Here is a 56274-nt window from a genome sequence, read left to right as displayed (position 1 = left end):
ACGTTGCCGTGGTGCTGGTGGATGCGGCTGTGGCCGGTCCACAGGTCGGTGCCGAGTTGGCCCGCTCCGTCGACGGTGTTGGCCCGGTCGTCCCAGCGGGCGTACCAGACCGCGTCGGGCAGCGGGGAGCTGCCGGCCCGGGCGGCGACGGCCAGGTCGGCGATCCCGGCGTCGGTGGAGGAGTAGAAGCCGGAGCGGAAGCCCGCCCGGTGCAGGGCCTGGGTCCAGCCGAGGGTGAAGTCCGTCACCGCCTGGCTGCACGCCGAGTCGCCGCGCGGGTACGCCTCGATGTCCAGGTAGACCGGGGTGCCGGTGCGCAGCCCGAGGTCCTTCACCGCCCGCACCGCCTCGGCCGCCTCCTCCCGCCCCTGCTGCACCGCCTGCTCCGGGTCGATCCGCAGCACCTTGCGGCCCGGCGCCATGCACGGCGCCTGCCGTCCGACGTGGGTCGGGACCAGCTGCCAGCCCATCGCCCGGACCGCGCGCACCCAGGCCGCGGTGAGCTGCGGCTGCGCGCAGGCCCGCTGCCGTCCGCTGGTGTAGATCCCGATCGCGCCGTACGGGGAGGTGCCCCACCAGGCCCGCATGGTCTCCACCGGCGGCGCGGTGCAGGCGTCGAACCCGGCGCCGTCGAACACCTCGGCGGGCAGCGGTTGCCGGCGCGCACGCAGCGGGTCGCTCAGCACGGTGCGGCGCAGTCGGACGGGCGCCGTCTCGGCCGCGAGCAGCGGCGCGGCCTGGTGGGCGACGGCGGGCATGCCCAGGGCGGCGGGGGCGGCCGCGAGCTGCCGCGGTGGCGGCGGGGCGGGCTGCGCCGGGGTGTCGGGGCCCGCCGCGGTCGCGCCCGGTGCGGCGGCGGCCGGGGCGGCGGCGGCCGGGACGGCGACGTGGGCGGACGCGGGGTCGGCGGTCAGCATGCCGACGGCGTCCCGGTCGGTGGCGAGCAGCAGGACGAGCGACGCGGCCGTCAGGGCCGCCGGGCCGAGGTAGCGCACCCTCCAGAACTACTGACCGACCATCGGCCCGGCCCGCAGGACACGCCGACCCGGCGCCCCGGTCACCCGGGCGGCCCTGCGGCAGTTCGTGCGGCAGTTCCTGGGGCGGCTCCTGCGGCGACGCGGCCGGGCGGCCGGGTGATCGGGCGGCCGGGTGATCGGGCGGCTGGGTGATCGGGCGGCTGGGTGATCGGGCGGCTGGGCGGCTGGGTGATCGACCGGGGGGTAACCGGCTTTGACCTATTCCACTCCTTACGCCACACTCAATCTCATGCCAGGCACGTCCCTCACCGTTGAAAGCACCAGCGAACTCCCGGCCATCACCTCGATTTCCAAGGCCGCGGCCGACTCGGGGCTCGACTCCGGCATGTCCCGAACGCAGGCGGGGACACCCGTCCGGGACCGTGCGGGCGAGCTGCGACGGCGGTTGGGGTCCGTCCCGGCGCCGGTGCTGTGCCTGGTGTCGATGCTCGCGGTGCAGCTCGGGGTGGCGGCGTCCAAGCCGCTGTTCGGGGTGCTGGGCGTGGCGGGCGCGACCTTCCTGCGGATCTCCTTCGCCGCCGTCCTGCTGCTGGCCGTCACCCGGCCCCGACTGCGCGGCCGCAGCCCGCGCGACCTGGCCCTGGCGGGCCTGCTCGGGGTCGCCTCCGCCGGAATGACCCTGCTGTTCGCGGGCGCCGTCGACCGGCTGCCGATGGGCACCGCCGCGACCATCGAGTTCCTCGGCCCGCTGGCGGTCGCCCTGGTCTTCGCCCGGCGCGCCGGGCACGTGCTGTGGGCGATGCTGGCCGCCGGCGGCGTGGCCCTGCTCACCCTGCTCGGCCACGGCGGCTCCGGTTCCGGGAGCCTGGACCCGGTCGGCCTGGCCTACGCGTTCGGGGCCGCCGCCTGCTACGCCGGGTACATCCTCTTCACCGACAAGGTCGGCGCGGTCTTCCGCGGCTTCGAGGGGCTGGCCGTCTCCTTCACCATCGGCGCCGTGGTGCTCGCCCCGTTCGGCGCGGCCGAGGCGGTCCGGGGCCTGTCCGACGCCTCCGCGCCGGGCCTGCTGCTGCTCGCGGTCGCGGGCGTCGCCCTGCTGTTCCCGGTGCTGCCGTACGCCTTGGAGATGACGGCGCTGCGGCGGATGTCGCAGCGGGTGTTCAGCGTGATCGTCAGCCTGGACCCGGCGATCAGCGCGCTGGTCGGCCTGGTGGTGCTCGGCCAGGTCCTGGGCCTGCCGCAGCTGCTCGGCATCTGCTGCGTGGTCGTCGCCAGCGTCGGCGCCACCCTCACCTCGCGCCGCTGAGGCCGGGCGCCACCCAGGTCGGGCGCCGCCGAGGTCGGGCGCCCCTTGGGGTGCGGCGGCGGTGAACGCCTCGGGGGCGCGGCGCCGTTGCGGCTGCCACGCCCCCGAGGGGTTCCGATCGTCCGTCGGATCGTCTGTCTGCTGTGCCCCGAGGCGGTGACCCTTTCCACTCCCGGGTGCCCCGGCGGTCCGTGCTCCGTCCGGTCCGGCGCCCCCGCCGGTCCGTCCGCACCTCCCGCCGGAGGGTCAGTAGCTGTAGACCGGCGCGAAGACGAAGTTGAAGTTCTTGTTGGACTGGTCCGCGTAGACGATGCCCGTGTTGTCCTTCACCCCGAGGGTGTTGTTCTGGTTCGACGCACCGCTGCCGGTCGCCGTCTGCTGGGTGGCGTTGTAGTTGCCGTCGACCGAGCCGAAGATGTTGCCGCTGCCGAAGTTGGTGACCACGCCGCTGTTCGAGCCGTGGTCGGCAGCCGCACCGTTGTCGGCCGCCGCCGTGCCCGCCCCGGCCAGCAGCAGACCGGCTGCGAGCGGGACGGACACGAGCAGAGCGGCCAGGCGTGTGGTGCGGTAGCGCGCCATGTATTTCCTCCGTGGAGCCGTGGGCCGTGAGCCGGGGAGCCGTCGCCCGCCGGCCTTCGGACCGGTGGTGCTTCGGCCGGCGGTTCAGGTGCCGGTTCAGGTGGCGGTTCAGGTGGTGCTTGCCAAGGACAAGGTGCTGCTGGTTACCGAATGGTGCTGCTGGTGTTTCCGGTTCCGGAGTTCGCGGCCAGACGAACCTCCGGGGGCTGCGACGCCGAGGAACAGACTTCCGCAACAAATCGACAAAGCACCAGCACCACTGAGTCTTTTCCCCCATTAGCGTGACAGCGGCCCCGCCGCGCATAGTTCGCGGCAATTCGGTTCGTCGACAGACACACCGCATCTGAACTGCCATGTAGCCCGGACGGCGGCAGATCTTGAGCCGTCCGGGCGGGCGCGCGGACCCCGTCCACCGGCGAGTCGCGCAAGCCCCGGGGCGCACGAACAGTCCGTCCACGCCCTGTGCGGGTCGAGTGACCATCAAATGTCGACACGGGAATTGTCGGCAATAAATACTCACACTATCGGAACGGCATACTGTGACGATCCGAAAATCCCCGACCGATTTTCCCGATCATCACCTTGTGATGATCGGACGATATCGGGACCCGGCAGGACGCGGTGCTGCCCGGCGCCCGGGCTCAGACCACCTTGCCGGGGTTGAGGATGCCCAGCGGGTCGAAGGCCGCCTTGATCTGCCGCTGGAGTTCCAGCCCCACCGGGCCCAGCTCGCGGGCCAGCCACTCGCGCTTGAGCAGGCCGACGCCGTGCTCCCCCGTCACCGTCCCGCCCAGTTCCAGGCCCAGCGCCATGATCTCGTCGAACGAGGCCCTGGCCCGGGCCGTCTGGTCCTCGTCCCGGGCGTCGAAGATCACCACGGGGTGGGTGTTGCCGTCGCCCGCGTGCGCGACCACGCCGATGGTCAGCCGGTGCCGTTCGGCGATCTCCGCGACGCCGTTCAGCATCGCGGCCAGCGCCGTCCGCGGCACCGCCACGTCGTCGATCATCGTGGTGCCCGTCCGTTCCAGCGCGGGCAGCGCCAAGCGCCTTGCCTGGAGCAGCAGTTCGGACTCGGCGCGATCCTCGGCCGGCACCACCTCGGTGGCCCCGGCGGCGGTGCACAGGGCACCGACCTCGGCCAGCCGCTCGCGCCGGTCCGGCCCGTCGAAGGCGACCAGCAGCAGGGCCCGGGTCGACTCCGGCAGCCCCATCTGCGCCATCTCGTTCACCGCCCGGACGGTGGTGGCGTCCATCAGCTCCATCAGCGAGGGCGCGTGCCCGGCCGCCATCACCTCGCACACCGCCTGCCCGGCGGCGTCCACCGAGTCGAACTCCGCCGCCAGCACCAGCTGCGGCCCCGGCGCGGGCCGGAGCGCCAGCACCGCCTCCACCACCACGCCGAGCGTGCCCTCCGAGCCCACCAGCAGCCTGGTCAGGTCGTACCCGGCGACGCCCTTGGCCGTGCGCCGTCCCGTCCGCAGCAGCCGGCCGTCCGCCAGCACCACGTCCAGGCCGAGCACGTACTCGCTGGTCGTGCCGTACTTGACGCAGCAGAGCCCGCCGGCGCCGGTGCCGATGTTCCCGCCGATGGTGCAGGACTCCCAGCTCGACGGGTCCGGCGGGTAGGCCATGCCCAGGGCCTCGGCGGCGCGCGACAGCTCGGCGTTGACCACGCCCGGCTGCACCACCGCGATCCGGTCCACCGGGTCGATCGACAGGATCCGGTCCATCCGGGTCAGCGACAGCAGCACGCAGCCGTCCACGGCGTTCGCCCCGCCGGACAGCCCGGTCCGCGCGCCCTGCGGCACCACCGGCACCCGCAGCTCGCTCGCCGTCCGCAGCACGAACTGCACCTGCTCGACCGTCTCCGGGAACACCAGCACCGCCGGGTCGCCCGCCGGGCAGAACCCCGCCATGTCCCGGGCGTACGAGGCCGTCACGTCCGCGTCCACCGCGACCGCGCCCGCCGGAAGCCCGGCCCGCAGCCGCTCGACCAAGTCACCCACGTCAGACCTCCCAGCCGTCGTTCCCGTCCGCACTCTCCTCCCCCTCCCCCGTCGGGGCAAGCGCCCCCGTCCGCCGATCCGCCCGCCGCTCCGCCGTCCGGCCGCCCGGTGGCCGCCCGCGACGCCCCCTGTCCGGCTGTCGGACCGCTCGGGCACCCTGGTCCCATGCGTGCACCCCGTGTCCAGTGCCCCGACTGCGAGCGCCCGGTCGCCCTCATGCCGACCCGGCGGACGGGCTACGGCGTCATCCACGACCACAAGCGCGAGCGGCACTCGCTCGTGCTGTGCTCCGGCAGCATGCGCCAACTCCCGCTCACCGACGCCACCCTGTGGCAGGACGCACTCCCCGGCCTGCCCGGGCAGTCCGACCGGGACGTCCCGCCGACCCTTTTCTGACGCACCCTCAACTCCCCTCCTGCGCACGGCAAAACCACTGTCCGACGCGGCGCGGCAAGGGTAGCGTCCCGCTTCGGCGGAACGGTTCGCACCAGGGGGTGGACACGGTGGACGGCGGCGCGCGGTACCAGTACCTGGAATCGCTGGACTCGACCCGCACCGGCCGCGCCCCGACCGCTTCTGCCGACATGACCGACACGGCCGACACGTACGCGGCGGAACTGCACCTGCAGATCTTCACCGAGGTGCTGATGACGCTCGCGCTGGGCCGCGCGGTGGTCGTCCCGCAGGCGTACGCCTTCGACTCCCCGGGGTTCCTGCGCGTCGCGACCACCGTCCTGCGGGCCCGGTCGACCGCCGCCGCGGGCGAACACCCCTTCCGGGTCCACCTGTTCGGGGTGCGCTCGTACCCGGAGGCGGTGGCCGCGATGCTCGGCCGGACCGCCGACGGCAGCCGCCCGTTCATGAGCAGCCTGCTGCCCGAACTCAACGACCCCGCCCGGTACGGCCTCGACCCGGGCGAGGTCCGGCAGCAGGCCGCCGACCTGGACCGCCTGCTGAACGCCGAGTGGCTGGGCGCCGAGCGGGCCGACGGGATCGCGCTGATCCACGACGAGTTCCGGCGGGTGCCCCGGGTCGCCCCCGCCCCGGCCGTCCGCCCCGGCGTCCGGCGCGCGGGGCTGGGCGAACTGGTGACGGCGGCGGCCGACGAGTCCGCACCGCTCCCCCGACTCCCGGACCCCGCAGGCCACTCCGAGCAGTACCGGGAGGTGCGGGCGGCCCTGGCCACCGCGATCCGCCGCCTCGGCGCCGGGAACCCCGCGCCCTTCGACGACCGCAGCCGGCTCCGGCTCGCCCTGCCCTGGCCCGGCGACGCCGCCGGACGGAGCCCGGCGGAGATCGTCCGCGGACCCGAACTCCTCGACCTGCTGGTCGAGTTCGTCGACACCCTCTACAACCTGATCGTCGCGGACTCGATCGGTGTCGCCGACTCCACCCTCAGCACCGCCACCGGCCCGTCCCGCCACCACCTGTCCGGCCGCGGCATCGCCAAGGAACTCGCCCTCGCCCACTACCGGGCCCGGACCCGCCCCGCCGACCCCCGCCCCGAACCGGCCCGGCAGGCCGGCGCACCACCGCTGTTCGAAGTCCGGGTGGACGCGGCGGGCGGCCTCTCCGAGGACACGGTGCACGCCCGGATGACCGCCCTGCACACGGACGCCGCCGACGCGATCACCACCCTCCTGACCGCCCGGGCCGAACGCGGCCGCAGCGCCAAGTCCCCGTTCTGGAAAGGCGTCGAGGAACTGCGCGCGGCCCAGGACCCGGCCTCGGCCCGCAAGGCGTTGGACGCCCACCTGGCCCGGGTGGCCGCTATCCTCGGCAACCGGGCCGACATCGCCCCGGCGGGCGGCCTGGCGATCGAGCTGGTCCTGACCGCGGCGGGCGCCGTCGGCCCGGCGATGGCCTCCGAGGTGTGGAAGCTGCCCGGCCTCGTCGGCTACCCGGCGATGGCGGTCGGCGCGGTCGGCAGCGTCCTCTACCGCAAGGGCAAGGACAGCGCGGTCCGCCGCCTCCTCGCCCGCCGGCTGGCCTGCGCCCTGGGACAGGTCGTCGACGTGAGGGGCTGAACGGCATGGCGGACACCGGAACCCCGGAACACGCGGAGCACCCGGACGCCGTCCGGCGCACCCGGGAAGTACTCGCCTACCGCAACCGCTTCGTCGACGTGTACGACGACGAGGTCGTCTTCCCCAGCGGGACGCCCGGCACCTACCTGAAGATCCGTCACCGCGACGAGGGTCTGGGCGTGGTGATCCTGCCCGTCCACGGCGACACCATCGGCCTGGTCCGCACCTACCGCTACCCCCTCGGCCGCCCCCAGTGGGCGCTGCCCCGCGGCTTCTCCCACGGCACCGACCCGCTGCTCACCGCCCGCACCGAACTCCACGAGGAACTCGGCATCCCCGACGCCGAGTTCCACCTCCTCGGCACCATGACCCCCGACTCCGGCCTGCTCGCCGCCGAAGTCGCCATCGTCCGAGCCCTCGTCCCCACCACCACCCCCAGCAGCCCCCTCGCCCCGGACGAAGTCACCGAAACCCGCTGGCTCCCCCTCCCCGAACTCTGGCACTGGATCGCCACCGGCGCCCTCGATGACGGCATGACCCTCGCCGCCCTCACCCTCGCCCAGGCCCACCGGCACCTGCCCTGAACACCCCGCCGAAAGCCCTCGAACCGGGCCACGACCGTCTCCGGAGCCGACCCGGCAGAGGTACTGAAGGACCGTCGGGAGCAAACGACCCAGGGCGGGTACCGACGTGACGCCGGTACCCGCCCTGGGCTGGTGGTTCACCCCACCAGGTGGCGGAGGGTGTGGGATTTGAACCCACGGTGACCAGAGGCCACGACAGTTTTCAAGACTGTTCCCTTAGGCCGCTCGGGCAACCCTCCTCGGTGGGGGTCAGCCTAACGGGTCGGGGCGGGTTCGGTGCACACCGTTTCGGGTGGGGGACTGTCAGTTGTCGCCCTTGCGTTCGCCGAGGGTGACGGTGGTCTTGGCGGGCTTGCCGTCGCGGGTGTACTCGACCTCGACCTTCTCGCCGGGCTTGTGGGTCCAGATCTCGCTGACCAGGGTCGGGCCGCTGTCGATGGCGATGCCGCCGAGCTTGGTGATGACGTCGCCAGCCTTGAGGCCGGCCTGGTCGGCGGGGCCGTTCGGGGTGACGGCCGGGGTGTCGCGGACGGCGGCGGTGGCGATCTGGGCGCCGTCGCCGCGGTAGTCGTCGTTGCGCAGGACGCCGAGGATCGCGTAGACCGGGGTGCCGTCCTTGATCAGGGTCTGGGCGACCCACTTGGCCTGGTTGATCGGGATGGCGAAGCCGAGGCCGATGGAGCCGGCCCGGCCGTTGCCGCTGGTGTTGGACTGGATCGCCGAGTTGATGCCGATCACCGAGCCGGAGGCGTCCAGCAGCGGGCCGCCGGAGTTGCCCGGGTTGATCGAGGCGTCGGTCTGCAGGGCGTTCATGTAGGAGGCCTGCGCGCCGGTCTCGTCGCCGGAGGCGACCGGGCGGTCCTTGGCGGAGATGATGCCGGTGGTGACGGTGCCTTCGAGGCCGTACGGGGCGCCGATGGCGATGGTGGCGTCGCCGATCGCGACCTTGTCGGAGTCGCCGAGCGGCAGCGGGTTGAGCTTGCCCGTCGGGGGCTTGTCGAGCTTGATCACCGCGACGTCGTAGCCCTCGGCCCGGCCGACCACCGAGGCGTCGTACGCGGAGCCGTCGGAGAACTTGACGGTGAGCTTGCCGCCGTTGGCGGCCGGCGCGACCACGTGGTTGTTGGTCAGGATGTGGCCCTCGGTGTCGAAGACGAACCCGGTGCCGGTGCCGGACTCGCTGGAGCCCTGGGCCTTGATGGTGACGGTGGACGGCAGCGCCTTGGCCGCGATCCCGGCGACGGACTCCGGGGCCCGGTCCAGGTTCTGGTGGGTGTTGCCGACCGTGACGGTGGTGCTGTTGTGGCTGGACCCGGCGCTGGAGGTGTCGTTGCGGTCCGTCACGGACGCGCCGATCGCCCCGCCGATCAGGCCCGCGACCAGCGCGACGGCCGCGACCAGTCCGATCAGCTTGCCGCGCTTGCCGTTGCCGGAACCGCCCGCCCCCGGCTGCGGGGCGCCCCAGGGCGCGCCCGGGCCGCCCGCGCCGCCGGTCGGTTCGAAGCCGGACGGGTTGCCCCAGCCGCCGACCGGGTGGCCTGCGCCGAACGGGTGGTGCGGCTGCTCGGGCGCACCGTAACCGCCGGGCGCGGCCGGGCCGCCGTCCTGGGCGTACGGGACCGGGGCGGCGGGCACCGCCGGGGCGACGGCCGTCGGGGCGTCGTGGCCCGGGGCGGCGGCGGTCGGGGCCGCGAACGGGTTGGTCGGGGCGTTCGGGGTGCCGTACGGGTTCTGGAACGGCGGCGGGGCGTCGAGCGGGGCCGAGGGCACCTTGCCGAGCTGGATGGTCTCGTCCGGACGCGGAGCGGCGGCAGCAGCGGGAGCGGCAGGAGCCGCCGGCACGGCGGGTGCGGGCGCGGGCGGGGAGACCGGGACGACCGGCGGCGGGGCGTCGAGGTAGGCGGGAGCCGGTGCGGGCGTACCGGAGCCGGCAGCCACCGCCTCGGTGCCGGCGGGCTCGGGGCCCTTCTCCGGCGGGGTGGTACCACTCGCGTGCTCGGTGCTCACGGACGACCTCCATCGCTGACAAGACCTTGGACTGCGGACCGCGGCGGCGCGTCCGGCGCGGTCGCAACCTCGGAGCACAGTTTTTCCTATGCCGGATTCGGACACCGTAAGCGGGCCCCTGAAGAAATCATGAGAAGCCTTAGGCCGCTCTGACATGCACACAGGTGGTCCCGCGATGCGGACGTCCGACCCCCCGGCCTTGGCGTTCCCCCGTCCGGGGGCTAGCCTTTCGCTCCTGTAAACCGAAGAACGTCGCGGGAGCTTGGACCAGCCAGGCTGAGAGTGCGCCGGTTCGACCGTAGGCCATGGTTGTGACGCCACCACGGGCGAGGGGGCGCTGACCGCCGGAACCTGTCCGGGTAATGCCGGCGTAGGGAGTATCGGCCATGTCGGCTGTTCCGTCTGCCCAAATTTCCGATCATGGTGCCGAGGCGCGCGCCGAGGCCCCGCTGACCCTCGACACGGCCCCGCCGCGCACCCTCGACTTCCGGGCGCTGTTCGCGCTCTGGGCGAACCTCGGGGTGAGCCTGATCGGGTTCACCAGTGCCGCGACGGTGCTGGGCGAACAGGGTCACGAGCTGGGCTTCACGGCCGCGGTGACCGCGATCGTGGCGGGCACCGCGATCGGCACCGCGATGCTGGCGGTGGCCGCCCTGGTGGGCGCCCGCACCGGCGCGCCGGCGATGGCGGTGCTGCGCGGACTGTTCGGCACCCGGCTGTCGTACGTGCCGACGGTGCTGAACATCCTGCAGTGCGTCGGCTGGGGCGTGTACGAGCTGACGGTGATCGCCTGGGGTGCCCAGACGGTGACCGGCACCGAGGGCTGGCGCTGGCTGTTCGTGCTGCTGGCGGGCGCGCTGACCACGGTGCTGACGATCTGGCCGCTGGGCGCGATCGCGGTGCTGCGCAAGTACGTGGCGGTCGCGGTCGGCGTGGCGATGGTGTACTTCACCGTCCAGTTCGCCCGGCAGGGCTTCCCGGACCCGGGCGCGGGCAACTGGGACGGCTTCCTGGCCGCGACGGACGCGGTGATCGCGGTGTCGATCTCCTTCGTCCCGCTGGCCGCGGACTACACCCGGCACGCGCGCAGCTCGGCGAAGGCGTTCTGGGGGACGTTCTCCGGCTACACGGTGGCCCAGGTGTGGTGCTACGTGCTGGGCGTGGTGGCGCTGCTGCAGTCGGGCGGCGACGCGAACCGGATCTTCGAGTCGTTCACCGGGGTGGCCGCGGGCTGGGCGTTCCTGCTGGTGCTGGTGCTGCGCGAGTCGGACCAGTCGTTCGCCAACGTGTACTCGACCGCGATGTCGATCCACAACCTGTGGCCGCGGGCCGACCGGCGGGTGCTGACCGGCGGCATCGGCGTGCTGGTGACGGTGCTGGCGCTGCAGATCAAGGAGTTCACCGACTCGTACTACGGGTTCCTCGGCCTGATCGGGTCGGTGTTCGTGCCGCTGTTCGCGGTGCTGGCGGTGGACTACTTCCTCGGCGCGGGCCGACGCGGCTGGGACCTGTCACAGGACGCGCCCGCGCGCTGGGTGATGCTGCTGCCGTGGGCGGTCGGCTTCGCGGTGTACCAGTTCCTGGCGCCGTCGAAGATCGGCGACTGGTGGACCGGCCGCTGGGAGGACCTGCAGCAGGCGGTGCACTTCACCCCGCAGGCGTGGAGCTCGGCCTCGCTGTTCTCGTTCCTGGTCGCGGCGCTGGTCACCCTCGCGGTGACGGCGCTGGCGGGCGGCGCGAGCAGCGGGAACGGCGGGAGCAGCGGGGGCGTCGGCCGGAAGGGCTGAGGCCGGGGCCGGCGGACGGACGGGGCCGGCGGACGGACGGGGCCGGCGGACGGCAGACGGACGGGCCCGGGGTTTCAGGGGATCAGCACGATCTTGCCGGTGACGGTGCCGGACTCGGCGAGGCGCAGTGCCTCGGCGGCGTCGGTGAGCGGGAGGCGGGCGGCCAGTGGCGCGGTGATCTCGCCGCGCCGGACGGCGTCCAGGACGGCGGTGAGGTCGGCGCGCAGCCGGGACCGGAAGCGGTCGCGGCCCAGCGCCCGGCCCGCCCAGATGTTGTAGAAGTGGGCGCGGCGGCCGTTCGGCACGGTGTTCCACCACCAGGTGCGGGCCAGGATCTTGAGCACCGGCCACTGCTTGGAGCCGGTGTCGTCGCGGGTCGCGGCGCTGCCGTAGGCGACCAGGGTGCCGCGGGGGGCGAGCAGGCCCCAGGAGTCGACCACGCTGCGCAGGCCGACGTGGTCGAAGACGGCGTCCACCCCGCCGGGGGCGAGGCGGCGGACCTGGGCGGGGACGTCGCCGGTGCGGTAGTCGACGGGGGTGACGCCGAGGGCGCGCAGCGTGTCGTGGTGGCGCGGGGAGGCGGTGCCGATCACCTCGGCGCCGGCGGCGCGGGCGAGTTGGGCGAGGAGCTGGCCGACGCCGCCGCCCGCGCCGTGCACCAGGACGGTCTGTCCGGCGCGGACCCGGGCGTGGCGGTGCAGCATCTGGTGGGCGGTGATGCCGTTGACGACGGCGGTCTCCGCCTCGGCCGGGTCGAGGCCGTCCGGGACGGGCACGGTGTCGGCCGGGTCGAGCAGGACGTGGCTGGCCCAGCCGCCGGTCTTGGTGAGCGCGGCGATCCGGCGCCCCGCCAGGGCGGGGTCGGTGCCCGGGCCGGTGGCGGTGATCCGGCCGACCAGGTCGTAGCCCGGGACGAACGGGAACGGCGGCTGGTCGTAGTAGCGGCCGCGGCGCATCTGCTGCTCGGCGAAGGAGACGCCGGTGGCCTCGACGGCGACCAGCACCTGGCCCGGTCCGGGGGTGGGGACGGCGGAGCGGCGCACCTGGAGGCCCTCCGGTTCGACGAGGCCGGGGAGGACGATCTCGACGAGGCGGCCGTCGTGGTCGCGGTCGCGGTTGTGGTCGCGGTCGCGGTTGTGGTTGTGGTTGTCACGGTGGTTCATGGGGCTTCCCTTCGATAGAAGCTATCGCTTTTGTTAGACCCTCTAACTCTTCAAGTTCTAGCATCGCGCTTCCGTGAGAGTCAACAGCAACAGTGATAGGTTCTAACGAAAGTGAGGGCATCTGACGGATGCGTGACGCCAGAACGGCAGCGAGAGGCACCCCATGACCATGGAGACGGAGACCGGCACCCCGCGGGAGCGCTACCGCGCCCAGGTCCGCGAGGAGATCAAGCAGCACGCCCGCACCCAGATCGCCGAGGCGGGCGCCTCCGCGCTCTCGCTGAACGCGATCGCCAAGCGGATGGGGGTGAGCGGCCCCGCCCTCTACCGGTACTTCGCCAACCGGGACGAGCTGATCACCGCGCTGATCACCGACGGTTACCGCAGCCTGGCCGAGGCGCTGGGCGAGCGGGCCGAGCAGGGCGGGGACCTGCCCGAGCTGGCGCGGGCGCTGCGGGCGTGGGCGCTGGCCGATCCACAGCGCTACTTCCTGCTGTACGGCACCCCCGTCCCGGGCTATCACGCCCCGCCGGAGACCACCGAGCTCGCCGCCGCCACCATGTCCGCCCTGCTGGAGGCCGCCGCCCGGCACCAGCAGCCGCCGGTCGACCCCGGGCGGGCCGACGCCCGGCTCTACTCCCACCTGGGCGGGCGGAACGAGTGGGCCGGTTCGCGCCGGGCGACCTCCCTGGAGCTGCGCCGGGCCCTGGCGTTCTGGACCAGGCTGCACGGCGTGCTCTCGCTCGAACTGGCCGGCCACTTCACCGGCATGGGCCTGGACCCGGAGCTGCTCTACACCGCCGAGGCCGAGTCCCTCACCCGCGGCTGACCCGCCGGAGCACACCACGGGGCCGCCCTGCCGGAACACACCGCCAGAACACATCGCCGGAACACACCGCCGGAACACACCGCCGGGCCAGGTGTTCACCCGGGCGTCGCCGTGCCGGAAGCCGGGCGACATCCCGGCCCTCGTAGGGTGGGCGGCGTGGACACCCAGCACAGCGCCGCGACCGCGCCGAATGCCCCGATCGACCGTTCCGCGGTGAAGGTGATCGCCCACCGGGGCTCCTCGGCGGCCCTGCCGGAGCACACCGAGCAGGCGTACCTGCGGGCCCTGGAGGAGGGCGCGGACGGGCTGGAGTGCGACGTCCGGGTCACCGCCGACGGGCAGTTGGTGTGCGTGCACGACCGCACAGTGCACCGGACCTCGGACGGGCAGGGCGTGGTGTCGGCCATGACGCTGGCCCAGCTCTCCCGGCTGGACTTCGGCTCGTGGAAGCACCCGGAGCAGCCGGAGCCCAGCCCGGTCCTCACCCTGGAGCGGCTGCTGGAGCTGGTCGCGGACGCCGGGCGGCGGGTGGAGCTGGCGATCGAGACCAAGCACCCGGTGCGCTACGCGGGCCGGGTGGAGTCCGAACTGCTGCGGGTGCTGGGCCGGTTCAACCTGCTGCCGGCCTCCCCGGAGGAGTCGACGGTGCGGGTGATGAGCTTCTCCGAGCTGGCCCTGCACCGGGTCCGGCGGGCCGCCCCGGCGCTGCCCCGGGTGTACCTGTGGGAGCGCCGGGTGCCGATCCTCGGCCGTACCCGCGCGCTGCCCGGCGGCGCCGCCGTCGCCGGCCCGGGCATGGACCTGGTGCGCCGCGACCCGGGCCTGGTGACGGCGCTGCGCCGGGCCGGGCACCGGGTGCACGTCTGGACGGTCGACCGCCCCGAGGACGTCGAACTCTGCCTGGAACTGGGCGTGGAGGCCCTGATCACCAACCGCCCGGCCGACGTCCTGGCCCAGCTCGGCCGCTGACCCGGCGCCCGCCCCCGGCAGCCACCCCCGGTGCCCAATCGCGCCGCAGGAATACCGAACGGGGTATTTCCGGGCGCCCTTTCCCATGGATCACCACAACAGAACGTGAGAGACACCTCACCTTTTGCCCCCGGTCCGTGCGGATGCCGTTGCGGATGCCGATGGTGATGCCGTTGCGGATGCCGTTAATGCCGCGATCGGATCGTCGAACGTCCGTTTCCGACGCATTACCTGCGGGCATCCATCCCTCGGCAGAAGCCTGAAGGAGGTCCGGGGGTGGCGTTGATGGTGGCACGAGCTGTGCCAGTTCAGGCCGGGTCGTCCTCATCGGCCATGGCCGTTCCGCACGGTCCGGCCAGTGTTTCGGCGGCACGACGGAGGCTGCGCCGTGATCTCGGCGACCGCGCCATACCTGATCCGGTGATTGACGACGCGGTGTTGATCCTCTCCGAACTGCTCAGCAATTCCTGTCGGCACGCCAGGCCGCTGCACCTCGTGGACGAGCCCGACGGCCACGGCCCTGCGGACGGCCCCGCGGACCGGGACGCCGACCGGGACGCCGACCGGGACGCGGGCGGGGACACCGGCAGGGACACCGGCGGGGAGGACGATCCCGGTACGGTGCTGGTGAGTTGGCGGATGCGCGGCGACGGCCTGCTGACCCTGGAGGTGACCGACGGCGGGGCGAGCACCCGTCCGGTGCCGGCCGGGCCGTCGGTGACGGCGCACGGCGGGCGGGGGTTGAACATCGTCGGGCAGCTGGCGCGGGACTGGGGCGTGCGGCACGCACCCGGTCAGGTGACGGTGTGGGCGGAGCTGCCGGCGTTCGGGCAGGTCGTGGGCGGCGGGCGGCGGCGGAGCGCCTGAGCGGGGCGGCGCGGGCGAAGTAGGCTGCCGGGTGCAACCCGTCCGACCTCCCCGGGAGAGCCGCAGCATGGCCAAGAAGGCCGCGAAGAAGCAGCCCAGCCAGTCCACCGCCGTCGAGGGCGAGGTCCCGGTCGTCGGGGCGCGCGAGGCGTGCCCGTGCGGTTCGGGCCGCCGGTACAAGGCGTGTCACGGCCGCCAGGCGGCGCACGCGGTGCAGGAGTTGGTGCACCGGCCGTTCGACGGCCTGCCGGGCGAGGCGGACTGGGTGGCGCTGCGCGAGCTGGTGCCGGCCGCCACGGTGCCGCTGACACTGGCGGCGGGCGTGGCCGACGAGGCCGTCGGCGAGGTGCCGTCGGTGACGCTGGCGACGGTGCTGCCGCTGGCCTGGCCGGCGCTGCGGCGGGCCGACGGCTCGATCCTGCTGGGCCTGCAGACCCAGTCCTCCTCGGGCGACCTGAGCCGTGACCTGGCGGACGCGCTGGAGCTGGCGCTGGCCACCGAGCCGGGCACCCCGGTGCCGGCCCGCCGGACCGTGCCGAACGGCCGCCGCCTGCAGGAACTGCTCGACACCACGGCCGAGTTCGTGCCCGAGGTGTTCACCGGCTTCGAGTTCTGGCTGGAGGACGCCGAGTCGGCGACCGGCGAGGTGGCGGCCTCGCTGGAGCGGGCGAACGCCTCCGCGATCCCGACCGAGAAGCTGGCCGGGGTGCACTCGGCGTACTGGTGCGGCACCCCGGACAAGAACCACCTGCGCTGGGTGATGACCGTCCCCGAGGAGCAGCTGCTGGACGCGCTGGCCCGGCTGTCGGCGGCCGGCGAGAGCTCGCTGGGCGAGGGCACCAAGCTGGTGGGCTCGTTCCGGGCGCACGGCCTGACGGTGCCGGTCTGGGACCTGCCGGTGGACATGGCCGCCGCCGAGGTGGAGAAGCCGGCCGCGGAGTTCGCCGCGAAGCTGGCCGAGGTGCTGGCCGCGCCCGCGCCGCTGACCGCGGAGGAGCGCCGGGCCCGGGCGAACCTGGTGAGCCGTCAGATCACCCTGAACTGACCGGAATCCGCCGGAACCGGCCGGAAAGCGTTCCGGCGGGCTCCGGGAAGCGTTCCGGGAAGTGATCCGCGTCACATTTCCGCCGCGCCGTCGGGATTCTCCGGGGCCGCCCGGGACTTCCCAAGGGCCTTTCGGCGTGGACAAATTGGCGCGGAGCCGGATCTTTGTTACTGTTTGAACAGTCCGACCGCTGGTGCATCCCCCGTCGCCAGCGGTCGGACATTTCTCGTTCCGGGCCGTACCGTACCCGGCTCCTGACGGAGCATCATCAAATCCCTGGTCAGCGCCGCGGGAGCAGCACCGCGCTGGCGGTGATCATCCCGCCGAGCAGCGTCCCGACCTCCGGCAGCCAGGGCCGCCCCGGGCCGGGGCGGGACACCCAGTGCACCGGGCCCGCGCCCGTCCGCGAGGGCGGCAGCACCAGGTAGCCGCCCGGCCCGTGGTAGCGCAGCACGCCGGGCACCCAGGGCCGTTCGGCCAGCAGCCCGCCGAGCTCCGGCAGCGTGTAGGGGGCGGTCAGCAGCACGAACCGGCCCGGGGTGCCGAGCACCGGCCCGTAGGGGACGCCGATCTCGTCCAGGTGCCGCAGCAGCCAGGGTCCGGCGGGGCGGGGCAGGCTCACCGCGCCCAGGGCCCCGCCGGTCGCGGCCAGCACGGGCGCGCCCGGCGCCCGGTGCTCCCACCACCAGCGCACCATCCGCGGATCGGTGGTGGCCGCCTCCAGCGGCGGGTCGCACGGGTGCGCGCCGGGCGTCGCGCAGGCCCGGTCGGCGCAGGAGCAGGGCCCGGACGCGCCGCGCAGCGGCCGGGCGCCCGGCACGACCGGCCAGCCGAAGCCGACGGCGGCCTGCAGGGCGGCGGTGAGTGCCAGCGACCGGGACCGGCGGCCCGGCAGCCACTGGACCACCCGCTCGGACAGCGGCTCTCGGCGGGGTGGGCGCATGGCGGCTCGTTCCTTTCCGCGTGCGGGGTCGGCGTGCTCGGCATGACCGGCGTGACCGGCGTGACCGGTGCGGCCCGGCGGGCGGACCGGTCGGCGCGGGCGGCCGCGGTGCGTTCCGACTGCCCGCCATTGGAACGAGAATCCCCCATACGTCCGGATGGACGCGGCCCCGCGGGCCCCGGTTCCACCGTACGAGTGAGTGCGGGCCGCCCCGGGTGGCACCCCGGCGGCCTGCGCATACGATCCCTGGCACGTTCGGCCGCCGCACTTCTGGACATGCCCCGATCGGCCTGTGTACAAGTGGGGGAATCATGCCGAGTAGTGAGTAAAGACATCGTTTCGGTCGGTCTCGGGGGTCCTGCGTGACACGTTCCGGATTGTGGGGAGTTGCGACATGACCGACATCCAGCCGCTGACGTCCGAGGTGACGGCGTCCGAGGTGCTGACCTCCGAGGTGCTGGCGGCCGAAGTGCTGGCGGCCGAGGTGACGGCGGCCGACCGGGTGCTGCTGCCGGAGCTGGGCGAGGTGCCGACGGCCGACCTGCAGGACCGTTTGGCCGGATGGCTGTCCGATTTCACCAGCCTGCAGGAGCACCTGGAGCTGCTGGCCCGGGCCGACGGGCTGTCCGGCACGCTGGACGCGCTGCTCGACTCGGGCGCCGCGCTGCTGGGCGCCCGCCGCGGCCTGGTGGTCACCCTGCGGCCCGGCCCGGCCCGCACGCTGGGCCGCCCGGTCGGGCTCGGCCTGGACCGGGCGATGCTCGGCGCGCTGGAGACCGTGCCGGTCGAGCACGGCCCGTTCGCCGGGCTGCTGAGCGCGGGCGCCGACGGCCGGCTGCTGATCGCCGACCTGGCCGGCGACCCGGCGGTGGGCGCCCGGTTCCGCGAGGTCGCCGCCCAGCTGGGCCTGGGCGCCTGCTACGCGCTGCCGCTGGGCACCGAGCGGGACGGCGCGCTGGGCGCCGCCGTCTGGTTCTACGACGAGCCGGGCCGCCCCGACGGGCGCCGCGAGCACCTGGTGCGCCGCTACTGCGAGTTCGCCGCGCCGCTGCTGGCCCGCCAGCTGGAGGCCGACCGGGCGCTGCGGGCCACCGAGACGCTGCGCCGCTCGCTGCTGCCCGACCACCTGCCGTCCCTGGCCGGGCTGAAGGTCGCGGCCCGCTGCGTCCCGGCCGCGCTGGAGCACGCCGCCGGCAGCGACTGGTACGACGCGATCGCGCTGCCGGACGACACGCTGGGCCTGACCGTGGGCAGCGTGCTCGGCGGCGGCCCGAGCGCCGGGCCGGGCGCGGGCGCGGGCGCGGCGGCCGCGATGGGCCGGGTCCGGGCGGCGCTGCGCGCCTACGCGGTGCTGGAGGGCGAGGACCCGGTGTCGGTGCTCGGCGACCTGGAGCTGCTGCTGAAGACCACCGAGCCGACCCGGTCCGCCACCGCCGTCTACGCCTGCGTGGACCCGGCGGAGCGGCGGATCGCGTTGGCGGGCGCGGCGAACTGCCCGCCGGTGCTGCTGACCGGGTACGGGGCGAACTTCGTCGAGACCTCGCTGTCCGCGCCGCTGGGCATGCTCAGCTGCTGGGAGGCGCCGGGGGTGGAGCTGACCGCGGAGCGCGGCGACGTGCTGGTGCTGTACACCGAGGGCCTGGCCCGCCGGTTCGCGCCGACCCTGCACGCCGGGCAGAGCGCGCTGCGCCGGGTCGCCGCCGACGCCCCCCGGGACGTCCGGCTGGACCCGGAGCGGCTCTGCGCGCACCTGCTGGAGCAGGCCGGCGGCGAGGGCCCCGGCGAGGACGACCTGGTGCTGCTGGCGGCCCGCTTCGAGTAGCCGCCCGCGGGGCCCCGACCGCCCGCCGCCGGGGGCGGACAGCAGGACGGGCGGCGCGGCGGACAGCGGAGCGAACACCCTTTCTCCACCCGAACGGCCCTACGTACCATGGGGGCGACATCCGCCCGCACGCCCCGCGCCCCGGGGACGGGCGGGCGGTAGCACGCGCAAGGAGGCGACGTAGTGACCGAGGACCGCAGCCCCGCGGTGTCCGAGAACCCCGAGGGTTCCGTCGAGGGCGAGGAGGAGGAGAAGCCCAAGGGCCGCAAGAACGGCGTGTACGGCGGCATCTCCGAGGAACTCGAGGCGTCCATGCGCTCCGGCTGGGCCGACACCGAGCTGCACGGCCTGGAGCCGGACGTGCAGGCCCCGTACGCCGCCGCGCGGCGCGCCCGGCTGTCCGCCGCGTTCCCGGGCGAGCGGCTGGTCGTCCCCGCGGGCAACCTGCGGACCCGCGCCAACGACACCGAGTACGCCTTCCGCGCCGCCAGCGAGTACGTGCACCTGACGGGCAACCGGACCGAGGACGCGATCCTGGTCGGCGAGCCGGTCGAGGGCGGCCACGACTTCGCGCTGTACCTGCTGCCGCGCTCGGACCGGGAGAACGGCGAGTTCTGGCTGAGCGGCCAGGGCGAGCTGTGGGTCGGCCGCCGGCACTCGCTCACCGAGTCCGAGCAGCTGTACGGCCTGCCGGTGCGCGACGTCCGCACCGCCGCCGAGGAGCTGGCCGCGACCACCGTCCCGACCCGCCTGGTGCGCGGCTACGACGCCGGCCTGGAGGCCGCGCTGGCCGAGCAGCTGGACGCGGAGAAGGACGAGGAGCTGAAGGTCTTCCTGTCCGGGCTGCGCCTGGTCAAGGACGAGTGGGAGATCGGCGAGCTGCGCGCCGCCTGCGACGCCACCGTGCTCGGCTTCACCGACGTGGTGCGCGAGCTGGACCGGGCCGTCGCCACCTCGGAGCGCTGGATCGAGGGCACCTTCTGGCGCCGCGCCCGGGTCGAGGGCAACGACGTCGGCTACGGCTCGATCGCCGCGGCCGGCCCGCACGCCACCACCCTGCACTGGGTCCGCAACGACGGCGACGTCCGCCCGGGCGAGCTGCTGCTGCTGGACGCGGGCGTGGAGACGCACACCCTGTACACCGCGGACGTGACCCGCACGCTGCCGATCAACGGCCGCTTCACCCCGCTGCAGCGCAAGATCTACCAGGCCGTGTACGACGCCCAGGAGGCCGGCATCGCCGCGGTCCGGCCGGGCAACCAGTACCTGGACTTCCACAAGGCTGCCCAGCGGGTGCTGGCCGCGCGCCTGCTGGAGTGGGGCCTGATCGACGACTCGGTCTACGACCTGGAGAAGGTCCTGGAGCTGGGCCTGCAGCGCCGCTGGACCCTGCACGGCACCGGCCACATGCTCGGCCTCGACGTGCACGACTGCGCGCACGCCCGCCGCGAGGACTACGTGGACGCGGTGCTGGAGCCCGGCATGGTGCTGACCGTCGAGCCCGGCCTGTACTTCCAGGCCGACGACCTGACGGTGCCGGAGGAGTACCGGGGCATCGGCGTCCGGATCGAGGACGACATCCTGGTCACCGCCGACGGCCACGAGAACCTCTCCGCGGGCCTGCCCCGGCAGGCCGACGAGGTCGAGACCTGGATGGCCTCGCTGACCTCCTGACGGTCCGTCCGCCGCTCCGCACCGAGCCCCCGTCCGGCCTGCCGGCGGGGGCCCGGTGCGTTCAGTGGCGGCGCCCCCAGCCCGAACGGGCGGCCGGGACGCGGACATTCTTCTCGAAACGGGCACGGGTGGGCATGGACATTCGACGCTCCGCAGCGCTGGGTGTGATGGACGGACGGTCGGCCCTCGACGTGGCGACACCCCCATCCTCCCGGGAGGTTGTCACCCGATTCCAAAGGTTTTCCGCCCCCGTCCGGTCAGCCTCCGGCCCGGTCCGTGCGCATCCGTCCGTCCGGACCCCGTCCGGGTGCCGCCCGGGCCGTCCCCGCGGGCCGAGGCACTACACTCGCGGCGAACCGCCCCCGGCCGCCCCTGGAGCAGCGCCATGGCCCAGCCCGTGCCCGTCGTCATCGGCAGGCGTCCGGCGCCCGTGCACACCGTCGCGGTGTACGCCTTCGCCGGCATGGCGCCGTTCGAACTCGGCGTCGTGGTCGAGGTGTTCGCCCTCGCCCGGCCCGAACTCGCCGGGCTGCTGGCCGCCCCCTGGTACGACGTCCGGGTGTGCGCGGAGCGCCCCGGCCACCCGCTGGAGGCGGTCGGCGGCTTCTCGCTGACGCCCCGGCACGGCCTGGAGGAACTGGCCGCCGCCGACACCGTGGTGGTGGCCGGGGTGCCCGACCCGTACGGCGACGTCCCGCCCGCGCTGGTCGCCGCGCTGCGCACCGCGCACTCCCGCGGCGCCCGACTGGTCTCGATCTGCTCGGGCGCCTTCGCGCTGGCCGCCGCCGGGCTGCTGGACGGCCTGCCCGCCACCACCCACTGGCGGTACGCGGAGCTGCTGCGCCGCCGGCACCCGGAGGTCCGGGTCGACCCGGACGTGCTGTACGTCGACAACGGCCAGGTGCTGACCAGCGCGGGCAGCGCCGCCGGCATCGACCTCTGCCTGCACCTGGTCCGGCAGGACCACGGCGCGAAGGTCGCCAACACCGTCGCCCGCCGCTTCGTGGTGCCGCCGCACCGGGACGGCGGGCAGGCCCAGTTCATCGAGGCGGCGGTTCGGCCGGTGGACGAGCCGGAGGACGGGGTGGCCCGGTCGATGCGCTGGGCGCTGGAGCAGCTGGCCCGCCCGCTCACCGTGCAGCTGCTGGCCCGGGCGGCCGGCATGTCCGACCGCTCGTACCTGCGGCACTTCACCGCCCGCAACGGGGTCAGCCCGATGCGCTGGGTGGCGATCCAGCGGATCGCGGCCAGCCTGCCGCTGCTGGAGTCGCCGGAGGGCAGTGTGGAGGAGATCGCCGCGGCCGTCGGATTCGAGTCCGCGGCGACCTTCCGGCACCACTTCGGCCGCACCATGCGCACCTCGCCGACCGCCTACCGGCGGACCTTCGGCCGGGCGGCCTGACGCTCCGTCAACCCTCCTGCGGGATTCCGGAGTTCGCCTCGCGCTCCAGGCGGTCGGCGTTGGCGTGGACGGCGTCCCGCAGCCACGGGGCGAGGCCCGGGGCGAGCTTCTCGTACGTCTCGGTGAACCGCGGGTCGGCGACGTACATGTCGCCGAGGCAGCGGTGCATCTGCGGGGCGCAGTCGTAGAAGTGCAGGCCGATGTGCGCGCGGTGCCGCTCGGCGATCGCCATCGCCTGCTCGCTGTCCGGCGCGGAGCCGGCGGTGAACGCCGCCACCAGGGCGTCGTTGATGCCGTCGGCCTCGGCCTTGATCCGCTCCCAGTCCGCCTTGGTGTAGCGGGCCGTCCTGGCCTGGGACTGCTTCCAGGCGCCGGTCTCGCCCCAGCGCTGCTCGGCCTCGTCCTCCCAGTCCTCCTGGTAGTCCTTGCCGAACACCTCGAACTTCTCCTCCGGGGTCAGCTGAATGCCCAACGTCCTTGCCTCCATCGCTCTCTCGACCGCCGCGGCGAGGCCCTCCAACTTCCGGATCCGGTCGCCGATCAGCTCGCGCTGCCGGCGCAGGTGCTCGGTCGGGCCGACCGAGCGGTCGTCCAGGATCGCCGCGATCTCCTCCAGCGGGAAGCCGAGTTCGCGGTAGAACAGGATCTGCTGCAGCCGGTCCAGTTCGGCCTCGCTGTAGCGCCGGTACCCGGCCGGGGTGCGGCCGGTGGGCGACAGCAGCCCGATGCCGTCGTAGTGGTGCAGGGTGCGCACCGTGACGCCGGCGATCCGGGCCAGCCGGCCCACCGTGTACCCGGTGTCCTCGTCCATCGCGTCCTCCTCCTTCCCGCCGTTCGCTGTGGGCACCAGCCTGCGGCCTCACGCGGCGTGAGGGTCAAGCGGACTCTCCCCGGCACCGGCGGGGCCCGCCGGTCACTCGGACTCGCCGTAGCGGATCAGGTAGGCGGCGAACCGGGACAGGTCCTCGTCGCCCCAGGAGGTGAAGCGGTCGGTGAAGGCCCGTCGGCGCTGCTCGTACGCCTCGGCGAGCAGCTGCTCGCCCGCGTCGGTGAGCCGCAGCAGTTGGCCGCGCTGGTCGTCGGGGTCGGCCTCGCGGCCGAGCAGGCCGAGCTTCTCCAGCGCGCCGACCTGCCGGCTGACGGTGGACTTGTCGAGCATGAAGTGCGAGGCCAGGTCGGCGGCCCGGCAGGAGCCGCGCTCCTTCACCAGGTCGAGCATGCTGTAGGTGACCAGCGAGAGCTCGGGGTGCAGCTGGGCTGCCTTGTGGCGGGCCCGGCGGGCGAACGCGGTGAGCTCCCGCTGGATGGTGTCCAGCGCGGCGTCGCGGTCGGGCATGGCGGTGGCTCCTTCGTCGTGCGGTGTTGCCGACCACGGTAGGGGCAGCCGCCCTCAGACGCCGACCGCCTCCTCGATCTCCTCCTCCTCGGCAAGTTCCGGCACGGGGGCGGCGGCCGCGGTCCGGCGGCGTTCGTGCCGGGCGGCGAGCAGCAGCAGGACGACGCCGGCCGCCAGCCAGGCGAACAGGGTGGCGAGGTGGCCGCCGAACCCGGCCCGGCCGCCGAAGTACACGTGGTCGCGGACGCCCTCCAGGAAGCCCGCGCCGTTCCAGAAAGCGTGCAGCGAGCCGAAGAAGCCGTTCTGCAGGGCGGGTTCGAAGACGCCGCCGGAGCTGGTGAAGTTCAGCATCACGAACAGCGCCATCATGGTGAGGGTGGTCCAGCGGCCGAGGAAGGCGTGCAGGGCGGTGCCGATCGCGACAATGCCCGCCGCGTACAGGCAGGACATCGCCCAGACGGCGGGCAGGCCGTGCTCCACCAGGTGGAACACCGGTCCGGCGAGCGCCGTGCCGATCAGGCCGACCAGCAGCGCGACGCCGAGGCCGAGCAGCGCGCGGACCCGCATCGGGAGGGCGGCACCGGCCGCGCCGAGCACCGCGACCGAGCCGTAGGAGCCGATGCTGAGCGCCACCAGCAGGAAGAACAGGCCCTGACCGGTGGGGTCGCCGGCCGGCAGCGGGGTCAGTTCCCGGACGGCGAGCGGCCGGCCCTGGTGCGCGGCGACCTGGGTGAAGACCTTCTCGGCGGCGGTGGCCGAGGTCTCCGAGCCCGCGGTGGCGACCAGCAGGGTCGGGGTGCCGGCGTCGGGCAGGTAGGCGGCGACCAGGTCGCGGTCGAGCAGCCGCTGCCGGGCGGTGTCGGCGTCGGGCAGGGTGGTGACGTCCAGACCGTCCCCGGCCCGGTCCTTCAGGGTCTGCGCGAGCACCTGGCCCTGCGGGGCCGCCCCGACCACGGCGACCTTCAGGTGGTGCGGGGCCGGGGCGTGGAAGGCGGCGAGGTAGGCGATCCCCATGCCGAGGCACATCAGCAGCGGTGTGACCAGGTGGGTGAGGACGTGCCGCAGGGCGGGGCGGGAGACCGCGGACGGCGAGGGCATCACAACTCCATGGTTGGCAAGTACAACTATCTTTCGGTTGCACTTTACAACTCAATGGCCCTTCGGCTCCAGCGTTCCCCCGCCCTGTGACACACCTCTCGCTACTGCCGACCGTCCTGCAGCAGGTCGTCCAGCTCCCGCAGCAGCCGCGCCTTCGCCCGCGCCCCCACCAGCGAACGCACCGGCTCGCCGTCCTTGAACACCATCAGCGTCGGCATCGACAGCACCCCGTACGCGGCCTGCGTCTCCGGGTTCGCGTCCACGTCCAGCGAGACGATCTTCAGCCGGCCCTCCTGCTCCACCGCCAGCTCCGCCAGCACCGGCGCGATCATCCGGCACGGCGGGCACCAGTCGGCGGTGAACTTCACCAGCACCGGTCCCTCCGCCGCCAGCACCTCGCCCGCGAAGTCCCGGTCCGTCACGCTCCGCACGCCACCCATGGCGTCCTCCCTCTCGCTCGTCACTCCGATGTCGGTCGCGGCACCGGCTGCGGCACCGGCTGCGGCTGCGGCTCCGGCTGCGGCGGGCGGGCCAGCTCGCAGCGCGGCTCCGCGTCCACCGCGGCCAGCGCGTCGCGCGCCGCCTCGGCCTGCGCCAGCTGCGCCGCCACCTGGTCCCGGACCTCGCCCAACCGGGCCGCCATGGCGTCCAGTTCGGCCAGCTTCGCCCGGTACACCTCCAACGAGGCCGGGCAGGAGTCGCCCGCCGGGTGCCCGGCCCGCAGGCACTCCACGAACGGCCGGGTCTCCTCCAGCTCGAACCCGAAGTCCTGCAGCATCCGGATCTGCCGCAGCAGCCGCAGGTCCTCCTCGTCGTACGCCCGGTACCCGTTCCCGCCGCGCCGCGCGGGCAACAGCCCCCGCGACTCGTAGTACCGCAGCGCCCGCGTGGTGGTCCCCGCCCGCTGTGCCAGCTCGCCGATCCGCATGCCCACGACGGTAGACCTTCACCCCGGCGTCAAGGCCAGCCCTCCGGACGGTGAAACCCCGGCACGACCCCCGCCAAGATCGTTACCCTCGTCCGATGACCGAACAGACCACCGCCCTGCTGGCGGCCTACGACGCGAACATGCGCGGCCTCGGCCGCGCCGGCGACGGCGAGACCCACGACACCGACGGCCCGCTGCTGCGCAGCCACGGCGGCTTCCGCGGCTTCGTCACCTCCCCCACCGCCGACCTCGGCCTCGACGGCGACGCCCTCAACCGGCTGATCGCCCGTCAGTGCGCCTTCTTCGGCGCCCGCGGCGAGTCCTTCGAGTGGAAGACCCGCGGCCACGACCTCCCCGCCGACCTGCCCGAGCGGCTGCTCGCGGCCGGATTCACCGCCGAGGAGCCGGAGACCGTCCTGATCGGTCTGGCCGCCGAACTCGCCACCCCCACCCGCTCCCCCGAGGGCGTCGTCATCCGGCGCACCACCTCGCCCGCGGACATGCGGCGGATCGCCGCGATGGAGACCGAGGTCTGGGACGAGGACTGGAGCTGGCTCGCCGAGGACCTCACCACCCGGGCCACCGGCAGCGACGACTTCCTCGTCCTGGTCGCCGAGACCGACGTGCCCACCGACCCCGACGTGGTCTCCGCCGCGTGGCTCACCCGCACCCCGGGCTCCACCTTCGGCGGCCTCTGGGGCGGCTCCACGCTCGCCGCCTGGCGCGGCCGCGGCATCTACCGCGCCCTCGTCGCCCACCGCGCCCGCTGGGCCCTCGACCACGGCATCACCCACCTCCAGGTCGACGCCTCCCCCGACAGCACCCCCATCCTGCGCCGCCTCGGCATGCACCCCGTCACGACCACCACCCCGTACATCTGGACCCCGCCCACCGCCTGACCCCCGCCCCCGGCCACGCCGCGCAGCCCGCGGGGGCGCTGCGCGCGGCCGGGAGGGGGGCGGGGAGAAGTGCGCTGCGCGCGGCCGGAGAGGGGCGCGGGCCGAGGGACGAAACACCCCCGGGTGCCGCAGGCGAAGACACCGCGCCACCGGGAAGGGCGAGGGAAAGGCGCTGCGCGCGGCCCGGAGAGGGGCGCGGGCAAGAGGCGAAGCACACCCCGGGTGCCGCAGGCGCACACGCCGCGCGACCGGGAAGGGCCAGGGGAAGAACCGTAAGGAGCCCGGGCCGAGGGGCGGAACACCCCCGGTGCCCTGCACAACCCGGAGGAACGGGGAAAGGCGCTGCGCGCAGCCGAAAGGAACGCGGGCCATGGGGCGAAGCACCCCCGGGTGCCGCAGGCGAACACGCCGCGCGCCCCGGAAGGGCGAGGGAAAGGCATTGCGCGCGGCCGAAAGGAGCCCGGGCCAAGAAGCGGAACACCCCCGGTGCCGCAGGCGCACACGCTGCGCGACCCGGAAGGGCGGGGAGAAGTGCGCTGCGCACGGCCGGGGCGGGCGGGGATGCGGGGATGTGGGGGCGGAAAGTTTTTTCGAGAATTCTTCGGCGGCGTGTAGAGGGCGGCCCGGGCGGCTCCGACCACTGGACGCAAGCACATGACACGGCGCGATGAAGGAAGTGGTCCTCGTGAAGTACCTCCTGATGACGTACGGCAACCAGGAGAAGTGGGCGTCGCTGTCGGCCGAGGAGTGGCCGGAGGCGATCGCGCGGCAGGACGCGTTCAACCGGCGGTACCAGGAGAGCGGTGAGCTGATCGGCGCGTACGGGCTGGGGGACGCGGCGGTGAGCCGGCTGGTGCGGCGGGAGGAGGGGCTGCCCGTGGTGAGCGACGGGCCGTACCTGGAGACCAAGGAGTACATGGCCAGCTTCTACCTGCTGGACTGCGCGGACGAGGAGCGGGCGCTGGAGATCGCGGCGGACATGCCGTGGGCGGACCGCGAGCCGGTGGAGTTGTGGCCGATCCTGCACGAGGCCAAGTGAGCGGGGGGCTCCCCGTCGCCGACCAGGACCTGTTGCGCGAGCTGGCGCCGCAGGTCCTGGCGGCGTTGCTGCGGTGCCACGGCGGGGCGTTCGACGCCTGCGAGGACGCGGTGCAGGAGGCGCTGCTGGCGGCGGCGCAGCAGTGGCCGGCGCAGGGGCGGCCGGGGAATCCGCGGGGCTGGCTGGTGACGGTGGCCTCGCGGCGGCTGGTGGACCTGGTGCGGGCGGACCGGGCGCGGCGGGAGCGCGAGGAGCGGCTGTTCCTGGGGACGCCGCAGTCGGAGCTGCTGGGCCGGGCGGCGGACGCGGGTCCGGAGGGGGACCGGGACGACTCGCTGGCGCTGCTGTTCCTGTGCTGCCACCCGGCGTTGACGGCGCCGAGCCGGATCGCGCTGACGCTGCGCGCGGTGGGCGGTCTGAGCACGGCGCAGATCGCGGCGGCGTTCCTGGTGCCGGAGGCGACGATGGCGCAGCGGATCAGCCGGGCGAAGCTGACGATCCGCTCGTCGGGGCTGCCGTTCGCGCTGCCGGCGGCGGCGGACGCGGACGGGCGGCTGCGCGAGGTGCTGCAGGTGCTGTACCTGGTGTTCAACGAGGGGTACACGGCGACGGCGGGCGGGGAGCTGACCTCGGTGCGGCTGTCGGCGGAGGCGATCCGGCTGGCCCGGCTGCTGCACCGGCTGCTGCCGCGGGACGCGGAGGTGATGGGGCTGCTGGCGCTGATGCTGCTGACGGACGCCCGGCGGCCGGCCCGGACCGGTCCGGACGGGGAGCTGGTGCCGTTGCCGGAGCAGGACCGTTCGCGCTGGGACGCGGCGATGGTGGCGGAGGGGGTGGCGCTGGTGGAGCGGGCGCTGCCGGCCGGCCGGGTGGGTCCGTACCAGTTGCAGGCGGCGATCGCGGCGCTGCACGACGAGGCGCCGGGGGTGGCGGAGACGGACTGGCCGCAGGTGCTGGCGCTGTACGACCTGCTGCTGCGGGTGGCGCCGGGTCCGATGCCGGCGCTGGGCCGGGTGGTGGCGTTGGCGGAGGTCCGCGGCGCCGGTCCGGCTCTGCGTGAACTCGACCTGTTGGAGCCGGAGTTGGCGCGTCATCACCGGTTCCACGCGGTCCGGGCGGAGCTGCTGGCCCGGGACGGCGAGCGGGTGGCGGCGGCGGAGGCGTTCGGCCGGGCGGCGGCGCTGGCGCCGAGCCTGCCGGAGCGCCGCCACCTGGCGGGGCGGGCCCGGGAGCTGTCCTGACCCGGTGTCAGCCGGTGGTGGCGGCCGCTGCGGCGTCGACCGCGCCGTACGACGTGGAGCACCGCCGCCGGGCCGAACGGGCCCGGTGTCAGCCGGTGGTGGCGGCGGCCACCGCGGCGTCGATCGCGCCGTACAGCTCGGAGCGCAGTCCGAGGCGGCTGGCGCGGATCTCGACGGCCTCGGCGACGGCGGGCTGGGCGTGCCGGTCGACGGATTCGCGGATGCCGTTGACCAGTGGGGCGCCGGCCTGGCCGAGTTCGCCGCCGATCACGATGGCGGCGGGGTTGAGGCAGTTGACCAGGTCGGCGAGGACCCGGCCGATGGTGCGGCCGGCCTCGCCGATGACGCGGGCGGCGGCGGGGACGTCGGCGAGTTCGGCGAGCGGCGGCAGGTCGACCGGGGCGCCGGGGCGGGCGCCGGGGGCGAGGACGTGGGCGAGGCGGCGGCGGACCTCGACGAAGGAGGCGACGGACTCCAGGCAGCCGCGGTTGCCGCAGCGGCACCAGGTGCCGGTGTCGGGGAGCTGGATGTGGCCGATCTCGCCGGAGATGCCGCTGGCGCCGCGGTAGATCCGGCCGTCGAGCAGGAGTCCGGCGCCGATGCCGGTGGACGCCTTGACGTAGATCAGGTCGTTGACGGTGCGGCCGGTGCCGTGGGCGCGTTCGCCGCGGGCGCCCATCTCGGCGTCGTTGCCGACGGTGACGGGGCGGCCGAAGACCCGGCCGAGTTCGGCGGCGGGGTCCATGCCGATCCACTGGGAGAGGGTGGAGGGGGCGCGGACCACGTTGGTGCGGGTGTCGAGGGCGCCGGGGATGCCGGCGGCGACGGCGGTGATCGCGTCGAGGCGGTGCCCGGCGGCGTCCAGGGCCTGCCGGGCGAGGGTCTCGGCGGCGGCGAGGACCTCGTACGGGTGGTTGTCGACGTCGAGGTGGGCGGTGGCCTCGCCGAGCACGGTGCCGGCGGTGTCGGCGACGGCGGCGGTGACGTGGGTGTGGCCGAAGTCGAGGGCGAGGACGAGGGCGTGCGCGCGGCGCAGGGTGACGGCGGTGGCGCGGCGGCCGCGGCCGGCGGCCTCGGTGGCGGTCTCGCTGACCAGTCCCTCGCCGAGCAGGTCGGTGACGGCGCTGCCGACGGCGGAGCGGGAGAGCCCGGTGAGCCGGCTGAGCTCGGCGCGGCTGAGCGTGCCGTGCTCGCCGAGGACGGCGAGCAGGGCGGCCCGGGTGCGCAGGCGGCGGGCCGAGGGGGCCGGGGCGGGGGCGGTCATGGACGGCAACGGTAGCGGACCGTCGAGCATTTTAGCCGTTGAACGGATTATTCTCCGATCGCCTCTGCCTCTTGACGGACTAATTGGCCTATACCTATGGTCTACGGCAGCAGCAGTACCTCATGTGCCGGTCGAAGGACGCGCCGGGAGAGGAAGGCCGATGAACGCCACCCAGAGCCGTCATCGCTGGTGCGTCGAGATACCCCACGCCAACGAGGTCCGCTCCGGCCGCCACCTGTTCATCGTGGACGCCGCCGCCGCGGAGGACGCCCGCCGCGAGGCCCTGGAGCGGGCCGAGTCCGCCGACGCCCGCCGCCACCGCCGGGACGCCGCGCTCGACCCGGCCCAGGCCACCGTCGTCCACCTCGGCCTGCTGCGCGCCCACTGAGACCCGCCCGCCCCGACCGCCCGCCCGGACCCGCTCCGGGCGGGCGGTCGGCGTTCCGGGCGGTCGGCGTTCCGGTGCGCCCCGGGGAGCGGGTGTGACTTCACTCGACCGGATTTGTATGCTTCGCTGAACCTCTACAGCACTGTAGAAGATCAGCGCGGGCCAACGGGTGAGGGGACGTCATGTCTGCACGCAGGGCACGGGGCCGCGGCGCCCCGCCCACCCGGGGCCGCCGCCTCCGCCGGACCCTGCTCTGGACCACGGCCGGCGTCGTCTCGCTGGCCGTGCTCGGCACCGGGCTGGTCTACTACCGGCTCAACGGCAACCTGAGCACCTTCGGCCAGGACGGCGTCAGCAAGGACCGCCCCGCGGCCGGCGCCGCCGACGCCCAGGGCCGCGTCCCGGTGAACCTGCTGCTGATCGGCTCCGACTCGCGGGCCGGCAGCAACAAGGACCTCGGCGGCGGCCAGGACGGCGGCGCCCGCTCGGACACCGCGATCCTGCTGCACGTCTACGCCGACCACCGGCACGCCGTCGGGGTGTCGATCCCGCGCGACTCCCTGGTCGACATCCCGCCCTGCATACTGCCGAACAAGAACTGGACCAAGGCGCAGACCGGCGTCATGTTCAACAGCGCCTTCTCGGTCGGCGACACCGACCAGGGCAACCCCGCCTGCACCCAGAACACCGTCGAGAAGCTCACCGGCCTGCGGATCGACCACACCATGGTGGTCAACTTCCAGGGCTTCGCCGACATGACCAAGGCCGTCGGCGGCGTCGACGTCTGCCTCCCCAAGGCCGTCTACGAGGGCGACCTCGACCCCAACCTCGGCCACCGCGGCAAGGAGCTGTTCAAGGCCGGCCACCAGACCATCGCCGGCCAGCAGGCCCTCGACTACGTGCGCATCCGGCACGGCCTCGGCGACGGCTCCGACATCGGCCGCACCAAGCGCCAGCAGGCCTTCCTGTCCTCGCTGATCAAGCAGGTCAAGTCGCAGGGCATGAACCCCGCCGCACTGCTGCCGCTGGCCGACGCCGCCACCAAGGCGCTCACCGTGGACGAGGGCCTCGGCTCGGCGCAGAAGCTGATCGACTTCGCGATGTCGCTCAAGGACGTCGACCTGCACGACATCAAGTTCCTCACCGTGCCCTGGCGCTACCAGGGCGAGCGGGTCGCCATCGTGCACCCCGACGCCGACCAGCTGTGGGCCGCGCTCAAGGCCGACCGCACCCTGGACGGCCAGGAGACCGCCGGCGCGCCCCCCGCCGCCCCGAGCCCCGCCGCCGCCACCAGCGCCGCCCCGACCGCCGTCGACGGCACCGGCGTCAAGGTCGCCGTCTACAACGGCACCCCCGCCAACGGGCTGACCGGCCCCGCCGCCGAGGCCCTGGAACGCTCCGGCTTCACCGTCACCGGCCGCTCCAACGCCGCCACCCGCAACCACGCCACCACCACCGTCGAGTACGGCGCCGGCCAGAAGGCCGCGGCCGAGAAGGTCGCCGCGCTGTTCCCCGGCGCCACCCCGGAACCCGTCGGCCGGGCCGGGATCTCCCTCGTCCTGGGCGCCGACTACGCGGCCGGCCACGGCGGCACCGCCGCCCCGGCCGTCCCCACCGGCCCGCTGCCCAGCAGCGTCAGCCAGGCCCGCTCCGCCGACGACGACGCCTGCGCCGACCTCACCTACGGCTGACCGGCACTCCACCCCGGAGGACAGCAGCGATGGACCCGCACCGCAGCGGCGGCACCGACCCGCAGGACCGGGCCGACTTCGAGTACGCCCTCGGCCTGGCCCTCGCCGACCCCGCCGTGCGCGCCGCCCTGACCGGCGACCCCGGGCGGGCCGCCCGGCTCCGCGCCCTGGCCCGCAGCCGGGCCCCGCAGCTCCTGGCCGCCGCCGAGGCCGAGCACCTGGCCTACCGCCGGCTGCGCGACGCTGCCGAGCAGGCCGACCGGGCCGGCGGCCGCGACCGGCTGTCCGGCTGGTTCGGCGCCCTCGCCCTGGTCGTGCCGGTCGTCACCGGCAGCGCCGCCGCCGTGTTCTTCCTGCTCGGCAGCGTCATCGACCTGTCCCGCCCGCACGCCGACCTGGCCGGGCCGCTGCGCACCGCCGCCTGGACCAGCGTCGCCCTCACCGTCACCAGCGCCCTGGTCGGCCTGCTCGGGCTGCTGCTCACCGCCGCCCGCACCACCGGCACCGCCCAGCTCCAGGACGAGCGCCTCACCACCGCCCGCACCGCCTGGCACGGCGCGCTGCTGCACCGCGGCCTGCTGCCGTTCCTGCTCGCCCGCGGCGACCTCGACCCGGCGCCGCCCCAGCACGCCGGGCCGCAGGACTGACGGGACGACGGGCCGACGGGCCGTCAGGCCCCGGGCGGCAGCAGGCGGGCGAGCAGGTCGCGGCCCTGCGGCCAGTCGTCCAGGCCGGAGGCCGCGTTGACGTGCCCGAGCGCCCCGACGTCCACCAGCTCCGCGCCGAGCGCCGCGGCGGTCGCCTCCGCGTACCCGAAGGCGGCGTACGGGTCGTCGCGGCTGGCCACCAGGAGGGTGCGGAACGGCAGCGGGGCCGGGCTCGGCCGGTCGAAGCCGGTGGCGTCGGCGGGGAAGGCCGGGCCGTGCGGGTCCGGGGCGGCGACCAGCAGCGCGCCGACGATCCCCGGGTCGGCGTGCTCGGCGGCCCACTCGACCACGGTGGCGCAGCCCAGGCTGTGCGCGACCAGCAGCTTCGGGCCGGTGACCGCCCGCAGCGCGGCGTCCAGGTCGGCCACCCAGTCGGTGCGGACCGGCTCGTCCCAGGAGGCGTGCTCGACCCAGACGCCGCCCGGGTCGGCCGCGTGCCAGCGGTATTGCCAGTGCGCGGGAAGGGAGTTGCCGATGCCCGCGAGGTACACGTGGGTCGGGGGTGCCATGGCTGGGGCCTCCTGCTCGACGCCCGCCGGGCGGCGGGCGGAGGGGACCGGAGGTCGGCGCTGACCCCGGGGGACGGTCGTGGCCGCACCCTAGCGGCCGGGCGGGCGGGCCCGCCGCCGTTCCGGCCCGCCTTCTCGACCACCGAGACGGTCGCCGGGCGCCCCCTCCGGCCGACGGTCCGTCAGGAGCCCGTCCCCGCCGCCTCGGGGACCGCCGGCTCCGGGACCGCGGCCTCCGGGACCGCCGACTCCGGGAACGCCGCGAGGTCCTCGGCCGTCAGCGCCCCGGGGTCGCCCGCCAGCACGCCGGTGAACCGGTCCGGGGCGAAGTGGCGCGCGGCAGCGGCCCGGACGGCGTCGGGGCCGACCGCGCGCAGGCGGTCCAGGTGCTCGGGCAGCCAGTGGTGGTCGAGCCCGGCGGTCTCCAGGGTGAGCAGGAAGTGCGCCAGCCCGCGCTGCCCCGACAGGGACACCGCGGTGATGCCCGCCGCGTAGGAGCGGGCGTCCTCGATCTCCCGGTCGGTGGGCGGGTGCGGCCCGGCGATCCCGGCGAGTTCGTCCCGGGCGGCCCGGAGCGCCGCGCCCGCGGTGCGGGTGTCGGTGTCGAAGCCGATCACGGCCAGCGCGTCGCCCGCCGAGTGCTCCTCGACCGTCGACTGCGCGTGGTAGACCCAGCCGCGGCGCTCGCGCAGCTCCGCGACCAGCCGCGAGGAGAAGTAGCCGCCCAGCACCAGGTTGGCCAGCAGCAGCGCCTCGTAGCCGGGGTCGGTGCGGGGCAGCGCGGCGGCGGCGAGCCGGACCTGCGCCTGCCGGGCGCCGGGCCGGGGCAGCAGGCCGAGGCCGGTGCCGCGGACCGGGCCGGGGGCGGTGGGCGCGGTCGCCGTCCGTTCCGAGCGCCAGCCGGCCAGCGCCCGGGCGGCCAGTTCCGCCGTCCGGGCCGGGTCCGCGCTGCCGACCACGACCAGGGTGGCGCCGCGGGGCACCAGGCGTTCCCGGGCCAGTTCCCGCACCGCCGCGTCCTCGACGGCGGCGACCAGGGCCGATCCGGGGGTCTCGCGGGTCAGCGGGTGCGCGCCGTAGCAGCGCAGCAGCAGCGCCTCCCGGACGGCGTTCTTGGGCAGCCGCCGGGCGACGTCGATCCGCTGCCGGAGCCGGGCGCGCTGCTCGGCGAGGTCCGCGGCGGTGAACGCCGGGCCGGTCAGGCTGTCGGCGAGGACGTCGAGCAGGCGCGGCAGCCCGTCCGCCGGGGCGCTGCCGGACAGCACCAGGCGTTCGGGGTCGATCCGGGCGGTGAGCTGCGCCCCGGCCTCGGCGAGCCGGTCGTCCAGGGCGGCCCGGCCGTGCGCGCGGGTGCCGCCGAGCAGGGTCGCGGCGAGGAGTTCGGCGGTGGCGCCGACCGGGGCCGGGCCGCCGTCGAAGGGGATGACCAGGCGCAGTTCGACCAGCGGGACGGCCCCGCCGCGGGCCGCGACGACCCGCAGTCCGCTGTCCGCCGTCAGGGTGGCGACGTCCGGGCGCGGGGCCGGGCCCGGGGCGGCGAGCGGCGGCAGCGGGGCGGCGGCGGCCCGGACGGTGCCGGCGGGTGCGGTCATCGGGGGGCTCCGGGGGTCGGCGCGGGGACGAGCAGGACACTGCGGCGGCGCTGCCCGGCCAGGTCCGCGGCGGCGGCGGCGACCTGCTCCGGGGTGGTGCGGCGGATGCGGTCGGGCAGCTCGGCGGCGAGCGCGGCGTCGCCGTGGTGCAGTTCGAACCGGCCGTACTGCTGGGCCCGGGAGCCGAGGCGGTCCAGTCGGCGGTGCCGTTCGACCGCCGCCCGGGCGGTGGTGCGGGCCAGCGCCGCCGGGTCGGGGCCGTGCTCGGCCAGGTCCCGCAGCGCCCGGTCGGCGATCTCGGTGACCGTCGCGGCCGCGCCGGGCGAGGTCAGCATGGCGCGGATCACGAAGACGTCCGGGTCGCGGGCCTCCAGCGGCACGCCGGTGAGCCCGGCGCCCGCGTGGACGCCGACGGCGCTGCCGGTCTCCCGGACGGCGCGGCGGTGCAGGACCGCGTTCTCGCCGTCGCCGAGCAGGGCGCCGACCGCGGCGGCGGCCAGGTAGCGGTCGGTGTCGCCGACCGGGTCGGGCAGCCGGAGGCCGAGGGCCAGGGCTGCCATCGGCAGGCCGGGGACGGCGTGCTCGTCCTGGCGGTCGCCGGTGGGACGGGGTTCGGCGAGCGCGGCGGGGACCGGGACGGGGCGGGCCGGGACGTCCGCGAAGTGCCGTCGGACCAGGTCGGCGCCGGCCTGCGGGTCGAAGTCGCCGCAGACGGTGAGCACCGCGTTGCCCGGCGCGTAGTGGGTGTCGAAGAAGGCCGCGCAGTCGGCGAGGGTGCTGGCCTCCAGGTCCGCCAGGTCGCCGTAGCCGTTGTGGGTGTTGGCGAAGGTGGTGAACAGGGCGGGCGGCAGCGGCACCCAGGGGAAGCCGCCGTAGGGCTGGGCGGTGATGTTGCGGAGGATCTCCTCCTTGACGACGGCGAGTTGGCGGGCGAGCGTGGCCTCGGTGAGGCGCGGGCCGCGCATCCGGTCGGCTTCCAGGAACAGCGTCCGCTCCAGCGCCTCGGGCGGCACGATCTGGTAGTAGGCGGTGTGGTCCCGGTAGGTGGTGCCGTTGAAGGTGCCGCCGGCGGCCTGCACGAGGCGGGTGTGCTCGCCGGGGCCGATCCGCTCGCTGCCCTCGAACATCAGGTGCTCGAAGAGGTGGGCGAAGCCGCCGCGCCCGGCCGGTTCGGAGCGGAAGCCGACGTCGTAGTGGACGGCGACGCAGACCGCGGTGGCCTCCCGGTCCGGGGCGAGGACGACGCGCAGCCCGTTGTCGAGGCGCAGCCGTTCGAGGACGGCGGCGGGGGCGGCGACGGCGGGGCTCATCGGGTGGTGTCCTGCATCGCGCGGACGGCGGTCCGGCCGCCGAGCAGCAGCAGGAGCAGCGCCAGGGCCGCCCCGAGCAGGACGGTGCCGCTGCCGAGGTCGCCGGCGAACAGGTGCCGTTCGGCCTCGACGACGTGGGTGAGCGGGTTGGCCTTCGACAGGTACCCCAGCCAGGTCGGGGCCAGCGACATCGGCAGCAGGATGCCGGAGAGCAGCAGCACCGGCAGGCCGACGGCGTTCAGCAGGCCGCTGAACGCCTCCTCCTGGCGCATCCGCAGGGCCAGGCCGTACGAGAGCGCGGACAGGCCGACGCCCAGCACGCCGACCAGGAGGATCGCGAGCAGGACGCCCGCGGGCCGGGCCCGCAGGCCGGCGGCGACCGCGCCGAGGACCAGCACGCCGACCTGGGCGAGGATCACCAGGACGTCCCGGGCGACCCGGCCGGCCAGCAGGGCGATCTTGGAGGCGGGGGTGATCCGCAGCCGGTCCAGGACGCCGGAGCGCTGCTCGGACAGGATGCCCATGCCGACGAAGATGCAGCTGAACATCGCCTGCTGGACGAGGAGTCCGGGGGTGAAGACGCTCCAGGAGTTCTGCGCGCGGAAGCCGGGGCCGGCCGACAGCTTGACCAGCAGCGGCCCGAACAGCAGCAGGTAGAGCACGGGCTGGATCAGCCCGACGGCGACCCAGACCGGGTTGCGGAGCGTGTAGTTGACGGAGCGTTGGAAGATCGCCGCCGAGTCGCGGAGCGTTTTCACCGTTCCTCCAGGGCGGGTGCGGGCACGGGGACGGGCTCCCCGGCGACGGCGGGTTCGGCGGCGGGCGCCTCGGCGACAGCGGGTTCGGCGGCCGGGGCGTCGGCGGCGTCGGCGGCGTCGGCGGGCGCCTCGGCCTCGGCGTGGACCGAGCGTCCGGTGCGGGCCAGGAAGACGTCGTCCAGCGACGGGCGCTTGACCGTGACGGACTCCAACTCGATTCCCTCGCGGTCGAGTTCGCGCAGCAGGGCGGGGAGCAGCCGGCGCGCGCCGACCACCCGGAGCTGGACGGTGCCCTCGGAGGTGTCCACCCGGCCCTCGGGGGCCACCCGGGCGACCGCCCGGGCCGCGTCGTCGACCCGGTCGGTGCCGAGCAGCACGGTGTCGCCGGCCGATTCGTCCTTCAGCGCCTCGGGGGTGTCGTCGGCGATGATCCGGCCCTGGTCGACGATGGCGATCCGGTCGCAGATCCGGTCCGCCTCGTCGAGCAGGTGGGTGGTCAGCAGGACGGTGACGCCGTGCTCGGCGCGCAGCGCCCGGACGTGGTCCCAGAGCACGGCGCGGCTCTGCGGGTCGAGTCCGGCGGTGGGCTCGTCGAGGAACAGCACCTTGGGCCGGGCGACCAGGCCGAGGGCGATGTCGACGCGGCGCTGCTGCCCGCCGGAGAGGGTCTTGGCGAGCCGGTCCTCCAGGCCGACCAGGCCGAAGTCCGCGCACAGCTTGTCGGCGCGCTCGGCGGCGGCCCGCTTGTCGAGGCCGTGCAGCCGCCCCTGGGTGCGCAGTTCGTCGATGACCCGGTGCTCGGCGCCGGCCGAGCCGCCCTGGCCGACCAGGCCGATCCGCCGCCGGACCTGCTCCCGTTCGGCGACCACGTCGAAGCCGTCGATCCGGGCGCTGCCGGCGCTCGGGTCGAGCAGCGTGGTGAGCATCCGGACGGTGGTGGTCTTCCCGGCGCCGTTGGGCCCGAGCAGGCCGACGACCTGGCCGGCCCCGACCTCCAGGTCGATGCCGCGGACCGCCTCGACCTCGCCGGACCGGCCCTTGAAGGAGCGGGCGAGTCCGCGGGTGACGATCATCCGCGCACCTGCCCGTGGTGGCCCTCGGTCATAGTGCCCCTTCCCCTTTCGCCGGACTTCCGTGCGCTCGACGATGTCGAATTCCGATCCCCCGGTCCAGCGATTCCGGGGCGGCTCCGGCGCATTGGCACCAAGCTGCAGCGGAGGGTCCGGATCTCGCACTTTGCTGCCGCCCGGCCGTCCTTGCCGAGGTCGGGGGCGGGCAACCACGATGGGCAACGCCGGAGCCGAGGCACGGGAATTCGCCCCGGAATTCCGGCACCGCACCGAATAGGGGCCGTCCATCGGGACGGTTCCAGGATTCACGGAAGGAAATTCAGATGAGCCGGACTGCTGTCGATTTCGCGGCGTTCGACATCGAGGACCTGCAGGTCCTCGACATCAACGACGCGGTGGCCCTGCCGGAGATGGGCGCGTCGATCATCATCAACAACTTCGTGGACGACGCCGAGGGCCTGGTCGACGAGACCGAGCTGTCCAGCGCGGCCGCGGTCTCCATCTCCTCCTCCTCGTCCTGCTGCTGCTGCTGATCCGGTAGCCGCTCGGCACGGCCGGTCCGGTCCTCAGATCCGGGCCGCAGCACCGCCGCCGGCCCCGGCGCCGGCCCCGTCCTGACGAATCACCGCAGCGGGGGGACCTCGTCCCATCGAGGTCCCCCCGCGCCGTCCCGGAGGAGTTCTTCGTGGATCTGCCCGGCCCGCCCGGCGTCATCCGGGTCTACGACCACTCGCGCGACCCGCGCCCGCTGCTGCGTCAACTGGCCGGACCGCTACGGGAGTTGACGGCCGATCAGTGGGTTCCGCTGGCGCACGTCCGGCGTGGCTGGCTCGGCGGCTCCCACCTGCAGATCGTGCTGCGCCCGCTGCGGAGCAACACCCTGCGCACCGCGGAGTTCGCGGAGTTCGCCGCCGCGGCGGCCCGCGCGCTGGACGCCGAACCGCCCGACGAGGCCGCCTACCTGGCCCGGGCCGCCGAACTCGGCCGCTGGGAGAACGTGGAGCCGCCGTTCCCGCCGCTGCGGCCGCAGGGATACGTCGAGGTCTCCGACCAGGACCCGCACCCCGGCTGGGCCCCCGCGCTGGTCCAGGCCCGCGACCAGCTGTCCGCGCACCTGCTGGAGCCGGTGCTGGCCAGTGCGGCGCTCGACGGCGCCGACGTGCCGCGGCACCTGGCCCGGGTGCTCGCGCTGCTGGCCCGCTCGCACCCGTACGGGATCGGCGTGGGCACGCTGCCCTACCGCTCGCACGTGGAGGGCGTGATGTCCGCCGTCGGGGCGCGCACCGACCTGCGCACGGTGTTCCGGTCCCGGTACGCGCAGGACGCCGACTTCTTCGCCGCCGCGCTGACCGACGGTCCCCCCGCCGGGGAGGCCGCCGCGCTGGACGCCTGGCGGCTCGGCTTCGCCCGCTGCTGGGGCGCCGCCGAGGCGCTGACCTCGACCGGGCTGGTCGACGAGGAGGTGCTGGCCGCGGTCGGCGCGGTCACCCCGCCGACGGACGACCTCCCGGTGCCGAGCGCGTTCCACACCGTCGCCCGGCACTCCGGCCTCACCGCGCAGGAGCCGTACTGGCAGACCGCGCACCGGCTCGTCCTCAACACCCTGTACACGGCGCTGACCTGCTTCGGCATCAGCCCGCTGCAGCGCTACTACCTGTGCTTCGGACTGAGCGAGGCCGCCGACGGCCTGCTCGGCCGGAGCTGGCTGGAGCGGCTCGCCGACTTCGCCGACCGGGAGATCCCGGAGCACGTCAGAACGGCCGCCGAGGCCGCGTCCGGACGCTGAGCGCCCGGCCCCAGACCCCTCACCCCCCTGTTTTTGGAGAGCCATGCGATTCGGCGTGTCGTTCCTGCCCGACTCCTCCCCCGCCACCAAGTCCGCGGCCGACTACTTCGACGAGGTCCTGCAGATGTCCCGGCTCGCCGACGAGGCCGGCCTGGACTACGTGAAGATGACCGAGCACTACCTGCACCCGTACGGCGGCTACTGTCCCAGCCCGCTGACCTTCCTGACCGCGGTCGCCGCGCAGACCCGGTCGATCCGGCTGATGACGGGCTGCGTGCTGCCGGTCTTCCACCACCCGGTCCAACTCGCCTCCGACATCGCGATGGTGGACGCGCTCAGCCACGGCCGGCTGGAGATCGGCTTCGCCCGCGCCTACCTGCCCTACGAGTTCGAGGCGCTCGGCGTGCCGATGGACGGCAGCCGGGCCCGGTTCGAGGCCACCATCGAGGCGGTCCGGCGGCTGCTGACCGAGGAGGGCGTCACCGAGGACACCCCCTTCTTCTCCTTCAAGGACGCGACCGTCCTGCCCCGGCCCACCCAGCAGGACCGGCCGCCGTTCTGGATCGCCGCGGTCCGCTCGCCGGAGAGCTTCGTCCGGATCGGCGAACTCGGCCACGGCCTGCTGATCACCCCGTCCGGCACCTCCTTCGACGACGCCCTGGTCGGCTCCTACCGGGAGAGCTTCGCCCGCGCCCACGGACCGGCCGCCGCGCCCCGGGTCGCCGCCAGCCTGCCGCTGTACATCGCCCCGACCGACCAGGAGGCGCGCCGGATCGCCGACCCGCACCTCGCCGAGTACCTGCGGGTGTGGACCTCCGCGCTGACCCGCTGGGACGACACCGCCTCCCGCGACTACCAGGGCTACACCGGCTTCAACCGGATCGCCCGGACCCTGACCCCGAAGGACCTGCGCTCCTCCGGCACCGCCTTCGTCGGCTCCCCCGAGCACGTCACCGACCAGATCGGGCGGTTCCAGGAGCGGATGGCCGCCGACGTGCTGCTCTGGCAGACCGACTTCGGCGGGCTCGGCGGACCGGACGCGCTGCGCAGCCTGGAACTGTTCGCCACCGAGGTCCGGCCGGCCCTCACCGGCGACCGGGCCCCCGCCACCGCCGCCCACTGAGATTCGGGCGCAGCCCGAGCCGATGACCGCCGCGCGCCCGCGGACCCCGCCGAGGAAGGTGCTCCCCCCGTCATGACCGTCGAGCTGATCCGCCCACCGCAGGCGGAGGACCACGGCACCGCGACCCGACCGGTGCTCGCCGACACGGCGCTGCTGCGCGTCAACCCGCTGCCCGGCCGCCGGCTCGGCTCCCCCGTGCTGGGCGTGGCCCTGCGGGCGCTCGCCGCCGCGGAACGCACCCGGCACCAGGTCGCCGAACGGGCCTGCGACGAGCTGTACGAGCTGGCCGGCGGCCCCGCGGGCCCGGAGCGCCACCGCGCGCTGCACCTGCGCCGCGACATCCACAACCACCGCGACCCGGCGCCCGCGCTGCTGCCCGGCCCGTGGCCGGAGGCCGTCACTGCCTGGCTCGACGCCCAGCAGCGCAGCCTGCTGGCCCGCACCGCGCTCACCAGCGGGCACGAGGAACTGCTGGCGCACGAGCGGACCGTCCTCGCCGAACTGTGCGCGGCCGAGCCCTTCCAGCTCTCACTGGCCCTCAACTCGCCCCAGGTGCTGGACGCGGTCCGGCGCTACCGGGCGGGCGCCGCCGCGCCCTCGGCCCGGCTGCGCAAGTCCGAGCGCGGCATCCTGCAGCACCTCACCCGGGCGATGGTCCGCACCAGCCCGCTGTCCCGGTTCACCGCCGTGGGCTTCGCGCACTGGTCCGAGGACGGCACGCCGCTGGACGCCGTCGGCTTCGACCGGAAGGCCGCCCGCCCGTACGTCTCGGTCGACCGGTCGCTGTTCTCCACCGTGGTCGACGGCATCGCCGAACGCCCCTGGGCGGAGGGCCCGCGGACCTCGCTGCCGCCGGTGGTGGCCCGCAACCGCACCCTGCAGCCGAACGACTTCGAGGTCCGCTTCGTCCGCCGGGTCCGGGACGCCGCCACCGTGGCCAGCACCCCGCTGACCCGCCCGCTGTCGGTGCTGCTGGCGCTCACCGGCCTCGGGCCGATCCGCACCGCCGTCCTGGTCCGGGAGCTGGAACGGACCCTGGAGCTGTCCCGCCAGGGTGCCGTGCGGTTCGTCGCCGGCGCGCTGGAGGCGCAGCTGCTGCACACCGGGCCCGCCCTCGACGAACAGCTCGCCGACCCGCTGCCGGCCGCCCGCGCGGTGCTGTCCGAGCGCTCCCCGGAGGCGGTCCGGGTGCTGGACTCGGTCTCCCGGAACCTGGCCGAGGTGGCCGGCGGCGGCGTCGCCGCCCGCCGGTCCGCGCTGGCCCGGCTGCGCGAGGACGAGGCCGGGCTGAACGCGCTGTCCTGGCGGCCCGCCCAACTGCACGTCAACGAGGACCTGGTGCTGCCCCCGGCCCCGGTCTCCGCCCGCGGGTACGAGCAGGCCCTGGACGACCTCGCCGAGGTGACCGGCTTCCTCGCCCTGTTCGACCGGCACCACGAGGTCCGGGCCCTGCTCGGCACCGCCTTCACCGACCGCTTCGGCCCCGGCGGCGAGGCCGACCTGCTCGCCGCCGCCCCCGACCTGGTCGCCATGGTCTACCGCCGGGAGACCGCGCTGACCGCCGGCAACGCCGCCGAGTTCGGCCCCGCCGACGGCTCGCTGCGCGAACTGCTCGACCTGCGCGCCGAGGCGCTCGCCCACGTCACCGCGGCCGTCGAGGCCGCCGGGGACGACCCGGAGGCCCCCCTCGACCCGGCGGTGCTCGGCGCGTTCGGCCGCCGCCTGCCCGACTTCTTCCGCGACCCGGCGGCCTCGTACGCGCTGCTGGTCCAGCCCGCCGACGGCCGGCTGGTGCTGAACGACTGCTACGGCGGCCGGGGCCTGCTCGGCAGCCGCTTCCTCGGCCCCGACCGGGACCTCGGCGGCGACGCGGCCGAGCGGACCGCCGCCCGGACGCTCCGCCAGCTCGGCGGCTCCGGCAGCGCCGTCCTGGAGGACCACGGCCTGCACGGCTCCAACATCAACCACCACCTCGGGCTGCTCCCCGACACCATCACCCCGGAGGACTGGGCCGGGGTCCGGATCGCCCACGACCCGGCGACCGACCGGCTGGTGCTGCGCGACCGCGACGGGCGGCCGATCACCCCGGTGTCCTGCGGGATGAAGTGGTCGGAGCTGCTGCCCGAACCGCTGCGGATCGCCACCTGGCTGTCCGGCAGCGGCCGGGTCACCCTGGACCCGCTCGCCGCCGCGCTCGCCCGGCGGCCGCAGCCGGCCGACGGCCCGCCCGCCACCCTGCGGCTGCCCCGGCTGACCGTCGGCCGGGTCGTCCTGCAGCGCCGCCGCTGGTACACCGGCGCGGACTTCCCGGAGGCCGCGGAGAGCCGCACCGAGGCCGAGCACCTGATCGCCCTGACCAGCTGGCGGGCCGCCCACGACGTGCCCGAGGAGGTCGTCGCGAAGACCCCGCTGGGCGGCCTGCCGTCCCGGCACGGGGCCGAGGGCGTCAGCGCCTACGTGAAGGCCCGGCGCCGGGACAAGCCGCAGTACCTCGACCTGGGCAGCGCCCTGATGGCCCGCGCCCTGCCCCGCCTGCTGGACCGGCGCGGCCGCGGCTACCTGGAGGAGGCGCTGCCCGGCGTCCGGGCCGCCCGGCACGCCCTGGAGTGGGCGGTGGAGTTCGACTTCCCGGCCGCCGACGTCCGACCGCTGTCCGCCGCGCCCACCGCTCCGTCCGCCGAGGAGGCCGTCCGATGACCCGGGCCACCGCCACCGCCGCCGCCCCCGGGGCCGCCCGCCCGGCGCCGACCCCGCGCGACCCCGCGGCCCGGGTGAAGCTCCGCCCCGGCACCCACCTGGCCCCCGTCGCCCGGGGCGTGCACGTCTCGCACGTGCGGCGCTCGTTCGTGCTCGCCGGGCCGCCCGCGCTGTTCGCGCTGATCGACGGCCACCTCGGGCGGCTGACCGACGGCGCCTCGGTCGACGACCTGGTGGCGGCCGGCGGCGCGGAGTCCGCCCGGCCGGTCCTCGACCACGTGGTGCGCACCCTGCTCGGCCAGGGCGTCCTGCTGGACCTCGCGGCCCTGACCGTCCCCGAGCCGGACCCGGCCACCGCCGCCCGGTACGCCGACGTGCTGGCCCACCTGGAGGACCACAGCGACGACCCGTACGCGCTCTTCGAGCGGCTGCGCACCGCCGTCGTCGCGATCAGCGGCTCCGGCCCGGCGGTGCCCGCCCTGGTCCGCGGCCTCGCCGCCCACGGCGTGGAACGGGTCGGGGAGCACGCCCCCGCCGGGGCCCGCCCCGACCTGACCGTGCTGGTCCTGGACGGCGACCCGGCCCCGGACGCCGACCGACCCGCCGAGGGCCCGGTGGTCCCGCTGCTCACCCTGGACGGCCTCGCGCTGGTCGGGCCGGGCGCGCCGGGCCCGGTCCCGGGGCTGCCCGCGGCGGCCGCCCGGGCCCGCGCCTGGGCCGCGCTGGAGCCCGAGACGGCGGCTCCCCCGGTGATGGGCGCCGTCCTGGCGGGCGCGCTCGCCGCCCGGGCCTGCTTCGAGGCGCTGACCGGGCTGGGCGCCCCGCTCCCCGACAGCGCCGACGAGCCCGACCCGATGGCCGACCGGGTGACCGGCCTGGCCGCCGCGGCCGACCGCGCCGCCGACGGCGCGCCGCAGCAGCTCACCCTGGTCCACGGCCGGGCCCTGGAGTCCCGCCGCATCCCCGTCCCCCGGCTGCACACCGCCGCCGACGCGGCCCGCTGGGACGCCCCCGATCCGGTGGAGCTGCTGACCGGCCCCGGTGCCGACACCGGCTCCGCCTCCGGTTCCGGCGACCCGGACGGTCTGGCGGTGGTCCGCACCGCCGCCGCCCTGACCGCCCGCTGGACCGGCCCGGCCCGGCTCGAACGGGACCTCGACCTGCCGCAGATCCCGGTGGCGACCGCCACCGCGCGCTTCCTCGACAGCGGCAGCGGCTACCTCGGCTGGGGCCCCACCCGGGCGGTGGCCGGGGTCGAGGCCCTGCTCACCGGGCTGCGCGACCCCGCGACCCTGGCCGCGCTGGCCCGCGGCTCCGCGCTGCCGCCGGCCGGGCCGGCGGCGGTGGTCGGCGCCGGCGCCACCGACCGCCTCTGGCTGCTGGACGGCCTGCTCCGGCTGCTCGCCCCCGCCCTGGACGACCCGGCCGCCCCGGCCGACCCGGCCGCCGGGACCGGGCTCGACTGGGCGGACGCGACCCACCCGGACGTGCAGGCGCTCTGGGGGGCGCTGCTCGACCACTTCGACCTCCCGGTGGCGCTGCGGACCGAGCCGATGCCGGAACTCGGCGGCCTGGTCGCGACCGCCGTCCTGACCACCGACGGAACCGTGCTGGGCCGCCAGTGGGGCCCCGGCACCCAGTCGGCGGCCCGCGCCGCCCTGCTGGAAGCCTGCGCCCGGGTGCAGACCGGGTCGTTCCGCGACCCCGCGCGGGCCGCCGAAACCGGCAGCTGGGTGCTGCAGACCCTGGCCGAACCCCGGCTGGCGGCGCTGGCCGGGCAGGCCGCCGCGCTGCTGGCCCGGCCGGACCGCCGTCTCCGGGCGCACCGGCTGCTCGGCGACGGCGTGCTCGACCGGCTCCCGCTGGTCTGCGGCACCGTGGAGTGGCGATGACCGCGCCCACCGCACCCGTGCCCACCGCACCCGCCCCGGGGCCGCCGTCCGCGGCGCCCTCCTCGACCGTCCCCGCCCGCACGCTGCTCGGCCCGGGCGCGCCCGCCGGCTGGGACTGGGACGGCTGGGCGGCCCACCCCGGCGTCGGCGTGCTCGCCGTCAGCGGGCGGTGGGACGAGGCGTGGGAGGCCGAGGCCCTCGCCGGGGCGCGGCGGGACGGGGTCGGGCTGCTGTCGGTCCGGGTCACCGGCGACGCCGTGATGCTCGGCCCGCTCCGGCCCCCGGCCGACCCCGACGGGACGCCCGCCGCCTGCGCGGGCTGCGTGGTCACCCGGCTGTCGCACCGGCACCGCCCGGAGGGCGACGCCGCTATGGTCGAGTTCGCGGCCGCCGCGGCCGCGGGCACCCCGGCGGCGGCGCCCGCCGCGGACCTCCCCGCGGCCGGGCCGCGCCGGTCCTCCCCGTGGCTGTCCCAGGCGGTCGCCGCGTACGGGCAGGCGATCGCGGAGTCGCCGCTCGGCCCGGGCGACCTGGTGGTGCTGCGCGGCGACGGCACGGTGCGGCGCCACCGGGTCCGCCGGACCCACCGGTGCCCCGTCTGCGGAACCCCGCGGGCGGCGGCCGCGGACCCGGACTCCCCGCCCCCGACCCCGCCCCGGCACCCGCGCCCCGCGGCCGGGCCGGTCCCCACCCGGGCCGGCGCCCCGTACGGCCTGGACCCGGACCGGATGCGGCGGGCCCTCGCCGACCCGCGGTTCGGCCCGGCGGTCCGGACCGTCCGGGACTCGCAGGTGCCGTTCGCGATGGCCGAGGTGCGGCTGCTCGGCGGCGCCCCCGCCGGGCACGGCCGGGCCCGGACCTACCGGGAGGCCGAGGCGATCGCCTACCTGGAGGCGTACGAGCGGATGGGCGGCTACCCGAACGCCGCGCCGCTGGTCACCGGGCGGACCCCGGCCGAGCTGGGCGACCGGGCGCTCGACCCGGCCCGGCTCGGCAGCTACGACGCCGAGCAGCTCGCGCACCCGCTGAGCCGGGTCCGGCCGTGGACCCGGGACACCCCCATGGACTGGGTCTGGGGACACCGGCTGCACGACGGGGAGCCGCTGCTCGTCCCCGCCGACGCCGGGTTCTACCAGTACCGCTACCCGCCGCGCGAGCCCGGCGACCGCCGGCTGAACCACGTCCTGGAGTCGTCCAGCGGCTGCGCGCTGGGCTCCTCGGTGGAGGAGGCGGCGCTCCAGTCGCTGCTCGAACTCGCCGAGCGGGACGCCTTCCTGATCGGCTGGCACCGGCAGCGCCCGCTGCCGGTGATCGACCCGGCGACGGTCACCGACCCGGAGAGCCGACTGCTGCTGCGGATGGCCGCGGCCCGCGGCTTCGAGGTGCGCCTGCTGGCCGCGAGCGCCGACATCCCGGTGCCGGTGGTGTGGGCGCTCGCGGTCCGGCCGGACCGCGCGCTGCCTGCGGCGTTCAGCACGGCCGGCTGCCACCCCGACCCGGAGACCGCGGTCCGGTCCGCGCTCTGGGAGCTGTCCCAGCTCACCGAGAACGGGCTGACCTGGGACCCGGCGGCGGTCGACCCGATGGTGGAAGACCCTTGGCTGGTCACGGAGTTGATGGACCATCCGCACCGGAACGCGGACCCGCGGCTGCTGCCCCGGGTCGAGCGGGTGCTGGGCGGGCCGGAGCTGGCGCTGGGCGAGGCGTTCCCCGGCTGGCCGGAGGTCTACGTGCGCGCCGCCGGCGGGTACGTGGACCGCGGGCTGGAGTTCGTGGCGGAGCTGTACCGCCGGGCCGGACTGACCGAGATCGTGCTGGTCGACCAGTCCACGCCGGAGCACACCGACGCCGGCCTGGCCGTGGTCAAGGCCGTCGTGCCGGGCATCGTGCCGATGTGCTTCGGGCAGGTCCACCAGCGCTTCGGCGGCCTGCGGCGGCTGCGGCGGGAACTGCCCGACCCGGACGGCCCGCTCGACCCGCACCCCTTCCCCTGACCCTTCCGGCCCGCCGGGCCGCCGGCCTCCCGCCGGACTCCCGCAAGCCGAACTCCCATGACAGGAAGCGACGTTGACCGACATCGGCGTGCGCCGTTTCGCCTACCGCCAGGGCCCGGGCAAGGGCCTGTTCGGCGGGGCGATCGACATCGACGACTCCGTACCGACCACCGCCGCCCTGCCGCCGACCGCGGCCCGGGGCGCGACCGGGCGGCCGCTGCCGCACGGCACCGCGGACCTGCTGCGGGCCGCCCCGTACCCGCACGGCCGGATCGGGGCCGCCGCCGGGGACCGGACCGGCCACGTCCTGCTGACCGCCTTCGGGCTGCAGCGCCGGGAGCCGTCCAACCGGTTCAACGACCACCGGGTGGTCGCCTCGGTGCGCAGCAAGTTCCCGGTGCACGCCTTCACCGTCTCCGCCGCCGGGGCCGGCTACCTGGATCTCTACCGGCACGCCGTGGTCGACCTGGCGCTGCCCGCCGCCGAGGTGCCCGCCCCGCTCGGCGACCTGGACGTGGTGCTCGCCGCCCGCTACACCGACCTGCCGACCCCGTACGGGCAGCTGCGCTGCGCGCTGGGCGGACTGGAGACCGGCATCAACGTCCGCAGCCTGCTGGTCGCCGCCCAGCTGGCCGGCGTCCCGGCCCGGCTGTCGCTGGACGGGGAGGACGCGGCGGCCTGCGCCCGGATGATCCGGGCCGCCGGGCCCGGCCGGTGGTCCGCGCCGGTCCGGGTCGCGCTGTCCGACCCGGCGGTCCCGGGCGGCGGCGCGCCGCTGCCCGGCGGGGCCGCCGCCGGGTTCGAGGCGCTGGACGGGCTGCTGGACGCCGAGTCCGGGCACCCCTCGCTGGACGAGGCCGCGCTGATCGACGCGCACCGCTTCGCGGCCCGGTACCCGACGGCCGCGCCCGCGCCCGGCATCCCCGACGCCACGGCCGCCGCCGCGCCGCCCGGCACCGGGTGGGACGAGGTGTTCTGGAACAGGTCCGCGGGACGGGTGCCGAACCGGCTGTCGGGCTTCTCCGGCCGCCCGGTGCGGCTGCCCGAGGCCGCCGCGACGGAGTTCCTGGCCTGGTCCCGGGTACCGGCCCCGAGCCCCGAACTCGCCGAGATCGGCCGCCGGGTGCGGCTGCTGGTCGCCCTGCAGGACGTCGGCGACCGGGCCACCGGCTACTACGAGGCCACCCCGGACGGGCTGCGGCCGGTCCGCGAGGACCCGACGGTGATGACCTCGCTGCAGGCCGCGTTCGGCTACCCGATCTCCCCGGGGACGGACTGCGGGCTGCGCCACGCCTCGATGGTGTGGACGTACGCGGTCGACGTGGCCGCGCTGATCGACGACCTCGGCCCGGCGGCCTGGCCGCTGCTGCAGATCTGGTGCGGCTGGACGGCGCACGGGCTCGAACTGGCCGCCGCCGCGCTCGGGCTCTACGCCCGGCCGGCCCGCTCCTACGACGAGTTCCGGGTGCAGCGGCTCGCCGACCTCCCCCGCCGGACGGTGCCGGTGTTCATGACGGTGTGCGGCCGCTCCCGGTTCGCCGAACCGATGCTGGACCTGCGGACATGACCGCCGACGCGCACACCGCCCCGGGCACCGCCCCGTCGGCCGACCCGTCGGCCGACCCGCCGTCCGGCCCGACGGCGGGCTGGCAGAGCTGGCACCTGCACCTGGGCGCGTTCGGCACCGACGTCACCGACCTCGCGCTGGCCCGGGCGGTCGCCCCCGTGGTGGCCCGGCACACCGCGGGCCCCGACGGCGGACGGCCCTGGTTCTTCCTCCGTTACTGGCAGGGCGGCCCGCACCTGCGGCTGCGCATCCACGGCCCGGACGAGGACGAGGCCCGCGAGATCGGGCTGCTGCTGGCCCGGGGGGTGGCCGAGGCGGACGCCGCGACCCCCGCCGAACGCCGCCTGACGGACCGTCAGTACGCCGACGCCGTCGGCGGGTTGGCCCGCACCGGTGAGGGCGTCGGTCCGCTCGACCCGGGGGCGCTGCGGCCGCCCGGCGTGGTCCGGGCCCGGTACGAGCCGGAGACCGAGCGCTACGGCGGGCCCGACCGGCTCGCCCTGAGCGAGCGGCTCTTCCACCTGTCCAGCCGGGTCGCGCTCGGCGCCTGCCTGACCCCGCGCAGCCCGCAGCAGGTCTTCGGCCAGAACCTGGCGGCGACCGCGGTCGCCGCGTCCGCCCTCCCCGAGACCGAGGTCCGGTCCTTCCTGGAGTCGGTCCGGGACGGCTGGTCCTCCTGGGCGGACGCCTACGCGAAGGGCGCCGGCCCGGCCCGGCCGCCCGGCCCCGCCGCGGGCAGCACGGGCGGCGCGAGCGGCACCGGCAACGCGGGCAGCAAGGGCAGCACCGGCAGCACGGACGGCGACGACCGGTTGGACGCGTTGGCGGACCGACTCCGCTCCGCCGCACCGGAGCTGCTCCGGCTGATCCGCGAACCGGGCGAACCGTGGAGCGGCTGGGCCGACCCGCTGCGCTCCGCCGTGCCGGTCTGGAGCACCGCGCCGGGGGGCCGCCCGCGGGCGCACGGCATCCTCGGCTCGCACCTGCACATGACGGCCAACCGCCTCGGCGGGTCCGCCGGCCAGGAAGGCCGGACGGCCGCGCTGCTGCTCCGGCTGGTGGGCGCCGAACTGCCCTGAGCGGTCCGCCGGGCCGGGGCCGCGGCCCGGCCCGGCGGACCGCTCAGACCGCCTGGCGGGCCGGGATGACGCCCCGTCCGGCGGCGACCGCCCCGGCCTGGAACCTGCTGACCGCGCCCAGCTCCAGCAGGATCTCGGCGACGTGGCGGCGGCAGGTCCGCAGCGAGACGCCGAGCTTGCGGGCGATCACCGCGTCCTTCGCCCCCTCGGCCAGCAGCTCCAGGATGCGCTGCTTGAACTCGTCCTCGGCCACGACGCCCAGGTCGCCCGGGTCGCCGCCGGGCTCCACGCTCAGCGCCCCGTCCCAGACCGTGCCGAACAGCCCGCGGATCATCCGGACGCTGACCGGCTCCTTCACCACCGCGAGCAGCGGCTCCCCGGCGAAGGACCCCATCGGGATGAGCACGGTGTGCTGACCCGCGATCAGGAGATCGTGCGGTAACCGCCGTTCGATCCGGACCGCGACCCGGCCTGGCTCCAGCTCCTCGATCCAGGGCGCGGCCTCCGCGACCTTGCAACTGCCGTCGACCAGCGCCCGCAGCCGGTCCCCGCGCCCGGGTCCGGCGAGCACCCGGCGGACCAGCCCCGGGAGCGGTGAGGCCGCCCAGTCGCCGGCCCCCATCCACAGCAACTCGCCCGGGACGTCGGCCGGTTGGCGGATCAGGTCCGCGGCCCCCGCCAGGTCCACCAGGGTCGAGCCCGGCACCGGAGTGCCGGAGCGCTGCCAGTCGAAGGAGATCCCCGTCATGCCGCCTCCGTGAAGGGCCGACAGCAGGGAGACCACCGCCCACCTCAGAGCGGGCAGTTCTCTCCGGTCGGCGCCTTGTCAGCACCTGTCGGCCCGGTGTGGTGAGCCGGGCCCAGCAGGGAATCTAGGACGCCCGGTGACCGACCGGCCATCCGGGCTCCTACTGAAAGCCCTTACGTAGAAGCACGCTTCCGCATAGTGTCTGTCCTGTTCCGGCCCTCGTCCGCCGGCCGACAGCGCGACCCCTCCGGACCTCCGGGGCGACGTGGAAAAGAGGAAGCCCGGGGATGCCGCACCATTCGGCGCAGCCGACCCCGCCCACGGCGCTGATCGGGCGGAACGCCGAACTCCGGCGCTGGGACGAGCTGTTGGACGCCCTCCCGGACGGCGGCGGCTTCGTCGAGGTGGCGGGCGAGCCCGGCATCGGCAAGACCCGGCTGCTCGCGGAGTTCGTCTCGCACGCCGCCCGGCGCGGCATCCGGGTGCGGTCCGGCCGGGCGACCGAGTTCGAGTCCGCGCTGCCGTTCCAGGTGTACCGGGACGCCCTGGGCAGCCGGCTGGACGCGGCCCTCGGAGAACTCGCGGCACCGCCGGACACGGCGGCCCCCGCCCCGCAGGTCGTTCCCGCCCCGCAGGTCGTTCCCGCGCCGCAGGTCGTTCCCGTCCCGCCCGCGGGCACCGGGCCGGAGCCCGACGCCGACCGGTTCCGGGCCCACCGGGCCGTCGGCCGGCTGCTGCGGCGGATGGCCGAGGACGAGCCCACCGTCCTGGTGCTGGACGACCTGCACTGGGCCGACCCCCGGTCGGTGGAGCTCACCGACCACCTGATCCGGCACCACGTCCCGGGCCCGCTGCTGCTGGTGGCCGCCCACCGGCCCCGCCAGCTGCCGCCCCGGCTGCTCGGCGCGCTCGCCAACGGCACCCCGGGCACCGCGATCCACCGCCTGCCGCTGCGCCCGCTGCCCGCCGAGGACTGCGCCGACCTGCTGGCCCTGGTCAACCCGCGGGCGAACGCCCGCGACCTGCACCTGCGCTCCGGCGGGAACCCGCTGCTCCTGCTGGCCCTGTCGCACACCGACCAGCGGCCGGAGACCGGGCTGCCGGACGCCGACGACGGGTCCGAGCAGCCGGCCGCCCTGCTGCTCGGCGAGATGGCCGGGCTCGGACCGGACGCCGCCCTGCTGACCGCCGCGGCGGCCGTCCTCGGCGACGGGTTCTCGATGGACTCGCTGCAGGCGGTCTCCGAGCTGCCGCTCGACCGGGTGCTCGCCGCGGCCGCCGACCTGGCCCGCCGCGACCTGCTGCGGTCCGTCCCGCGCACCGCCCTGTTCAGCCTCCGCCACCCGCTGCTCGGCCGCACCGTCCGGGACCGCACCGACCCGGTGTGGCGGCTCGGGGCGCACCGCCGGGCACTGGCCGAACTCACCTCCCGCGGGGCCCCGTTGGCGGACCGGGCCGCCCACCTGGAGCGTTCGCTGAGCGGCCCCGACCAGGAGGCCGCGGACACCCTGGAGCAGGCGGCCCTGGACGTCCTGCACACCCGCCCGCAGGCCGCCGCCCGCTGGCTGGAGGCCGCCCTGCGGGCCCTGCCCGAGCAACCGGGCACCGGGCAGCGGCGGTTACGGTTATTACTGCTGTGCAGCCAGGCCCTGAACTCCTCGGGCCGGCTGGCGGAGAGCCGCACCCTGGTGCAGGAGGTGCTGCGGAAGGCGCAGGGGCCCGGGCTCGCCGGGGTCCGGGCCGAGGCGACCACCGTCCGCGCCCGGACCGAACGGATGCTGGGCCACTACGCCGAGGCCACCGCGGTGCTGGAGAGCGAACTCGCCGGGCTCACCGGGACGGCCTCCGCGGAGGCCGTCGAGCTGGTCCGGGAGTACGGCGCGACCAGCATCCTGCGCGGCGACTACACGGCCGCCGCGCCCGCGGTCGAGTCGGCGCTCGCCATGACCCGGGACCTCGACGACCCCACCGGCGAGGCCGCGGTGCTCGCGCTCAGCGGCCTCGGGCAGGCCCACCTCGGCAACACCCGACGGGCCGTACACGAACTCGCCCGCAGCGCGGCCCGGATCGACGCCCTCTCCGACGCCCAGCTGGTCGCCTCCCCGGAGTGCCTGGCCCAACTCGGCTGGGGCGAGCTGCTGACCGAGCGCTACCCCGACGCCCGACGCCACCTCGAACGCGGCCTCGACCTGCGGCGGCGGAGCGGACAGCGGCACCTGATCCCGCACCTGCTGCTCGGCCGCGGCTTCCTCCAGCTCTGGACCGACAACGCGGTGCAGGCCGCCCGGAGCGCCGAAGAGGCCTCCGAGACCGCCCGCGAACTGGAGAACAAGGACCTGCTGGGGCTCTCGCTCGCCCTGGAGGCGAGCTGCGCCATCTGGACCACCGGCTCGGCGGGGACCGAGCGGGCGGTGGAACTCGCCGCCCGCGCCGTCCGGACCGGCCCCTACCCCTCCACCTGGTGGCACTGCGTCGCCGCCGGCATCCTCGCCCAGGCGCTGCTGATGACGGGTCAGCACTCCCGCTGCCGCCGGGTCCTGCTCGAAGCGGGCGGCGGCCCCGAACTCCCCCTGGTCCAGGCCGGGCACCGCCCCTCCTCGTACGCCCTGCTGTCCGCGGCGGCACTCCGCTCCGGCGACCACCCGGCCGCCCAGCGCTGGGCCACCCAGGCCGCCCGGGCCGCCCGCGAGGTCGCCCTCCCCGCCCAGTACGCCTACGCGGAACGGGCCCAGGCCGCGGTGCTCGCCGCCGCGGCCGACACCGCCCGGGCCGCCCGGCTCTTCGACTCCGCCGCCGACCGCTTCCGGGCCAGCGGCATGAAGATCCAGTGGGCCTGGACGCTGGCCCTCGGCGCCCCCGTGCACGCCGCCGACGGGGACCGCGAGCGCGCCGGGACCTGGCTCCGCGAAGCCGGCGAACTCGCCGACGAGACCGGCGCCGTCCTCCTCCGGGAACACGTCGACACCGCCGCCCGCCCCCGCACCGAGGCCCCCGGCCCCGTCCTCCCCGCCCTGACCCCGCGGGAGCACCAGATCATCGACATCCTGACCACCGGCGCCCGCACCAAGGAGATCGCCGACGCCCTCTTCCTCAGCCCCCGCACCGTCGAGACCCACCTCGCCCGGATCTACCGCAAACTCGGCGTCACCTCCCGCCTCGCCCTGATGGCCGCCCTCACCCCGCTCCCCCGCCCCACCCCGGACCCCGACCGCCCCTGACCGGCCCCGACCCCGGGCACACGAAAAAGCCCCAGGTCATCGACCTGGGGCTTTGCAGTGGAGCGGGTGACGAGAATCGAACTCGCGCTCTAAGCTTGGGAATCCTTTGCCTTGAAATCGGCATTTCCGCAGTTCAGAAGCCTTACGGGCTCTCACACAGGGCATATTGGATCATGGAATCCTTCGCCGCCGCCTACCGCGGCATACCGCCCTTACTTGCGCAACAGTCGCGCACGACGCTCCACGATCGTTTCGATCCGCCAGGTTGGACATGCTTCGATCGAACCCCAGCAGAACCAACCGAACAGCCCCAGGCCACCGACCTCCCCTGCGAGCGGGACTACTGCCGGACCACCCGATTGGCGCTCGCGGCACTTCACCCCACCCGGACGTACAGCAATGAGCTCGAAAAATTCAGAATTTTTGACATGAACGCGATGCACAATGGTTGTGGAACACTTCCCGCAGCCACGGGCGCCGATGGCTCGAAGACCGCGCCACACCCGGGCGAGTCGCCGCGCCAGCACCACGCGACCTCCGGCCCCGGCTCGTCCGTGCCCGATGGGTGCCATCCCAGGAGGGCCGTCATGCCTCGCAAGCAGACCACGACACGCCGCCGTTTCGGCAACGTCCGCCAATACCGCTCGGGTCGCTGGAGCGCTACCTATACCGACCGTAACGGCCGCACCCAGCGCTCCCCCGAAACGTTCGACACCGAACTCGACGCCTCGACCTGGCTCGCGCTCGTCCGAACAGACCTCGCCCACGGCCGCCGCGCACCCAGCGCCTCCCCGCTCAAGGGCGTCCTGTTCAAGGACTACGCCAAGGACTGGATGGACAACCGCCCCCTGATGCCCACCACCCGCGGGCTCTACCAGCGCCTCCTGAAGGCCAACATCCTGCCCGCCTTCGGCCGCACACCCGTCATCGGCATCACCTTCGCGAGAGTCCGCGACTGGAACACCGAGCAACGCAGCAGGCACGGCGAATCGGTCGCCGCCAAGGCCTACCGGCTCCTCAAGGCGATCCTGGAGACCGCCGTCGCCGACGACGAGACCATCACCCGCAACCCGTGCCGCATCCGCGGCGCCGGCAGCGAACACCCCGCAGAACGCCCCACCGCCACCGTCCCCCAGGTCTTCGCACTGGCCGACCAGGTCGGCCCACGATGGCAGCTGCTCGTCCTCCTCGGCGCATTCGCCACCCTCCGCCCCGAGGAACTCGCCGCCCTCAGACGCCAAAACGTCGACGTCCCCCGGCGCCTGATCCGGATCAACACCGCCGCGCCGGAACTACTCAACGGCAGACGCTCCACCGGCCGCCCCAAGTCCGCTGCCGGAACGCGCACCATCCACCTGCCGGCCATCCTCGACGAAGTACTGCACCTGCACATGGACCGCTACGCCGAACCCGGCCCCCTCGGACTCGTCTTCACCGGCGAGAAAGGAGCCCCCTACCGGCGCTCCACCTTCGGCCGCACATTCCGCAAGGCCTGCGCCGACACCCCCGGCCTGCCCGAGAACTTCACCTTCTACGACCTACGCCACACCGGCAACACCCTCATCGCCCAGTCAGGCGTCAGCCTCAAAGACCTCATGGTCCGCATGGGTCAGAGCACCCCACGCGCCGCTATCGCCTACCAGCACTCCACCGACAACCGCCAACGCGAACTCGCCGACAAACTCGACCACCGCATCCACACCGACCTCCGCCAGCAGGCCACGAATCTTCCTGACCCGGCCTTCCCGACAACGCCATGAGGGCTCGTAGGACATCACGATGCCGACTTCGACCTTCGTACGGATGCGGTCCGTGAGAAATGCCATGTCACCAGCAAGGATGCGAAACCCAGCCGTCGAGGGCGGGATCGTGCAGCCGTGTTCCGCCAGGAGAAGGCTGATCCTGGTAGATGAGTTGGTCCGGCGAGGGCAGGCCGCCAATCAACTCTGGGACGCACAGGCCCTCTGCGCGGAACTGCAGGTCGGGCAGCCTGCAGCAATCGCCATGCCTCGCGCCGCCCGGCCCCCTACCGCGTCTACGCCGCCGACACCTTCCAACTGATCCGCGCTGGCCTGACCGGCGGCAAGAACATGCCGGACACCGTCCGCACCCACCCCCGCGTGTTCGCCACGCTCACCGCGCCGTCCTTCGGCCCCGTCCACAACCGCCCCACCGACGCGGGCGGCGTCCTACGGCCCTGCCGCTGCGGCAAGCGCCACGAACCCACGGACGCACTGCTCGGCACACCACTGGACCCGAAAACCTACGACTACCCGGGCGCGGTCCTGTTCAACGCCCACGCCTCCGCCCTGTGGGCACGCTTCACGATCTACCTGCGCCGTGAGATCGCCGC

46 protein-coding genes, 1 tRNA gene, 1 pseudogene and 1 riboswitch (2 of these 49 cut by a window edge) are annotated in these 56274 nt (G+C 75.2%); of the genes and pseudogenes, 29 read left to right on the top strand and 19 right to left on the bottom strand.

The annotated features are described in order from the left end of the window. Nucleotides 1-995: the 5' portion of a DUF1906 domain-containing protein gene (locus ACIQBJ_RS10980; RefSeq protein ID WP_400707107.1), read on the bottom strand. It extends 70 nt beyond the left edge of the window; the window shows 995 of its 1065 coding nt (coding positions 1-995); its start codon is at nt 993-995; the stop codon falls past the left edge of the window. 271 nt (nt 996-1266) lie between these two features. Here ACIQBJ_RS10980 and ACIQBJ_RS10975 point away from each other — a divergent pair, with 271 nt between their 5' ends. Next, entirely contained in the window at nt 1267-2283 is a 1017-nt protein-coding gene (locus ACIQBJ_RS10975) for an EamA family transporter (RefSeq protein WP_400707105.1), read from the top strand. Between the two features lie 246 nt (nt 2284-2529). Here the strand turns inward: ACIQBJ_RS10975 and ACIQBJ_RS10970 are convergent, their stop codons facing one another. Then, complete coding sequence (locus ACIQBJ_RS10970; protein ID WP_400707102.1) at nt 2530-2862, bottom strand: hypothetical protein; 333 nt, start codon at nt 2860-2862, stop codon at nt 2530-2532. A gap of 641 nt (nt 2863-3503) precedes the next feature. Then, nucleotides 3504-4868 (bottom strand): FAD-binding oxidoreductase, encoded by a 1365-nt coding sequence (locus tag ACIQBJ_RS10965; protein WP_400707098.1) that lies wholly within the window; start codon nt 4866-4868, stop codon nt 3504-3506. A 165-nt stretch (nt 4869-5033) separates the two neighbouring features. Here ACIQBJ_RS10965 and ACIQBJ_RS10960 point away from each other — a divergent pair, with 165 nt between their 5' ends. The 3 genes from ACIQBJ_RS10960 to ACIQBJ_RS10950 all read left to right on the top strand — a co-directional run bounded on the left by ACIQBJ_RS10960 (nt 5034) and on the right by ACIQBJ_RS10950 (nt 7479). Further along, nucleotides 5034-5264, top strand: a complete 231-nt coding sequence (locus tag ACIQBJ_RS10960; RefSeq protein WP_400707095.1) for a hypothetical protein — start codon at nt 5034-5036, stop codon at nt 5262-5264. Nucleotides 5265-5362: 98 nt separating this feature from the next. After that, a complete protein-coding gene (locus tag ACIQBJ_RS10955; RefSeq protein WP_400707092.1) occupies nt 5363-6895 on the top strand; it encodes a hypothetical protein in 1533 nt (510 codons plus the stop codon). A gap of 5 nt (nt 6896-6900) precedes the next feature. After that, nucleotides 6901-7479: an NUDIX hydrolase gene (locus tag ACIQBJ_RS10950; protein WP_400707089.1), complete on the top strand. Its 579-nt coding sequence runs from the start codon at nt 6901-6903 to the stop codon at nt 7477-7479. A 150-nt stretch (nt 7480-7629) separates the two neighbouring features. Here the strand turns inward: ACIQBJ_RS10950 and ACIQBJ_RS10945 are convergent. Continuing rightward, nucleotides 7630-7718: transfer RNA gene (locus ACIQBJ_RS10945), tRNA-Ser, on the bottom strand. Nucleotides 7719-7782: 64 nt separating this feature from the next. Beyond that, nucleotides 7783-9486, bottom strand: a complete 1704-nt coding sequence (locus ACIQBJ_RS10940) for a S1C family serine protease (protein WP_400707086.1) — start codon at nt 9484-9486, stop codon at nt 7783-7785. 244 nt (nt 9487-9730) lie between these two features. Beyond that, a riboswitch (TPP riboswitch) is annotated at nt 9731-9882 on the top strand. Here ACIQBJ_RS10940 and ACIQBJ_RS10935 point away from each other — a divergent pair. After that, nucleotides 9873-11273, top strand: coding sequence for a purine-cytosine permease family protein (locus tag ACIQBJ_RS10935; protein WP_400707083.1), 1401 nt, complete (start codon nt 9873-9875; stop codon nt 11271-11273). It overlaps the preceding riboswitch by 10 nt. A 74-nt stretch (nt 11274-11347) precedes the next feature. Here ACIQBJ_RS10935 and ACIQBJ_RS10930 read toward each other — a convergent pair whose 3' ends face one another. Next, a complete protein-coding gene (locus ACIQBJ_RS10930; RefSeq protein WP_400707080.1) occupies nt 11348-12436 on the bottom strand; it encodes a medium chain dehydrogenase/reductase family protein in 1089 nt (362 codons plus the stop codon). 163 nt (nt 12437-12599) lie between these two features. On the opposite strand from ACIQBJ_RS10930, the gene ACIQBJ_RS10925 reads away from it, so the two are divergent. The 4 genes from ACIQBJ_RS10925 (at nt 12600) to ACIQBJ_RS10910 (ending at nt 16146) form a co-directional block, all read left to right on the top strand. Then, nucleotides 12600-13265 (top strand): TetR/AcrR family transcriptional regulator, encoded by a 666-nt coding sequence (locus tag ACIQBJ_RS10925; RefSeq protein WP_400707077.1) that lies wholly within the window; start codon nt 12600-12602, stop codon nt 13263-13265. 156 nt (nt 13266-13421) lie between these two features. After that, the gene (locus ACIQBJ_RS10920) at nt 13422-14234 is read left to right on the top strand and encodes a glycerophosphodiester phosphodiesterase (protein ID WP_400707074.1); all 813 of its coding nucleotides are present in this window, start codon (nt 13422-13424) and stop codon (nt 14232-14234) included. Between the two features lie 420 nt (nt 14235-14654). Continuing rightward, the gene (locus ACIQBJ_RS10915; protein ID WP_400707071.1) at nt 14655-15101 is read left to right on the top strand and encodes an ATP-binding protein; all 447 of its coding nucleotides are present in this window, start codon (nt 14655-14657) and stop codon (nt 15099-15101) included. A gap of 67 nt (nt 15102-15168) precedes the next feature. Then, nucleotides 15169-16146, top strand: coding sequence for a DUF5926 family protein (locus tag ACIQBJ_RS10910; protein WP_400707068.1), 978 nt, complete (start codon nt 15169-15171; stop codon nt 16144-16146). 280 nt (nt 16147-16426) lie between these two features. Here the strand turns inward: ACIQBJ_RS10910 and ACIQBJ_RS10905 are convergent, their stop codons facing one another. Then, on the bottom strand, nt 16427-17089 hold the full coding sequence (locus ACIQBJ_RS10905) for a bifunctional DNA primase/polymerase (RefSeq protein ID WP_400707065.1): 663 nt from the start codon (nt 17087-17089) through the stop codon (nt 16427-16429). 394 nt (nt 17090-17483) lie between these two features. Between ACIQBJ_RS10905 and ACIQBJ_RS10900 the strand changes: the two genes are divergently transcribed. The 3 genes from ACIQBJ_RS10900 (at nt 17484) to ACIQBJ_RS10890 (ending at nt 21987) form a co-directional block, all read left to right on the top strand. Then, nucleotides 17484-18911: a PP2C family protein-serine/threonine phosphatase gene (locus ACIQBJ_RS10900; protein ID WP_400707062.1), complete on the top strand. Its 1428-nt coding sequence runs from the start codon at nt 17484-17486 to the stop codon at nt 18909-18911. A 183-nt stretch (nt 18912-19094) separates the two neighbouring features. Further along, nucleotides 19095-20585: an aminopeptidase P family protein gene (locus ACIQBJ_RS10895; protein ID WP_400707059.1), complete on the top strand. Its 1491-nt coding sequence runs from the start codon at nt 19095-19097 to the stop codon at nt 20583-20585. Between the two features lie 385 nt (nt 20586-20970). Next, the gene (locus tag ACIQBJ_RS10890; protein ID WP_400707055.1) at nt 20971-21987 is read left to right on the top strand and encodes a helix-turn-helix domain-containing protein; all 1017 of its coding nucleotides are present in this window, start codon (nt 20971-20973) and stop codon (nt 21985-21987) included. 7 nt (nt 21988-21994) lie between these two features. On the opposite strand, the gene ACIQBJ_RS10885 is transcribed toward ACIQBJ_RS10890, so the two are convergent. From ACIQBJ_RS10885 to ACIQBJ_RS10865, 5 genes are all read right to left on the bottom strand, one after another. Beyond that, nucleotides 21995-22798: a MerR family transcriptional regulator gene (locus tag ACIQBJ_RS10885; RefSeq protein WP_400707052.1), complete on the bottom strand. Its 804-nt coding sequence runs from the start codon at nt 22796-22798 to the stop codon at nt 21995-21997. Between the two features lie 102 nt (nt 22799-22900). After that, entirely contained in the window at nt 22901-23323 is a 423-nt protein-coding gene (locus ACIQBJ_RS10880; RefSeq protein WP_400707049.1) for a MarR family winged helix-turn-helix transcriptional regulator, read from the bottom strand. Nucleotides 23324-23377: 54 nt separating this feature from the next. Next, nucleotides 23378-24421 carry a hypothetical protein gene (locus tag ACIQBJ_RS10875; protein ID WP_400707046.1) on the bottom strand — a complete coding sequence of 348 codons (1044 nt, stop codon included), beginning with the start codon at nt 24419-24421 and terminating at the stop codon, nt 23378-23380. 101 nt (nt 24422-24522) lie between these two features. Continuing rightward, the gene (trxA, locus tag ACIQBJ_RS10870) at nt 24523-24861 is read right to left on the bottom strand and encodes a thioredoxin (protein ID WP_400707043.1); all 339 of its coding nucleotides are present in this window, start codon (nt 24859-24861) and stop codon (nt 24523-24525) included. 20 nt (nt 24862-24881) lie between these two features. Then, complete coding sequence (locus ACIQBJ_RS10865) at nt 24882-25349, bottom strand: MerR family transcriptional regulator (protein WP_400707040.1); 468 nt, start codon at nt 25347-25349, stop codon at nt 24882-24884. Nucleotides 25350-25444: 95 nt separating this feature from the next. Between ACIQBJ_RS10865 and ACIQBJ_RS10860 the strand changes: the two genes are divergently transcribed. The 3 genes from ACIQBJ_RS10860 (at nt 25445) to ACIQBJ_RS10850 (ending at nt 28528) form a co-directional block, all read left to right on the top strand. Then, the gene (locus ACIQBJ_RS10860) at nt 25445-26248 is read left to right on the top strand and encodes a GNAT family N-acetyltransferase (protein ID WP_400707037.1); all 804 of its coding nucleotides are present in this window, start codon (nt 25445-25447) and stop codon (nt 26246-26248) included. 685 nt (nt 26249-26933) lie between these two features. Continuing rightward, complete coding sequence (locus tag ACIQBJ_RS10855; RefSeq protein WP_400707034.1) at nt 26934-27287, top strand: YciI family protein; 354 nt, start codon at nt 26934-26936, stop codon at nt 27285-27287. Next, a complete protein-coding gene (locus ACIQBJ_RS10850) occupies nt 27284-28528 on the top strand; it encodes an RNA polymerase sigma factor (protein WP_400707031.1) in 1245 nt (414 codons plus the stop codon). Before ACIQBJ_RS10855 ends, ACIQBJ_RS10850 begins: the two co-directional genes overlap by 4 nt. An 88-nt stretch (nt 28529-28616) precedes the next feature. Here the strand turns inward: ACIQBJ_RS10850 and ACIQBJ_RS10845 are convergent, their stop codons facing one another. After that, on the bottom strand, nt 28617-29792 hold the full coding sequence (locus ACIQBJ_RS10845) for an ROK family transcriptional regulator (RefSeq protein ID WP_400707028.1): 1176 nt from the start codon (nt 29790-29792) through the stop codon (nt 28617-28619). Between the two features lie 160 nt (nt 29793-29952). Here ACIQBJ_RS10845 and ACIQBJ_RS10840 point away from each other — a divergent pair, with 160 nt between their 5' ends. From ACIQBJ_RS10840 to ACIQBJ_RS10830, 3 genes are all read left to right on the top strand, one after another. Continuing rightward, nucleotides 29953-30180: a hypothetical protein gene (locus ACIQBJ_RS10840; protein ID WP_400707025.1), complete on the top strand. Its 228-nt coding sequence runs from the start codon at nt 29953-29955 to the stop codon at nt 30178-30180. A gap of 182 nt (nt 30181-30362) precedes the next feature. Beyond that, nucleotides 30363-31871 (top strand): LCP family protein, encoded by a 1509-nt coding sequence (locus ACIQBJ_RS10835; protein ID WP_400707022.1) that lies wholly within the window; start codon nt 30363-30365, stop codon nt 31869-31871. A 29-nt stretch (nt 31872-31900) separates the two neighbouring features. Continuing rightward, nucleotides 31901-32518: a hypothetical protein gene (locus ACIQBJ_RS10830; RefSeq protein WP_400707019.1), complete on the top strand. Its 618-nt coding sequence runs from the start codon at nt 31901-31903 to the stop codon at nt 32516-32518. Between the two features lie 23 nt (nt 32519-32541). Here the strand turns inward: ACIQBJ_RS10830 and ACIQBJ_RS10825 are convergent, their stop codons facing one another. The 5 genes from ACIQBJ_RS10825 to ACIQBJ_RS10805 all read right to left on the bottom strand — a co-directional run bounded on the left by ACIQBJ_RS10825 (nt 32542) and on the right by ACIQBJ_RS10805 (nt 37820). Continuing rightward, on the bottom strand, nt 32542-33087 hold the full coding sequence (locus tag ACIQBJ_RS10825) for an RBBP9/YdeN family alpha/beta hydrolase (protein ID WP_400707016.1): 546 nt from the start codon (nt 33085-33087) through the stop codon (nt 32542-32544). Between the two features lie 182 nt (nt 33088-33269). Beyond that, nucleotides 33270-34679 carry a M16 family metallopeptidase gene (locus ACIQBJ_RS10820; protein ID WP_400707013.1) on the bottom strand — a complete coding sequence of 470 codons (1410 nt, stop codon included), beginning with the start codon at nt 34677-34679 and terminating at the stop codon, nt 33270-33272. After that, nucleotides 34676-35989 carry a M16 family metallopeptidase gene (locus ACIQBJ_RS10815; RefSeq protein WP_400707010.1) on the bottom strand — a complete coding sequence of 438 codons (1314 nt, stop codon included), beginning with the start codon at nt 35987-35989 and terminating at the stop codon, nt 34676-34678. The genes ACIQBJ_RS10820 and ACIQBJ_RS10815 overlap by 4 nt, the downstream gene beginning before the upstream one ends. Beyond that, nucleotides 35986-36747 (bottom strand): ABC transporter permease, encoded by a 762-nt coding sequence (locus ACIQBJ_RS10810; RefSeq protein WP_400707007.1) that lies wholly within the window; start codon nt 36745-36747, stop codon nt 35986-35988. The genes ACIQBJ_RS10815 and ACIQBJ_RS10810 overlap by 4 nt, the downstream gene beginning before the upstream one ends. Continuing rightward, nucleotides 36744-37820 carry an ATP-binding cassette domain-containing protein gene (locus tag ACIQBJ_RS10805; protein WP_400707004.1) on the bottom strand — a complete coding sequence of 359 codons (1077 nt, stop codon included), beginning with the start codon at nt 37818-37820 and terminating at the stop codon, nt 36744-36746. Before ACIQBJ_RS10805 ends, ACIQBJ_RS10810 begins: the two co-directional genes overlap by 4 nt. Nucleotides 37821-38140: 320 nt before the next feature. On the opposite strand from ACIQBJ_RS10805, the gene ACIQBJ_RS10800 reads away from it, so the two are divergent. From ACIQBJ_RS10800 to ACIQBJ_RS10765, 8 genes are all read left to right on the top strand, one after another. Then, a complete protein-coding gene (locus ACIQBJ_RS10800; protein WP_400707001.1) occupies nt 38141-38350 on the top strand; it encodes a thiopeptide-type bacteriocin in 210 nt (69 codons plus the stop codon). A 152-nt stretch (nt 38351-38502) separates the two neighbouring features. Then, nucleotides 38503-39603, top strand: coding sequence for a hypothetical protein (locus ACIQBJ_RS10795; protein ID WP_400706998.1), 1101 nt, complete (start codon nt 38503-38505; stop codon nt 39601-39603). Nucleotides 39604-39646: 43 nt separating this feature from the next. Beyond that, nucleotides 39647-40726: an LLM class flavin-dependent oxidoreductase gene (locus ACIQBJ_RS10790; RefSeq protein WP_400706995.1), complete on the top strand. Its 1080-nt coding sequence runs from the start codon at nt 39647-39649 to the stop codon at nt 40724-40726. Nucleotides 40727-40798: 72 nt separating this feature from the next. Continuing rightward, on the top strand, nt 40799-43423 hold the full coding sequence (locus tag ACIQBJ_RS10785) for a lantibiotic dehydratase (RefSeq protein ID WP_400706992.1): 2625 nt from the start codon (nt 40799-40801) through the stop codon (nt 43421-43423). Continuing rightward, on the top strand, nt 43420-45315 hold the full coding sequence (locus ACIQBJ_RS10780; protein ID WP_400706989.1) for a hypothetical protein: 1896 nt from the start codon (nt 43420-43422) through the stop codon (nt 45313-45315). Before ACIQBJ_RS10785 ends, ACIQBJ_RS10780 begins: the two co-directional genes overlap by 4 nt. After that, on the top strand, nt 45312-47309 hold the full coding sequence (locus ACIQBJ_RS10775; protein WP_400706986.1) for a YcaO-like family protein: 1998 nt from the start codon (nt 45312-45314) through the stop codon (nt 47307-47309). The genes ACIQBJ_RS10780 and ACIQBJ_RS10775 overlap by 4 nt, the downstream gene beginning before the upstream one ends. Before the next feature lie 73 nt (nt 47310-47382). Further along, complete coding sequence (locus ACIQBJ_RS10770) at nt 47383-48876, top strand: hypothetical protein (RefSeq protein WP_400706983.1); 1494 nt, start codon at nt 47383-47385, stop codon at nt 48874-48876. Continuing rightward, nucleotides 48873-49955 carry a lantibiotic dehydratase C-terminal domain-containing protein gene (locus ACIQBJ_RS10765; protein ID WP_400706980.1) on the top strand — a complete coding sequence of 361 codons (1083 nt, stop codon included), beginning with the start codon at nt 48873-48875 and terminating at the stop codon, nt 49953-49955. The genes ACIQBJ_RS10770 and ACIQBJ_RS10765 overlap by 4 nt, the downstream gene beginning before the upstream one ends. Nucleotides 49956-49998: 43 nt before the next feature. Here the strand turns inward: ACIQBJ_RS10765 and ACIQBJ_RS10760 are convergent, their stop codons facing one another. After that, nucleotides 49999-50703 (bottom strand): response regulator transcription factor, encoded by a 705-nt coding sequence (locus tag ACIQBJ_RS10760; protein ID WP_400706977.1) that lies wholly within the window; start codon nt 50701-50703, stop codon nt 49999-50001. A gap of 287 nt (nt 50704-50990) precedes the next feature. Here ACIQBJ_RS10760 and ACIQBJ_RS10755 point away from each other — a divergent pair, with 287 nt between their 5' ends. From ACIQBJ_RS10755 to ACIQBJ_RS10745, 3 genes and pseudogenes are all read left to right on the top strand, one after another. Further along, the gene (locus ACIQBJ_RS10755; RefSeq protein WP_400706974.1) at nt 50991-53921 is read left to right on the top strand and encodes an ATP-binding protein; all 2931 of its coding nucleotides are present in this window, start codon (nt 50991-50993) and stop codon (nt 53919-53921) included. A gap of 587 nt (nt 53922-54508) precedes the next feature. Then, complete coding sequence (locus tag ACIQBJ_RS10750) at nt 54509-55681, top strand: tyrosine-type recombinase/integrase (RefSeq protein ID WP_400706971.1); 1173 nt, start codon at nt 54509-54511, stop codon at nt 55679-55681. Nucleotides 55682-55909: 228 nt separating this feature from the next. Continuing rightward, a pseudogene (locus tag ACIQBJ_RS10745) lies at nt 55910-56274 on the top strand (replication initiator); its annotated part runs 859 nt beyond the window's last position; the annotation flags it as partial.

Origin of the sequence: Kitasatospora sp. NPDC088391 (assembly GCF_044753345.1) — a bacterium.
Classification (GTDB): Bacteria; Actinomycetota; Actinomycetes; order Streptomycetales; family Streptomycetaceae; genus Kitasatospora.
This window is presented reverse-complemented; position numbering and strand designations above follow the sequence as displayed.

Bases quoted from the DNA above. Each gene is read 5' to 3' on its own strand.
- ACIQBJ_RS10970 (WP_400707102.1), bottom strand. From the start codon at position 2,862: ATGGCGCGCTACCGCACCACACGCCTGGCCGCTCTGCTCGTGTCCGTC.
- ACIQBJ_RS10840 (WP_400707025.1), top strand. From the start codon at position 29,953: ATGAACGCCACCCAGAGCCGTCATCGCTGGTGCGTCGAGATACCCCAC.
- ACIQBJ_RS10830 (WP_400707019.1), top strand. From the start codon at position 31,901: ATGGACCCGCACCGCAGCGGCGGCACCGACCCGCAGGACCGGGCCGAC.
- ACIQBJ_RS10805 (WP_400707004.1), bottom strand. From the start codon at position 37,820: ATGATCGTCACCCGCGGACTCGCCCGCTCCTTCAAGGGCCGGTCCGGC.
- ACIQBJ_RS10865 (WP_400707040.1), bottom strand. From the start codon at position 25,349: ATGCGGATCGGCGAGCTGGCACAGCGGGCGGGGACCACCACGCGGGCG.
- ACIQBJ_RS10910 (WP_400707068.1), top strand. From the start codon at position 15,169: ATGGCCAAGAAGGCCGCGAAGAAGCAGCCCAGCCAGTCCACCGCCGTC.
- ACIQBJ_RS10885 (WP_400707052.1), bottom strand. From the start codon at position 22,798: ATGGACGAGGACACCGGGTACACGGTGGGCCGGCTGGCCCGGATCGCC.
- ACIQBJ_RS10820 (WP_400707013.1), bottom strand. From the start codon at position 34,679: ATGACCGCACCCGCCGGCACCGTCCGGGCCGCCGCCGCCCCGCTGCCG.
- ACIQBJ_RS10835 (WP_400707022.1), top strand. From the start codon at position 30,363: ATGTCTGCACGCAGGGCACGGGGCCGCGGCGCCCCGCCCACCCGGGGC.
- ACIQBJ_RS10925 (WP_400707077.1), top strand. From the start codon at position 12,600: ATGACCATGGAGACGGAGACCGGCACCCCGCGGGAGCGCTACCGCGCC.
- ACIQBJ_RS10880 (WP_400707049.1), bottom strand. From the start codon at position 23,323: ATGCCCGACCGCGACGCCGCGCTGGACACCATCCAGCGGGAGCTCACC.
- ACIQBJ_RS10780 (WP_400706989.1), top strand. From the start codon at position 43,420: ATGACCCGGGCCACCGCCACCGCCGCCGCCCCCGGGGCCGCCCGCCCG.
- ACIQBJ_RS10845 (WP_400707028.1), bottom strand. From the start codon at position 29,792: ATGACCGCCCCCGCCCCGGCCCCCTCGGCCCGCCGCCTGCGCACCCGG.
- ACIQBJ_RS10825 (WP_400707016.1), bottom strand. From the start codon at position 33,087: ATGGCACCCCCGACCCACGTGTACCTCGCGGGCATCGGCAACTCCCTT.
- ACIQBJ_RS10775 (WP_400706986.1), top strand. From the start codon at position 45,312: ATGACCGCGCCCACCGCACCCGTGCCCACCGCACCCGCCCCGGGGCCG.
- ACIQBJ_RS10875 (WP_400707046.1), bottom strand. From the start codon at position 24,421: ATGCCCTCGCCGTCCGCGGTCTCCCGCCCCGCCCTGCGGCACGTCCTC.
- ACIQBJ_RS10765 (WP_400706980.1), top strand. From the start codon at position 48,873: ATGACCGCCGACGCGCACACCGCCCCGGGCACCGCCCCGTCGGCCGAC.
- ACIQBJ_RS10960 (WP_400707095.1), top strand. From the start codon at position 5,034: ATGCGTGCACCCCGTGTCCAGTGCCCCGACTGCGAGCGCCCGGTCGCC.
- ACIQBJ_RS10930 (WP_400707080.1), bottom strand. From the start codon at position 12,436: ATGAACCACCGTGACAACCACAACCACAACCGCGACCGCGACCACAAC.
- ACIQBJ_RS10785 (WP_400706992.1), top strand. From the start codon at position 40,799: ATGACCGTCGAGCTGATCCGCCCACCGCAGGCGGAGGACCACGGCACC.
- ACIQBJ_RS10755 (WP_400706974.1), top strand. From the start codon at position 50,991: ATGCCGCACCATTCGGCGCAGCCGACCCCGCCCACGGCGCTGATCGGG.
- ACIQBJ_RS10890 (WP_400707055.1), top strand. From the start codon at position 20,971: ATGGCCCAGCCCGTGCCCGTCGTCATCGGCAGGCGTCCGGCGCCCGTG.
- ACIQBJ_RS10975 (WP_400707105.1), top strand. From the start codon at position 1,267: ATGCCAGGCACGTCCCTCACCGTTGAAAGCACCAGCGAACTCCCGGCC.
- ACIQBJ_RS10790 (WP_400706995.1), top strand. From the start codon at position 39,647: ATGCGATTCGGCGTGTCGTTCCTGCCCGACTCCTCCCCCGCCACCAAG.
- trxA (WP_400707043.1), bottom strand. From the start codon at position 24,861: ATGGGTGGCGTGCGGAGCGTGACGGACCGGGACTTCGCGGGCGAGGTG.
- ACIQBJ_RS10900 (WP_400707062.1), top strand. From the start codon at position 17,484: ATGACCGACATCCAGCCGCTGACGTCCGAGGTGACGGCGTCCGAGGTG.
- ACIQBJ_RS10935 (WP_400707083.1), top strand. From the start codon at position 9,873: ATGTCGGCTGTTCCGTCTGCCCAAATTTCCGATCATGGTGCCGAGGCG.
- ACIQBJ_RS10950 (WP_400707089.1), top strand. From the start codon at position 6,901: ATGGCGGACACCGGAACCCCGGAACACGCGGAGCACCCGGACGCCGTC.
- ACIQBJ_RS10800 (WP_400707001.1), top strand. From the start codon at position 38,141: ATGAGCCGGACTGCTGTCGATTTCGCGGCGTTCGACATCGAGGACCTG.
- ACIQBJ_RS10760 (WP_400706977.1), bottom strand. From the start codon at position 50,703: ATGACGGGGATCTCCTTCGACTGGCAGCGCTCCGGCACTCCGGTGCCG.
- ACIQBJ_RS10860 (WP_400707037.1), top strand. From the start codon at position 25,445: ATGACCGAACAGACCACCGCCCTGCTGGCGGCCTACGACGCGAACATG.
- ACIQBJ_RS10905 (WP_400707065.1), bottom strand. From the start codon at position 17,089: ATGCGCCCACCCCGCCGAGAGCCGCTGTCCGAGCGGGTGGTCCAGTGG.
- ACIQBJ_RS10815 (WP_400707010.1), bottom strand. From the start codon at position 35,989: ATGAGCCCCGCCGTCGCCGCCCCCGCCGCCGTCCTCGAACGGCTGCGC.
- ACIQBJ_RS10750 (WP_400706971.1), top strand. From the start codon at position 54,509: ATGCCTCGCAAGCAGACCACGACACGCCGCCGTTTCGGCAACGTCCGC.